Here is a 42,954-nt window from a genome sequence, read left to right on the forward strand (position 1 = left end):
GCCTATCCGGTGGTGGCGGACGGGCGCGTGCTGGGGATGCTGGAACGCGCCGCCATCCGCGGCGCGGCCGCCGGCGAGGTGTCGCCCGGCCTGCGCTGCCGCGACCTGCTGAGCGCGCCGGCGCAGGTGCTGCTGCCGGAGCAGACCGCGCGCGCGGCGGCAGGCAGCATGGCGGCGCTCAGCGTGGCGCGGCTGCCGGTGGTGGAGAGCGCGGACAGCATGCGGCTGGCGGGCATCGTGTCATTGCGCGACCTGCTGCGTGCGAGTTCGCAGGTACACCATGAGGAAGCGCGGCGCGAGCGGCTGCGGGGTCGGGCGGCGGGCTGAAGACGTCGGCCTGCAGGGAGCGGTCGAGCTAGCTGCGACCCAGGCCAACGCTCCCTCTCCCGCAGTGGGAGAGGGAGCAAAACCGGCGGTATCCGGTGTCGCTACTTGTAAGTCGACAACAAAATACTCGTCTCCGTAGCACTGATCCCGTCGATCAACCGTATCCGGTCCAGCGTCCGGTCAAATGCCTCCAGCGTATCCGCGCGCAGTTCCGCAATGATGTCCCAGCGCCCGTTGGTCGTATGCAGCGCCTGCACGTTGGGCTCACCCCTGAGCGCCTGCAGCACCGTGCGCGCCTTGTTTCCCTCCACCGCGATCGTCATCCACGCCCGGATCCTGTGCGCCTCGGCCTCGGGCCGCAGGCGCACGGTGTAGCCGACGATCAGCCCTTCCTTTTCCAGCTTGTCGATGCGGTTCTGCACAGTCGCGCGCGACACGCGCAGCGCCTGCGCCAGCGCGGTGACCGGCGTGCGCGCGTTGTCGCGCAGCAGGGAGAGCAGCTGTTGATCGGTAGCGTCCATGGGTTTGAAGGCCGTTCTGTCGATTTGCCAATGAAGCCTGGCATTTTGCGCGAAGCAAGGCGCAAATTGCACAACTTGCTGGCTATTAGTTAACACCAGCCTGCACCAGAATGCAATCGACTGAATTCTTTCCAGAACCCCAAAGAAAAGGAGCCGCCGTGATCCACACCCCCACGATCCTGCTTGTCGAGCCGACCTTCTACGACGTGTCGTACAGCATCAATCCGTGGATGGATCCCGCCGCCTGGGCGCGCGATCCGCGCGGCATGCACCGCAACGCCATGCAGTCCTTCGAAGCGCTGCGCGCGGCGCTGGGCCGGACCGGCCTCACGGTGGAAGTGGCCGCGGGCGCCCCCGGCCTGCCCGACATGGTTTTCCCGGCAAATGCCGCCGTGGTGCTCGACGGCCGCGCACTGCTGGCCCGCTTCCGTTACCCGCAGCGCCGCGGCGAAGAAGCGCCGTTCGCGCAAATCTTCGGCGCGCTGCGCGAGCGCGGCCTGCTCGATGAAGTGGCGCTGCTGCCCGAAGGCTGTTTCCAGGAGGGCGCTGGCGACTGCATCTGGGATGCTGGCCGTGGTCATTTCTGGGCCGGTTTCGGGCCGCGGTCGTCGCACGAGGCGGCCACCGCCGTGTCGGATTTCTTCGGCAAGGAAGTGGTGGCGCTGGAGCTGGCCACCGAGCAGAGCTACCACCTCGACGTGTGCTTCTGCCCGCTGTCCGGCGGCGAGATCCTTTATTACCCGCCGGCATTCAGCGAAGCGGCGCTGCGCGAACTGCGCGCACGGCTGCCGGCGCGCCTGCGCATCGAGGCCAGCGCCGACGACCTGAGCCACTTCAGCGTCAACGCCGTCAACCTGGACGACCAGGTGGTGATGACCCGCACCACGCCGCACCTGCGCACCGAACTGGGCCGGCGCGGCTATCAGTTGCACGAGGTCGACCTGACCCCATTCATGCTGTCCGGCGGCGGCGCCTATTGCATGACGCTGCGGCTCGACCGTAGTAGCGGGCCCGGCATCGCCGCGGCCGCGGCCTGATGCATCCGCCATCGCCAGCCAGGGAGACAATCATGAAAGAGACCGCCCGGTCGCTGTTCCTCGACGCCAACGACGTGGCCCGGCTGGTGGCCGCGCTCGGCGTGCAGCCCGCCATCGTGCAGATGGCAGAGCATGTCCGGCAGGACTTCCTGCGCTGGGATGCCTTTGACAAGTCCGCCCGCCTGGCCAGCCATTCCGCGCGCGGCGTGATCGAACTGATGCCGGTGAGCGACGGCATCCAGTACGCGTTCAAGTACGTCAACGGCCATCCGCGCAATGCGCAGCATGGCATGCCGACCGTGATGGCGTGCGGCCTGCTGGCCGAAGTCGAAACCGGCTTCCCGCTGATGCTGGCCGACCTGACGCTGGCCACCGCGCTGCGCACCGCCGCCACCTCGGCGCTGGCCGCGCAGGCGATGGCGCGGCCGGGTGCACGCACCATGGCGCTGATCGGCAATGGCGCGCAGGCCGAGTTCCAGGTGCTTGCGTTCCACGCCATGCTGGGCGTGCGCGAGATCGCGGCCTACGACATCGACCTCGCCGCCACGGCACGGCTGATGCGCAACCTTGCCGGCGTGCCGGGGCTGTTGATCCGTGCCGCGGAGTCAGTGCAGGCCGCGCTGGACGGCGCCGACATCGTGTCCACCGTGACCGCAGACAAGACCCGCGCCACCATCCTGACGCCGGCGCAGGTGCGCCCGGGCATGCACCTGAACGCGGTCGGCGGCGATTGCCCCGGCAAGACCGAGCTGCATGCCGACATCCTGCGCCGGGCGCGCATCGTGGTGGAGTACGAACCGCAGACGCGCATCGAAGGCGAGATCCAGCAGCTGCCCGCCGATGCGCCCGTGACCGAGCTCTGGCAGGTGCTGGCCGGCGCCGCGCCGGGCCGCGCCGCGGCCGACGAAGTGACGGTGTTCGATTCGGTGGGGTTTGCGCTGGAAGACTACGCCGCGCTGCGCTGGCTCTATGCCGCCGCGCATGCCCGGCGCGCGGGCAGGGCGGTGGAGCTGGTGGCGATGCCGCCGGATCCGCGCAATCTCTATGGCTGGATGATGTCGCGGGCCGAAGGCCGCGACGCCGGGCTGGAACCGCAGAGGCTGGCGTCGCTGGCCTGACCGTGACGCGCTCCGGGCCGGAGCGCCCGACTCAGCCGGCGCGCCCCATCATCAGCTGGGCGCGCAGGAAGCCTTTCACCTCTTCCAGCGACGGCGTCTTCAGGAACACCATGATGCCCCAGTGCTGCAGCGCGTCGGCCACGCCTTCATAGGCCTGGCGATTGGTGATGACCGCAAAGATCACGTGCTGGCTGGCAAAGAAATTCTGCAGTTTCTCGACGGTGGCCGACTCGGCGTCGTTGAGCTCGTCGACGTAGTACAGCACCACGCGCGGATGCGCGCTGACCGAGGTAATGACGGTGTCGAGCACATCGTCGACCACCACGCTCTTGAGCGGCAGCCCCCACTTGCCCAGCTGGCCGTGGATGCGCTGCGCTTCCTGGTGGTTGGGGTGGAATACCACCAGGTCGAGGCCATGGGGCGCCGCGGCTTCGGGCCCGATGCGCGTCGCCAGCAGGCGATGCACGGTTTCCTTGTGGATGCGCCGATGGCCGCCGTTGGTCTTCCAGGCGCCAAGCTCGCCACGCTCTACCATCTTCTGGACAGTGCCCAGCGAGACATTGAGAAGTTTTGCCGCTGTACGCGTACTGTAGTAAGGCTTTTCAGCCAGTGCCGGATCCAGTTTCATCCAATCACCCGTAGTCCTGAAGGCAGTCCGCGCCGGAAAGGCGCACGCGGTACCAAGGCACCTGCGCCGCGTATTGTCACTGCCAATGGTTGACTGACCCAGTGTCCTGGCCCGATCACCCGCCGGCCGGACGATTATTTATCGTCGATTTGACGCTTTTGTCATTTCCCGCAGACTGCCTGCAGTTGATTGCTTTGCATGCCCGGGTCCGGATTTGCCGGAAGCCCATAATATGCCGCAAAGGTCAGGTAATCAGTAAGAAAAAACTACAAATTCATCGAACTTTTGTTTTTCAACGCACACTGAAGACCGTGGCCGGCCGCGGAACTCGCTGTCAGTAACTGGAGACACCGTGCTGCCCGGGGTGGTTCCCCGCGCTACTGTCATCTTTGTTGCGTCGGCTGAATTCAGCCGACGCTCCAGACCACATCTGTCACGGCATGATGCATGCAGGATGCGGGACCGGCGCTACCGGTCTTGCAGGCCGTGCTTGCGCACCTTGTCGAACAGCGTGGTCTTGGCCACGCCAAGTGCCTCGCTGGCGCGGCTGAGGTTGCCGTCGTGCCTGCGCATGGCATCGGCGATCAGCGCGCGCTCGAACTGTTCGACCGCCTGCGCCAGCGGGAGCGCTTCCGGGGCGGCAGTGCCCTGGCCCGGGTTGCAGCCCAGCCCCAGGACGTGCCGCTCGGCCAGGTTGCGCAACTCGCGCACATTACCCGGCCAGGGGTAGGCAACCAGCGCCGCCAGCTCGGCCGCGCTGGCGGGCATGGCCTCTCGCTCGAAGCGCAGCGCCGCCTGCGCGACGAAATGCTCGAACAATGCCGGCACATCTTCGCGTCGCTCGCGCAGCGGCGGCAGCTCGAGCGTGATCACGTTCAGGCGGTAGTACAAATCGGCGCGGAATTGGCCGGCATCGGACAGCGCGCGCAGATCGGCCTTGGTCGCCGCCACCACGCGCGCGTTGACCGGCACCGGCTGGTTCGAGCCGAGCCGCTCCACCACGCGCTCCTGCAGCACGCGCAGCAGCTTGATCTGCAGCGGCATCGGCATGCTCTCGATCTCGTCGAGGAACAGCGTGCCGCCTTCTGCGTGCTCGATCTTGCCGATACGGCGGCGCGCGGCGCCGGTGAACGAGCCCGCTTCATGGCCGAAGATCTCGCTTTCGAACAGCTGCTCGGGCAGGCCGCCGCAATTGATGGCGACGAAGTGGCGCGCATGGCGCTGGCTGGCCTCGTGCAGGCAGCGTGCCACCAGCTCCTTGCCGGTGCCGGTCTCGCCGTGGATCAGCACGTTGGCGTCGGTGCCGGCGAGGTCGGCGATCAGCCGGCGCAAGCGCTCGACCGCGGGCGAATGGCCGATCAGGCGGGTTTCGAGTTTTTCGCGTCCGGCGAGACGTTCGCGCAGTTCTGACACTTCCAGCGCGAGCCGGCGCTGCTCCAGCGCGCGGCGGGTGGCGTCGACCAGCTGCTCGGGCGAGAACGGCTTTTCCAGGAAGTCGTAGGCGCCTTGCTTCATCGCCTGCACCGCCAGGCCCACGTCGCCGTGGCCGGTGATCATGATCACCGGCAGCGCGGGGTCGCGTTCGCGCAGCTGCGCCAGCAGCGCCATGCCGTCCATGCCGGGCAGGCGGATGTCGCTGACCACCACGCCGGCGTAGCCGGGGCCGGCCTCGCGCAGCGCCGCCTCGGCGCTGCCCACGCCGCGCGTGGCCAGCCCTTCCAGGCGCAGCGCCTGCTCGCAGCCCAGGCGCACGTCGGCATCGTCCTCGACGATCAGTACGGTCAGTTCAGCCGGCATGTCTGGGATCCTGTGCCCTCGTCTCGTGCGGCGCCAGCGGCAACGCCAGCGTGAAGGAGGCGCCGCCGTCGGGGTGGTTGGCGGCGGACAGGCTGCCGCCGTTCTCGTTGAGGATGCCGGCCGACAGGGTCAGGCCAAGCCCCAGCCCCTGCCCGGCGGGCTTGGTGGTGAAGAACGGCTCGAACAGCCGCGCAAAGGCTTCTTCGGACAGGCCTGCGCCGTTGTCGCGCACGGTCAGGTGGACCATGCCGCCGGCCACGCGCGCATGCAGCGCAATGCGCGGCGCGGGCCGGCCGATGACCGCATCGAGCGCGTTGCCGAGCAGGTTGACCAGCACCTGTTCGAGCCGGTTGGGGTCGCAGACCACGGCCAGCTCGGGGTCGATGTCGCGCTGCAGTTCGGGCTGCACGGCGTCCACGCGCGTCTGCAGCAGGAACAGCGCGTTGTCGACCGCCTCGCCCAGCCGGGCCTGGCGGCGGCCGTTGCCCGACTTGCGCGCGAACGACTTGAGCGCGCCGGTGATGCGGCCCATGCGCTCGACCAGCCCGATGATGGTGTCGAGGTTGGTGCGCACGGTGCCATAGTCGCCACGCTCGAGGAACTTGCCGGTGTTGCCGGAGAGCGTGCGCAGCGCCGCCAGGGGCTGGTTCAGCTCGTGCGCGATGCCGGTCGACATCTGGCCCACCGCGGCCAGCTTGCCGGCCTGCAGCAGGCCGTCCTGCGCCTGGCGCAGCACGGTTTCGGCGCGGATGCGCTCGGTCACCTCGGCCTGCAGCCGGTGGTTGGCGGCGGACAGGTCGGCGGTGCGCTCGGCCACCTTGCGCTCCAGTTCGCTGTTGGCCGCTTCCAGCGCGGCGCGCGCGGCCAGCCGCTCGTTGACGATGCGCCGGCGCACGTTCCAGGCCGAGCCCAGCAGCAGCACGAAGGCAGTCAGCACGCCCGCCAGCGCGGCGCTGTTGAGCGCCGCCACGCGCGCCTGCGAAGTATTGGTCAGCAGCGTCAGCTGCCAGTCGGTGCCGGGCAGGGCGGCGTGCTGCGCCAGCATCGGCGGCCCGCTGCGCAGGCGCACCAGCTCGTCGCTGCTGCCGCCGTTTCCGTTCGCAAGCTTGCGCACCGAGACCAGCGGCAGCTGCGGCAGCGGCGCGCGGTTGTACTGCAGGCTGCGCGACAGCCGCTGGCGCGCCTCGTCCGACAGCGGGCGCAGCGCGGCCAGCTTCCACGACGGGTCGGAGGCGAGGATCACCACGCCGTTCTCGTCGCTCAGCAGCATCTGGCTGTCGGCGCCCTGCCATCGGTTTTCCAGCGGCTCCAGCCCGATCTTGACGACTGCCACGCCGGCCGGGTTGTCGCGCTCGCCCAGCGGCGCCGACAGGTAGTAGCCTGATTCGCTGCGCGTCGTGCCAACCCCGTAGAAGCGGCCGAGCTGGCCTTCCATCGCGGCCTGGAAGTAGGGGCGGAAGCTGAGGTCCTCGCCCACGTAGCTGTCGGGGCGCTGCCAGTTGCTGGTGGCCAGCACCTTGCCGTGGGCGTCCAGCACATAGACCACCCTTGTGCCGGCGCGGGCATTGAGCGAGGTCAGGTATTCGTTGGCGCGGGCCACGCGCGCGGGGTCGTCCGGGCGCAGCAGCAGTCCGGATATGCGCTCGTCCAGCGACAAAAGGCCGGGCACGTAGTCGTAGTGCGCCAGCTCGCTTTCCAGCGCCTGCGTGTACAGGCGCAGCTGCACCTGGCCGCGCTCGGCCTGGCGCGCCAGCGCGTTGTCGTAGCTGTAGCGGTAGCCGAGCGCGCCGGCCAGCCCGATCAGCACGGCCAGCGCCAGCAACGCCAGCAGCGGCGCGGCGCCGCGCAGGCCGTGGGGCAGGCGCGAGGGCGTGGAAGGCGTGGCGGCGTGCGCGTGCGGGGTATCGCCGGGAGGGTGGAGCGGGCCGGTCATCAGGAAGTCTGGTCAGGCAAGGGCGAAGCGGCCGCGCCAGCGGGACAGTGATCCATGGCAGTCTTTTCGGGGATCCGGGCGGCGCGGGTGCCTACTTTTACCACACCGGCACGAGCGTGCCCGTGTCATGGATGCAAAAAGGCCCGGTTGCCTTGTCGGCAACCGGGCCCTGGCACGCCTGGCAGGCTGTGTTACTTGCCGGCCATGGCCTGGACCGATGCCAGGCCGGTGGTGGTATCCGCGACGACGGGTTCATCCTCGTCGGACAGTACCGGCGCGCCGATGGCGCCTTCGCTTTTGGCGACGACGGCGGTGGCAATGGCATTGCCGAGCACATTGGTCACGGTGCGACCCATGTCGAGTACGTGGTCGATGCCCAGCACCAGCAGGATGCCGGCCTCCGGCAGGCCGAACATCGGCAGCACGGCGGCGACCACCACCAGCGAGGCGCGCGGCACGCCGGCGATGCCCTTGCTGGTGACAAGCAGGACCAGCAGCATGGTGATCTGCTGGCTCAGCGACAGTTCGATGCCATACACCTGGGCCACGAACAGCGCGGCGAACGAGGTGTACATGATCGAGCCGTCCAGGTTGAACGAGTAGCCCAGCGGCAGCACGAAGTTGGTGATGCGCTCCTTGACGCCGAAGCGGGTCAGCTGGTCGATCACCTTCGGGTAGGCCGATTCGCTGCTGGCGGTGGCGAAACCGATCATCAGTGGCGCGCGCATGCCCTTGAGCAGGCGGAACACGTCACGGCCCAGGAAGAAGTAGCCGCCGGCGATCAGCGCCACCCACAGCAGCGCCAGCGCCAGGTACAGGCTGCCCAGCAGCTTGGCGTAGACCACCAGCACGCCCAGGCCCTGCGCGGTGATCACCGCCGCGATCGCGCCGAACACGCCCACCGGCGCGAACGCCATCACGTAGTTGGTGACCTTCAGCATCACGTGGCCCAGGCCCTCGATGCCTTCCAGCACCGGCTTGCCCACGCCGTCCTTGACCGTGCCCAGCGCGAAGCCGAAGAACAGCGAGAACACCACGATCTGCAGGATCTCGTTGTGCGCCATCGCCTCGACGAAGCTCTTGGGGAACATGTGCGCGATGAAGTCGCGCAGGTTCAGCGCGCCGGTCTTCAGGTTCGAGGCAGCGTCCGCCGCCGGCAGCGCGAGGTTCATGCCGTGGCCGGGCTGCAGCACGTTGGCCATCACCAGCCCGAGCAGCAGCGAGGTGACCGAGGCGGCGATGAACCACATCATCGCCTTCATGCCGATGCGGCCGACGGCGCGGCCGTCGCCCATGCTGGCGATGCCGGCCACCAGCGTGGCGAACACCAGCGGGCCGATGATCATCTTGATCATCCGCAGGAACACATCAGTCAGGATGGACAGGTGGTCCGCAATCGATTTGGCGGTGGCGGCGTCCGGCGACATGTTGTGCGCGGCGGTGCCGACCAGCACGCCTAGCAGCATCGCAATGAAGATCAGGGTGGGCAGTCGATTCAGTTTCATCGTGGATCAGGCCTGTGCGTCCGGTCCCCGCGAACAGGGGCGGACGTCGGTATGTCGGAATGGCGAGCGGCTTTGGAGGGCGCCGCGCGGGCCATGCGGATTTTTTTTCAGCGCGGCAACAGGTGCCAGCGAGTCGCCCGGGCGGCGAGAGGGGGGATGGGCAAGGCGGGGTCAGTCATGTGTTTCCTCCTTTGTTTTTTGGCGGGGCCGGCGCGTTGGGAAACGTGCCGGCCGACCTGTCTGGGCGCTGTTAGCGGCGGCCTATATTGCACGCGGCGTGCCAGGCGACGGGGCTCGCCCTGGCTATGCAAACCGTTGAATTAAAAGGAGAAAATGAAGTGATGCCGGCGCACTATTCGGGGATCCGGACGGGCGGTGGGGAGTGGCGTTCGGGAATCCGAATGGCGGTGTGGGTGTAAACCCGGGGATTTTGAGGGGGCTGGAGAAGCGGGAGGGGGAGAATTGCCGCCGGTTTGCTCCCCTTGCTCTCCCGCTTGCGGGAGAGGGAGAACACCTTGCTTAGGCTAGTTCGGGCGGCTTGGGTGCACCTTGCCTTAGGCTAGTTCGGGCGGCTTGGGCGCACCTGCCGTTACCCACCCAGCAGCCTGTAGCACAACCTTGCCGCCACCCGCGCCCCACACCCATCCCGGTCATACAGCGGATTGAATTCCGCGATATCCGCCACGCGCAGCTTGCCGCTGTCGCGCAGCCGCGTGGCGATGGCCTCCACCACCGGCAACGGCACGCCGTAGGCGGCCGGTGCCGAGACGCCGGGCATCACTGCGGCGGGCAGCACGTCGAGGTCGATCGTCAGGTAGACATGGTCGGCTTCCGCGACCCATTCATCCAGCGCCGCCAGCCGTGCGTCAAGGTGGCGCTCCTGCAGGTCCACATCCTCGACATAGCGCACCCCAAGCGTGCTGGCGCGCCCGAACAGCGCGGCCGTATTGCCGAGCCGGCTTACGCCCAGGCAAGCGTAGTCGAAGCGCAGGCTGCGCCGCTGGCAGTCGATGGCGATCTGGTCGAAGGGCGTGCCCGAGCTGGCGGGCCGGCTGCCGCGCAGGTCGAAGTGCGCGTCAAGGTTGACCACCAGCACGCGGCCGCGGTCGCCGTGCGCATCCAGGTGCGTGCGCAGGCCTTGCCACGTGCCCCAGGCCACCTCGTGGCCGCCACCGATCACCAGCGGCCAGGCGCCTACCGCCAGTTCGGCGGCGACGGCCTGGCCCAGCCGCTGCTGCGCGTCTTCCAGCGCATCGCCGTCGCAATGGATGTCGCCGCCGTCGATCAGGCGGCCGATGCCGTGCGCCGGCACGCCCGCCAGCGCGCGGCGGATCTCGCGCGGGCCGCCGGCGGCGCCGGGGCGGCCCTGGTTGCGCAGCACGCCGGCATCGCAGCAGAAGCCCAGCAGCACCGGCACGCCGGGTGTGCGCGGCGTGGCCGCGCCGCCGACGATGTCGAACAGGCGGCGCGTATCGCCGGCCTCGCCGGCATCGCGCCGGCCGCGCCAGACCGTGTCGCTGGCCTGCGCGAGTTCAGCCAGGTCGCTCATTTCAGCCGGCGTCCCAGGGTTTCGGGCACCATCGCCAGGCCGATCAGCGAGACCAGGCCGCAGCCGATCACGTACAGCGCCGGCGCGTTGGCGTCGCCGGTGATCTGCATCAGCCGGGTCGAGAAATACTGCGCAAAGCCGCCGAAGATCGCGATCGCCACGCAATAGGCGATGGACAGTCCGGTGGCGCGCAGGCGCTGCGGCAGCACCTCGCTGACCAGCACCATCGACGCGGGCGCGGTCATCGACATCGGCACCGACAGGCAGCCTACCACCAGCAGCAGGCGCGCCAGCGACGGCTCGGCATTGATCAGCACGAACGCCGGGTAGATCATCACCAGCAGCGCCACGCGCGACCACAGCACCACGGTCTTGCGGCCGATGCGGTCGGCAAGCCAGCCGGCGAACGGCGACAGCGCCACCTGCACCAGCGCGGCGATGCACGCGGCCCAGATGCTCAGCGACAGCGGCATCTTCAGCACGCTCACGGCGTAGTTGCTGATGTAGTAGACGACGATGTAGGTGGACGACGCCAGGCCGATCATCAGCAGAATGCTGGCATGCACCTCGCGTGCGTGCGCACGCAGCAGCGGCCACTGCGCGGCGTGCTCGCCGTGGCGCGCGGGAGCGGCGGTCTCTTCCAGACGGCGGCGGATCAGCAGGCCGACGGGGATCACCAGGATGCCGATCAGGAAGGCCAGGCGCCAGCCCCATGCTTCCAGGTCGGCCGGCGCGAGCACATTGCTCAGCACCAGGCCGGTGATCGCGCCCAGCAGCGCCGCCAGGCCCTGGCTGAACGGCTGCCACGCGGTATAGAAGCCGCGCGTGCGGTCATCGGCGTATTCCAGCAGCAGCGCGGTGGAGGCGCCCATCTCGCCGCCGATGGCGAAGCCCTGCACCAGCCGCGCGATCACCACCATGATCGGCGCGAGGATGCCGATCTGCGCGTACGGCGGCGTGACCACGAAGATCAGCGAGCTCAGGCCCATCAGCCACAGCGTCAGCGCCACCGCCGGCTTGCGGCCGGCGCGGTCGGCGTACATGCCGATCAGCAGGCCGCCGAGCGGACGCATCAGGAAGCCGACGCCAAAGGTGGCGAACGACATCAGCAGCTGGCCGGTGGGGTTGTCGACGGGGAAGTAGAGCCGGCCGATCAGCGTGGCAAAGAAGCTGTAGACCACGAAATCGTAGAACTCGAGGCCATTGCCGATGGTGATGGCGGCAATGGCGCGCGTGCGTGACAGGGCTGGGGTGTGGGCGCCGGCCTGGGCGCCGGCTACACCATCGTAGGCGGGCGCGGTGATATCGGATGGCATGCGGTTGTCTCCTGCAGGAATGCGTTGGCTTGCGCCCCTCTCCCACGCCAGTGGGAGAGGGGCGCAAACGCTGGGTTCTTGAGCGTTGGTCAGTCGCGCAGCATCGGCAGGTCCAGGCCCTGCTCGCGGGCGCAGTCGACGGCGATCTGGTAGCCGGCGTCGGCATGGCGCATCACGCCGGTGGCGGGGTCGTTGTGCAGCACGCGGGCGATGCGCGCGGCGGCTTCATCGGTGCCATCGCACACGATCACCACGCCGGAATGCTGCGAAAAGCCCATGCCCACGCCGCCGCCATGGTGCAGCGAAACCCAGGTCGCGCCGCTGGCGGTGTTCAGCAGTGCGTTCAGCAGCGGCCAGTCGGACACGGCGTCCGAACCGTCCTGCATGGCCTCGGTCTCGCGGTTGGGGCTGGCGACCGAACCCGAGTCCAGGTGGTCGCGGCCGATCACGACCGGCGCCGACAACTCACCGCTGCGGACCATCTCGTTGAACGCCAGGCCCAGTTTGGCGCGCAGGCCCAGGCCGACCCAGCAGATCCGCGCCGGCAGGCCCTGGAAGCTGATGCGCTCGCGCGCCATGTCGAGCCAGCGGTGCAGGTGCTCGTCATCGGGGATCAGTTCCTTGACCTTGGCGTCGGTCTTGTAGATGTCCTGCGGATCGCCCGACAGCGCGGCCCAGCGGAACGGGCCAATGCCGCGGCAGAACAGCGGGCGGATATAGGCGGGCACGAAGCCGGGGAAATCAAAGGCGTTGGCCACACCTTCTTCCTTGGCCATCTGGCGGATGTTGTTGCCGTAGTCGAAGGTCGGCACGCCCAGCTTCTGGAAGTCCAGCATGGCTTGCACGTGCGCGGCCATCGACGCCTTGGCGGCCTTCACCACCACGGCGGGTTCGCGCTGCGCGCGCTCGCGGTACTCGTCCCAGGTCCAGCCTGCCGGCAGGTAGCCATTGAGCGGGTCGTGCGCGCTGGTCTGGTCGGTGACCATGTCGGGGCGCACGCCGCGGCGCACCAGTTCGGGCAGCACTTCGGCGGCGTTGGCGCACAGCGCGATCGAGATGGCCTTGCCTTGCGAGGTGTAGCGGTCGATGCGGGCCAGCGCGTCGTCCAGGTCGGTGGCCTGCTCGTCGACATAGCGGGTCTTCAGGCGGAAATCGATGCGGCTCTGCTGGCATTCGATGTTGAGCGAGCAGGCGCCGGCCAGCGTCGCGGCCAGCGGCTGCGCGCCGCCCATGCCGCCCAGGCCCGCGGTCAGCACCCAGCGGCCCTTCAGGTTGCCGTTGTAATGCTGGCGCCCGGCTTCGACGAAGGTTTCATACGTGCCCTGCACGATGCCCTGGCTGCCGATGTAGATCCAGCTGCCGGCGGTCATCTGGCCATACATGGCCAGGCCCTTGGCGTCGAGTTCGTTGAAGTGTTCCCAGTTGGCCCAGTGGGGGACCAGGTTGGAGTTGGCGATCAGCACGCGCGGGGCGTCGCGGTGGGTCTGGAACACGCCGACCGGCTTGCCGGACTGGACCAGCAGGGTCTGGTCGTCTTCCAGGCGGGTCAGGGCTTCGACGATGCGGTCATAGCATTCCCAGTTGCGGGCGGCGCGCCCGATGCCGCCGTAGACCACCAGTTCCTTCGGATTCTCCGCGACCTCGGGGTCGAGGTTGTTCATCAGCATGCGCAGCGGGGCTTCGGTCAGCCAGCTCTTGGCGGTGAGCTTGGTGCCGCGGGCGGCGCGGATTTCGGTGTCGCGGAAGCGGGTGGTGGTCATGGGACGGGCTCCTTCGGTGTCTCTTTGCTTTGCCTTGGGGGTGTCGCTTTTTGGGCGACGCATAGGCATGTATAATCTTGTATATACAGGTAAGGATGTATCGGGGTTATCCCGTAGTTTTGACATCGTTTTTGTGGCTGTGGAGTTGCGGTCGCTTGCCGGGAGCCTAAGCTCGCATATATGGTCGGCGTAGCTGGTAAGGCACTATTTGTCCGCGCGACAAAAAGGATGGGTGGCTGGACGGCGATTTGGCCTTCTTTACTTCGGGGGGGCTCTGGCCCTCACCCCCGGCCCCTCTCCCGCAGGCGGGAGAGGGGAGCAAACAAGCGGGCAAGGGAAAGGCTTGCGGATTCACCGGCGATAGCGCCAAGCGAGCAGCGACGCGTGCTGTGCCCGAGTTCATGACCTGAGATGCTGCCCGCGCGCAGCGCAGCCGTAGGCGTTCCTACGTTGCCGCTGGTAGCAGGGGCCACCCACAGCTCTGGGCTCGTTCAACCACCGCGCCAATCCCAGCCACCGTGGCGCACCACGGCGGCAGGCAGTCCTGTCATGCAACGAAGCAAAGCCCCGTACAAAAGCCTCGGCACACTACGATAAGAGTGGCCGCCCGCAGGGCCGTAAACGCGCTTTCTGGTGACTCTTTGTCGCTCGGACAAAGAGTTACCCGCCCTTTAGGGCGGAACCGGGCATATCAAATATCCGCCAGATGCCAAGCCGCGGCGAAAAAAATCATGAGGTAAACCGCCCCTCAAGCCGATGCAACGACCCCGGATGCACCAGCCTGACAGACGTCACGACCCTTCCTGCAGACCATGTCCGCCTCCGGATCAGCAAACACGGCTCGCCCTTGTCGATGTCCAGCAATGCGCATTCCTCGGGATGCGCCAGCACGGCTTCCACAACGTGCTCCCCTTCAGTCAGCGGCGCGACGCGCGTCAGGTATTGGTAGGGCGTTTCCCGCGAAAAATCCTGCTCAAGATAATCGGGCGCAACCAACGCATTGACATAACGATCCTCCAGCTGAATCGCCACATCATCTTCGTAATGAACAATCACGGAGTGAAACACCCGCTGTTCCAGCGGCACATCCAGCGCAACTGCCTGCGCCGCGCCGGCGCGTTCCTCCTGCACGCTGACCACACGCGCATGATGCCGATGCCCCCGCGCAGCAATATCATTCGCAATATTGTTGACCGCATACAGCGCCGTCCGCAGCTTGGGCTCGGCCACAAACGTCCCCACCCCCTGCAGCCGCACCAGCATCCCCTCCGCGGTCAACTCCCGCAGCGCCCGATGCACGGTCATGCGGCTGACGCCCAGCGCTTCCACCAGTTCTGCCTCGGAGGGCACCCGATGGTGGGGCGGCCAGCTGCCGTCAGCAATCCTGCTGCTGATGTGTTGCTTGACGCGCGCATAGAGCGGCGCGGGCGTGGATGCGAGCGGCAACGGTTTCCCCCGGGTGGCGACAGCCGCCGAATGTATCACGCCCCCTGCTGTTGTTCGACGCCGCGCGGCCCGCACGTTTGCAGGAATGCATCGAGAGGTGTCGGCCGCCCGATCGCATAGCCCTGCGCATAGTCGACGCCGATCGCGCGCAGCGCGTCGAGCGTGCGTTCGTCCTCTACCCATTCCGCCACGGTCTTCACGCCAAGCCGGTGGCCGATATCGTTGATCGAGCTGACGATCTCGCGGTCCACGGCGTTGTCGGCAAGCTGGCGGATAAAGCTGCCGTCGATCTTCAGGAAATCGACCGGAAACTGCTTCAGGTACGCAAACGACGAAAGCCCCGAGCCGAAGTCGTCGAGCGACACGGTGCAGCCCGCGCGCCGCATGTCTGTCACCAGCAGGTTGGCCGCCGCCATGTTGTTGATCAGCGCCGTCTCGGTGATCTCCAGCCGGATCCGGCTGGCGGGCAGCGCGCTGGCATCCAGCTCGGCATGCAGGAAGGGCAGCAGGAACGGCTCGCCCAGCGAGTTGGCCGACAGGTTGATCGACACCGACAACCCCGGCACCGCACGCAGCCGCTCGCCGTAGCCGTGCAGCACATTGTGGATGACCCAGCGGTCGACGTGGCCCATCAGGTCGTAGCGTTCGGCGGCGGGAATGAAGGCGCCGGGCAGGATCATTTCCCCGTTCTCGTCGACCATGCGCACCAGGATTTCGATGTGGCGATGTTCACCACTTCCCTTGCCGGCGGGCTGCAGAGCGCGGATTTCCTGCGCGAACAGGCGGAAGCGGTTGGCTTCCAGCGCCGAGTGGATGCCCGCGGCGACTTCCAGTTCGCGATGGTGGCGGCGCGCGTCGCTCTCGTCGCGCCGGTAGACCGAGACCCGGCTGCGGCCGGCGGCCTTGGCGGCGTAGCAGGCGACGTCGGCGCGGCTCATCAGTTCGCTGACGGGCGGCACGTCACGGTCGATCGCGGCGATGCCGATGCTGGCGCCCACGTCATAGACCCGGCCTTCCCATGGGAAGCGGCGACCGCGGATGGCATCGATCACACCCTCGCAGACCTGCTCGGCCTGGTCCACGGTGCAGTCCTTGAGCAGCAGCGCGAACTCGTCGCCGCCCAGCCGCGCCAGCAGGTCGTCGGGGCGCACATGGTTGCGGATCAGGTAGCCCAGTTCGCGCAGCAGCACGTCGCCGGCGCCATGGCCGGCGGTGTCGTTGACGATCTTGAAGCGGTCCAGGTCGATGAAGCACAGCGCGGCGCGGTGGCCATGCAGCCGCGCGGCGTCGCAGGCCTCGCGCAGGCGCTTTTCGAACCAGGTGCGGTTGGGCAGGCCGGTGAGCGCGTCATGCATGGCCGAGCGCGCCAGCTCGCGCTGCAGCGCGCGCGCGGTGGTGATGTCCTGGAACACCAGCACCGCGCCCAGCACCTCGCCGGCGCCGGTCAGCACCGGCGCGGCGGAGTCCTGCACGTCGTGGCGTTCGCCGGTCAGGCTCTGCAACACCGCGCCGTCCTGCAGGTAGGCAGGCGTCAGCGTGCGCAGGCAGGACTCGACCGGGCTGGGGATCGGATCGCCGGTGGCTTCGTCGACGATGCGGAAGACCCGCTCCAGCGGCAAGCCGCTGGCGCTGCCCATGGTCCAGCCGGTCAATTGCTCGGCGATCGGGTTCATGAAGGTGACGTGCATGCTGGCGTCGGTACAGATCACCGCGTCGCCGATCGAGCGCAGCGTGATATGCAGGCGCTCCTTCTCTTCGAACAGTGCCTCGGTCAGGCGGCGCTGCTCGGTGATGTCCCAGTTGGTGCCGACCAGCGCATGCGCCATGCCGTCGGCGCCGCGCGTGACCATGGCCATGGCGCGCACATGGCGCACCGCGCCGTCGGGGCGCCGGACACGGTATTCGGTGTCGAACGGAGCGGCGCCGCGGATGGCCTGGCGCATCTCGGCACTGACGCGGCTGACGTCATCCGGGTGCAGCATGGCGATCCACTGCCCGGCCTGCGGCGCGCCCTGTGCGGGCTCGGTGCCGTGCAGCGCATGCATGCGCGCATCCCAGGTGATGACGGTGCTGGCGAAGTCCCATTCCCAGATGCCGACGCCGCCGGCCTCCACCGCCAGCCGGATGCGGCGCGACAGCCGTTCCAGTTCTTCCTGCGCCAGCTTGCGCGCATGGATGTCTTCGACCTGGGCGATAAAGTGCTGCGGCGCGCCGGTGCGCTCGTCGCGCGCCAGCGAGACCGCGAGCAGCGCCCAGCGGTACTGGCCGTCCTTGTGGCGGTAGCGCTTCTCCATGCGGTAGGACTCGATCTTGCCGTCCACCAGCATCGCCGCCTGGCGCAGGTCGTCGGTCAGGTCGTCGGGGTGGGTCAGCTGCTGGAAGGTGATGGCGCGCAATTCCTCGGCGCTGTAGCCCAGCAGCTCGGTCATGGCGCGGTTGACGGTCTCCCAGCGGCCGTCCATGCCGACCAGCGCCATGCCGATCGCCGAATGCTCCATGGCCTGCCGGAAGCGCTGCTCGCTGCTGCGCAGGCTGGCGCGGCCATGGCGGTTCTGTTCGGTCAGGTAGGCGATGCAGACCGGGAACACCATGATCACCGCGGCCGACAGCGGCACCGCTTCATGGTGGTGCCCGGCCAGCATCAGCGCCTGCAGCGACAGTGTCGCCACCAGCGTCAGCAGCGCGGTGGCGAACGGGTTGCCGGCAAGCGCCACCAGCACCAGCGGCAGCGACATCGCGGCAAACGGGTCGTTGCCCTGCCATTGCGCGAGCGCGCCGATCGCCAGGCACAGCGCCAGCAGGCCGGCCTGTGGCACCAGTACTGGCCGCGCGAAGGCGGCGCGCACGCGCCCGGGCGTCATCGACAGCATCATCGGCAGCAGCAGCGCCATGCCCAGCGCGCTGGCCTGCCACCAGGTCCACCACACCGACGCAAAGGCAGTGCCGTGCAGGCTCGCGATGGCCGCGGCACCCGCGCTGGCGCCCAGCGCCGGCGCGACGATGCCGGCGACCGCCAGCATCACCGCGAACGACGCCAGCGGCCCGTGGCGGAGCAGCCCGGCGTGCCGGTCGAGCCGCCGCAGCAGGCCGGTGGCGCACAGGATCTCGGCCAGGTTGGCGCCGGCCAGCATCAGCGCGCTGGCGGTGCTGTCGCCGGCGGCATGGTTGGCCAGCAGGTTCGCGCCCAGCATGCCGGCCAGCAGCCACGGCGCCTCGCGACGCGGGCGATGCAGCAGCAGCCCCAGCGCGAAGGCGTTGGGCAGCCATACCGCGGCCACGTTGCCCGGCAGCCGCGCCAGCCACAGGCCCGCCGCCGCCAGGGCGAAATAGCCGGCACCGGCCAGCAGCAGCGGCTGCCAGCGGCGCTGCGCGGCGGAATGGACGGTGGCGGCCTGGTGGCTCGGCGGGGCCGTATCTGGCGTCATGGACGGGTGCGGTGCAAAGGACGGTGCGAATCGGTCGGGCCCGGACGGACTGCCGCCCAGCGTAGCGGCAACTGTAACGGGGATGGGCACCTGAGCAAAAGCCGGACAGCAGGCTGCCGTGGGCGTTGTTGCCACTGGTGTTCGCGCCAGTTTTTTGGTAGGCGGCGGGGCGGGACGGGAGTGGGGCGAAGGCCGGCGATGACCTCGCGGGTAATCGCGGCGCTCCGCCGCGGCATCCATCATGCAGCCATGGCCTGCCAGCCGGGCCGACCGGAACCCCAACCAGCACACAGGAGAACACCATGTCAGCTGCCGTCGAGTCTTCCCAGTCCACCGCTTCCACCATGCCCGCCGATCCCGCCACGCTCGCCGATCGCTACCTCGCCGCCTGGAACGAAACCGATCCCGCGCGCCGCCGCGAACTGATCGCGCTGGCGTGGACCGAATCGGCCAGCTATGTCGATCCGCTGATGCGCGGCGACGGCCATGCCGGCATCGACGCCATGATCGCGGCGGTCCAAGGCAGGTTTCCTGGTTTCCGCTTCACCCGCGTCAGCCCCGTCGACGCGCATGGCGCGAACCTGCGCTTCAGCTGGGAGCTGGGGCCCGCGGGCGAGCCCGCGCTGGTGGTCGGCACCGATTTCGCCACCGTTGCCGCCGACGGCCGGCTGGCGCGCATGACGGGCTTTATCGACCGGGCCCCCGCCGGGCTGGCCTGAGCGCCCCGGGCGTCCCAGGCGCGCCTGTGTGGCCTGGCCCACCGACAGCCCCCCCTCCGCTGGACGCATCCTGCTGCATCCAGTGCGGCGGACAGGGGAGCGAAGATGGCGCGTGTTCTGCGAGTGGCGGCGTGGGGGCTGGCCGGCGTGGCCGCCGCCGTGGCGGTGTTGGCGTATGCCGCGGTCTGGGTCGGCGAGCGCAAGGCGTCGCGGATCGTGGCGGTGCAGGTCGCGCCGCTGCCCCTGCGCGACGACCCAGCCGCCATCGCCCACGGCAAGTACCTCTATGAATCGCGCGGCTGCATGGAGTGCCACGGCGCCGGCGCCGGCGGCAAGCAGGTGTTCGACGATCCCAACGGCCTGCGCGTGCGCGCGCCCGACCTGACCCGCGCCAATCCCGCCATCGCCGCGTACCGCGCCGAGGACTGGGTACGCAGCGTTCGCCATGGCGTGGCGCCGTCGGGCCGGCCGCTGCTGATCATGCCGAGCGAGGACTACAACCGCCTCAGCGATGAAGACCTCAGTGCGCTGGTGGCCTACCTGCGCAACCTGCCGCCAGGCATGGGCGCGCCCGCCGAAGTCAGCCTGCCATGGATGGTGCGGGCGCTGTACGGCGTGGGCATGGTGCGGGACGCGGCCTCCAAGATCGACCACAGCCTGCCGGTGCAGCCGGCGCAGGCGCCGGCGCCCACGGCGCAGTATGGCGGCTATGTCGCCAATGCCTGCCTGGGCTGCCATGGCCACGACTTCAGCGGCGGCAAGATTCCCGGCGCGCCGCCCGACTGGCCGCCGGCCGCCGACCTGCGCCCGGTTTCGGGCGGCGCCATGTCGCGCTATGGCCAGGCCGGGGCGTTCATCGAGATGATGCGCAGCGGCAAGCGGCCCGACGGCTCGCAGATCAGCAGCGTGATGCCGTTCGACTCGTTCGGGCGCATGAACGATACCGAGCTGACGGCGCTGTACCTCTTCCTCGCGGATATGCCGCGGCGCTGAAAGCGCGCCTCATTGCCTTGCCAGCCGGCGTCCCGCGGCGATGCCCGGCAGCTCCACCCAGCGGTGCAGCAGCAACGCCAGGCCTAGCGCCAGCCCGGCGTCGATGGCAAAGCGCAGCAGCTGCAGGCCGGTCTGGTCCGGCGTCAGCTCGGGCATCAGCCGCTTGACGCCTTCGATCACCGTGGGATGCACCAGGTAGAGCGCGTACGACAGCTCGCCCAGCCACACCAGCGCGCGCGGCACGCGCAGCATGCCGGTATGCTCGGCCGCTACCGCGCCCGCCAGCAGCAGCGCCGCCGGCACGCCGCGGCCGGCCAGGCTGAAGTCCGGGCCGACCAGCGGCAGCGACAGCGCGAACGCCGCGCAGCCGGTGGCCAGCATCGCCAGCGCGACCGGCGGCGTCAGCAGGTGGCGCCAGCGCGCATAGGCCCAGGCCAGCAGGCAGCCGAGAAGGAATTCCAGCACCAGCGGGTTGCTCGCCATCGCCAGCCACGGCGACGCGAACGCGTAGCCCTGTGCGGGATCGGCGACCAGCGTGCCGAAGCGCCACCACGGCAGCACCAGTGTCGAGAGCGCGAACAGTGCCAGCACCACCCACAGCGCGCGCCGCCCGGCCAGCAGCAGCCCGAGCGCGAACGCGGCATAGAACGCGATCTCATAGTTGAGCGACCAGCCCACGTACAGCGCCGGATAGCCGTAATAGGGCGCATGCGCGGTGGTGGTGGGCAGGAACGCCAGCGACGCGGCGAACAGCGCCGGCGTCACCGGGTTGAGCAGCAGTGCGTGCAGCACCGACATGGCCCAGTACGGCGGCGCCAGCCGGAACGCGCGGCGGACCAGGAAGCTGAGCGGGCGCTCCGGCCGCGGCCGCGCCAGCACCGCGACCCAGGCAATGATGAAGCCGCTGATGACGAAGAACACATCGACGCCGACATGGCCGCGCTTGATCACATTGGTGGTCAGCCAGCCGAGCACGGGGGCGTCGGCCCCGCCCAGCGCGAGGCCCGAGTGGTAGACGACCACGAAGGCCGCGGCCAGGCCGCGCAGCGCCTGGATGCTGTCGAGCCGGGCAATGGCAGGGGAGGTGCGGGAGGTGGCGGGAGCGTCGGCGGCGCGGGAACTAGAAGCGGGCCGCGCGGCGCGTGGCGGTGCTGGCGTACCCGTCACCGGATGGTGGCGTTCTGGAATAGTCGGCGGCACTGTTTCAGCGGCAGGAATCCGCAAGCGATGAATCCATGAGGGACAACGGCCGTATGCACAAAGTTCGTGCAAAAACCGTCGTAGCGCGCGTAGGCGCATCATTCGCCCCAATGCGGGTCGCAATGCCTCCGGCAAGGTGACCGGAATTGCACTATCCTCACTTGTCCCGTGCGCCATGCTGCGCGCACGGGCAGTGCCCCCGCATCCTCACGCGTTCGCCATGCGCCGCCCTTGCCGGCGCGGACGGCGCGCGGGCCCGGGCACACGCCATGACCAGTGGGCAACGTACCCAAGGAGTGTCCCCCATGACCACCCTCAACATCAACGTCAACGGCAAGACCCGCACGGTCGACGTGGATCCGTCCACGCCGCTGCTGTGGGCGCTGCGTGACAACCTCGACATGACCGGCACCAAGTTCGGCTGCGGCATGGCCGCGTGCGGTGTCTGCACCGTGCATATCAACGGCCAGGCCACGCGCAGCTGCGTGACGCCGGTTTCCGCAGCGGCGGGCGCCAGCATCACCACCATCGAAGGCGTGGACACCGACAAGGTCGGCCGCGCCGTGCTCGACGCGTGGGTCAGGCACGATGTCGCCCAATGCGGCTACTGCCAGAACGGCCAGGTGATGAGCGCGATCGGCCTGCTGCGCAGCAAGCCGCGCCCCACCGACGCCGACATCGACCAGGCCATGGCCGGCAACCTGTGCCGCTGCGGCACGTACCAGCGCATCCGCGCGGCGATCAAGGACGCCGCGCGCGCGCTGGCCTGAACGGGAGGAACCGATCATGCGAATCCGAGGCATTGAAGCACTGGCCGGCGGCCACGGTGGCCAGGGCGTCCAGGGCGACAACTGCGGCACGGCGCAAGGCGGCATCGCCACGCTGAGCCGTCGCGGTTTCCTGAAACTCACCGGCCTGGCCGGCGGCGGGCTGGCGCTGGGCGTGGCGCCGCTGGCGCAGGCGCAGGAGGCGGGCAAGCCCAAGGCGCCGTCGGCGCCGCAGGCTTTCCTGATCATCGCGCCGGACAATACCGTCACGGTGGCAGTGAACCGGCTGGAATTCGGCCAGGGCGTGCATACGGCGCTGCCGATGGCGCTGGCGGAAGAACTGGACGCCGACTGGCGCAACGTACGCGCGACGCTGGCCCCCGCGGGCGACGCGTACAAGGATCCCGCCTTCGGCATGCAGATGACCGGCGGCTCGACCGCGCTGAATCACTCGTTCCAGCAGTACCGCGAGCTGGGCGCGCGCGCCCGCGCCATGCTGGTAAGCGCGGCCGCGCAGAAGTGGAAGGTCGACCCGGCCGGCATCAAGGTCGAGCAGGGCGTGCTCACCTCAGGCAGCCACCGCGCCACCCTCGGCGAACTGGCGCAGGCCGCGATGGAACTGCCCGTGCCGCAGCAGGTCACGCTGAAGGACCCGGCGCAGTTCCGCATCGTCGGCAAGCCCACGCAGCGGCTGGACGCGCGCGGCAAGCTGGCGGCGACCACGCCGTTCGGCATCGACACGAAGCTCGACAAGATGGTGGTGGCCGTGGTCGCACGCCCGCCGCGCTTCGGCGGCAAGGTGAAGTCGTTCAACGCCGACAAGGCGCGCGCGGTGCAGGGCGTGCATGGCGTGATGCAGGTGCCCGTGGACCGCGGCGGCACCGGCGTGGCGGTGGTCGGCAGCGGCTACTGGCCCGCCAAGATGGGCCGCGACGCGCTGGAGATCCAGTGGGAAGACGCGGGCTCCAAAGTGTCGTCGCAGGCGTTGTTCGATGAGTATGCGAAGCTGGCCGCGCAGCCGGGTACGGTGGCGCGCGCTGGCGAAGGCGATATCAATGCGGCCATCAACGGTGCCGCGCGCAAGATCGATGCGGAATTCCGCTTCCCGTACCTCGCGCACGCGCCGATGGAGCCGCTCAACTGCACGCTGCAGCCCGAGGTGTCCGGCGGCAAGCTGCAGGCGGTCAAGGTGTGGGTGGGGTCGCAGTTCCAGACCGTCGACCAGGCCGCGATCGCGCGCACGCTGGCCCTGTCGCCCGACAAGGTCGTACTCAACACCATGATGGCCGGCGGCGGCTTCGGCCGGCGCGCGGTGCCGACCTCCGACTACCTTGTCGAAGCGGCCAATGTGCTCAAGGCCTGGGTGGCAGCCGGACATGCCGAGCCGCTCAAGGTGGTGTGGAGCCGCGAAGACGATATCCGCGGCGGCTACTACCGTCCGCTGCACCTGCACCGCGCGCGCATCGGCTTCGATGCGCAGGGAAAGGTGGTGGGCTGGCAGCACACCGTGGTCGGGCAATCGATCCTGAAGGGCACGCCGTTCGAACCGTTCATGGTCAAGAACGGCGTCGACGCGACCATGACCGAGGGCATCGTCGAGAACGATTACGACCTGCCGCTGCAGATGTCGGTGCATCACCCGCAGGTGGACGTGCCGGTGCTGTGGTGGCGCTCGGTCGGCAACACGCATACCGCCTTCGTCAAGGAAACGCTGGCCGACGAAATGGCCGCGGCCGCGAAGCAGGACCCGGTGGCGTTCCGGCTGGCGCGCCTCGACGAAAAGAAACACGCGCGCCATCGCGCCGCGCTGCAGCTGGCGGTGGACAAGTCCGGCTACGGCAAGCGCAAGCTGCCCAAGGGGCACGCGTGGGGCGTGGCGGTCCACGAGTCGTTCAACAGCGTGGTGGCCTATGTGGTCGACGTGTCGCTGGTGAAGGGCGAGCCGCGCGTGCACCGCGTGACCGCCGGCGTGCATGCCAACCGCGTGGTCAACCCGCTGTCGGCCGAAGCCCAGATCCAGGGCGGCTGCGTGTTCGGGCTGGCGATGACGAAGCCGGGGTTTGCCATCGAGATCGAGAACGGCGCCGTGAAGAACAGCAACTTCACCGACTTCCCGCCGCCCCGTATCACCGATGCGCCGGTGGTGGACGTGTTCTTCGTGCCATCGCAGGACAACCCCACGGGCCTGGGCGAGCCGGGCGTGCCGCCGATCGCGCCGGCGGTGGCGAATGCGCTGTTCCGGCTGACCGGGAAGCGGCAGCGGCAGCTGCCGTTCGTGCTGGCCTGACGCAGGCGTGGCGCGGCGCCCCTGCACCCGGCGCCGCGCCCGCGCATCCCCCGAATGCGGCTGGCGGGTGCGCTTGTTGTCATCGCACCAGTGTTTGCGCCAGGGTGGCTGCACCCTATTGCGTTTGCGCGCCGGCCCGCGTAGAACGTGGAGACACTGCGCCCGCCCGGCCGCCGCCCGGCAGCACCGGGCCGGCGCGCCGGACGTTCGAGGTGTGGCCATGGAGACCCAGGAAAGTACCCTAACCCTTGCCCTGATGACGGAGCCCGCGCGGGCCCGCGTGTGCCGCGCGCTGCTCGACGCGGGCGAGAACGGGCTGCCCGCGGCCGACCTGGCCCACATCGCGCAGGTCAGCCTGGCGCGTGCCGGCCACCTGTTCCAGGAGCTGGTGCAGGCCGACGTGCTGGCGCTGTCGATCCAGGAACGCAAGGTCTGCTACGTGCTCAAGGCGCGGCGCGCGGTGACCGAGGCACTTGGCCACATCGACGCTAGCGGCCTGGCCGACTGAGTGCATCCGGCGCCGCGCGCGGACGGAAATGCCAGCGATTGATGCCGGCAGTCGATGCGGCCGCTATTTCTGTACCTGCCTGCGCGCGCGCTCGCGCGCCGCCTGCATGTCCTGCATGAGCCGGTACGCCGCGTAGTACTTGAAGATGTTGCGCACGTAGGTGGTGGTCTCGATGCCGATCTTTTCCGCCACCACGATCTCGACATTGTTGAACCACTTGTCGGGATCCAGCCCGCGCGCCGCTGCTTCCTTGCGCATCTTGGCGATATTGCCCGGCCCGGCGTTATAGCTCGCAAACGCGAACAGCGGCCGGTCCGTTTCCGAGAAATGCGCGTCGGGGAAGTACTTCGTCATCAGCCGGTCCATGTACTTGGCGCCGGCGTGGACATTGGCCTCTGCCATCCGGATGTTGCCGACATTCAGTTCCTTGCCCGTGGCCGGCATGATCTGCATGATGCCGACCGCGCCGACATGGCTGCGCGCCTCCTGGTTCAGCTGTGACTCCTGGAAACCCTGCGCGGCCAGCATCAGCGGGTCGAAGCCATAGTCCTTGCCATATTTCTCGAAGAAGGCGATGGTCTGCTGGAAACGCTTGTACTCGGCATCGTCGGTGTTGTTCTTGATCTGCTTGACGCGCTGCATGGTCTGCTTGAGCAGGTACTCCGCCACGCCCTGCTTCTTGACGTAGTTGACGTAGAAGTCATCGATCGCCTGCCGCAGCTGCGGGCTGTTCTTGCGGAAGGCCCAGCCGACAAAGCCGCCTTCGCGCACGGCCAGGTCCTCGCGCACCTTGATGTTCGGCAGGATCTGCGCCCACGTCGCGGCCTTCCAGTCATCGACCACCACGATCTGCAGCACGCCCGCGTTGAGCATCTCGAGCACGTCTTCGTCTTCGAGCGCGTCGGGCAGCATGACCAGCTTCATCGGCGCCTTGCCGGCGTGGCGCAGGCTGTCGTTCAGCACGGTCAGGCTTTCGAAGTAGCTGCTGGCGCGCCGGACGTGCACGGTTTTTCCGGCGAGGTCGTCGAGGCGCTGCAACGCCGGCGCCTTCGGCCCGGTGACCACCAGCTCGCGCACCGGCTTGCGGTCGCGCGGCGCGGCGAAATCGACCTGCTTCAGCCGGTTCTCGGTCTCGGTCAGGTTGCCGGCGGCGATATCGCCGAGCCCCGCCATCAGGTCAGGCAGCAGGCGGTCGCGCGTGGTCGGAATGATGATGACGGTCAGCGGGCGCTTGCCAAGCTGGTCGGCGTATTTCTTGTTCAGGTAGCGCTCGAAGCCACGCACCAGCTCCGCGGTCAGCCCGCGCTCGCGCCCCTTGTCGCTGAAGTAGAGCGTGCGGCTGTAAGGCACCAGCACGCGGATGACGCGGCTCTTGAGCATCACGTCGAAGTCGCCGGTACGGGGCTTGTTGGCAAGGCTCAGGCCACGTGGCTTGGCGGGTGCCGCCTCGCTCGGCGCAGCGGTCGCGGCAGGGGCCGCCGCAGCGGGCGGCGGATTTTGCGAAGGCTTTGTTTGCTGCGCTACGGCAGAGGGTCCACACAGGCTGCACGTGCCCACCAGGCCAGACAGAAAGAGGCCTGCCAACCAACGGGAAGGGTGGACAGCGGACATGGCGGGGAATGCAAGCCGCGCAAGCAAGCGCGCGGTTTGCCCATAAGGAGTCTAGGCGCGATACGGCGGCTTGCAAGCGGGAAGCCGTGCGCAGGCTGCGGGAAGCGCAGGTTTGCGCAGCTCGGGGGGAACGCGTTTGAGACCGGGGAAGAAGATGGCCGGCTTGCGCTGGCCATCTCTCACTTGCAGCATGCGTGATTACGCTATTGCTTCGGCGCTGCCATCTCCTGGCGGGCCGCGGCGTCCGCCGCCTTGTTCTCGACCTTGCGCTCCTGCTTGGCCTCGCCGACTTCTTCCTTGTACTCGCCCTTGGCGGCCTTCTTCTTCGCCTTGTATTCGTCGGAGGCGCGCTTGCGTGTCTCGCGGCGCTCGACCAGCGGGTCCTTGGGCGGTTCGATCTGGGTCATGCCGGGCGGCACGCCTTGCGCGCCGGCCGGGGGTGCCGCGGGCGCGGCCGTGGTCTGGGCGAAAACGGTGGCACAGCTGAGGCCTGCCAGGCCGGCGGCAATCGCGCCGACAATCCTGGGAAGGCGAGCGGGCTGTTTCGGATCCATGGAAAACCTCCAGAGTTGTTGTCGGACGCGCCGGCAGTGGAGGGGCCCGGCGCGGCTGGGACCGTGCATCGCCACGGTGGCGGCGATGCAGCGGTAGCCCTCAGTCTAGGCAGCGGGCTCACATTGCGCTGTCGGTCGAGCGCTGATGCGGTGCCGGCATTACTCTTACACGGCGGCATTGATGTATGGCCGCAACAAACTCCGGTTAAGGGCGCCACCGTCACTCCAACCCCATCGCGCACCGCATCGCGCGGCCTCCGGCGCGGATTTCAGCGAGGCGGCGACAACGCCACGCCGGTAGCGCGGCGATCCCTTCACAGCATGCCGTAGCGCGGCGCAGGCAAGGGCTGCCGCCAGCGGCGAGCGGTCATATCACCCCTTCCGCGCGCAACGCCTGCATCTCCTGCCGGGTCAGGCCGACCCTGGCGTAGATCTCTTCGTTGTGCTCGCCGACTGAAGGCCCGGTTCGGGGCGCGCCGGGCTCGTACCCGGAAAAGCGCGGCACGTGGCATGGCGCGGGAACCGAGCCCAGGTCCGGATCGGGCAGGCGCACGATCGCCTCGCGCGCGCGGAAGTGCGGGTCCTCCAGGATGTCCTCGATGGTGAAGATCTTGCTGAACGGGATCTGCTGCGCTTCCAGCGCCGCCGCGACGGCGCGGTAGTCATGTGCCGCGAACCAGGCGCCGATCCCGTCATCCAGCGTGTCGAGGTGCCGCACGCGCGCTGGGTTGGTGGCGTAGCGCGCATCGTCCGCCAGTTCCGGCTGGCCGATCGCCACGCACAGGCGCCGGAAGATCGGGTTGGACGACGCCACCATCGACACCCATTGGCCGTCGGCGGTCGCATACATGTTGGACGGCGCCGTGTACGTGGCCAGGTTGCCCGCGCGCTGGCGCACCTGGCCGAGCTGTTCGTATTCCACCGCGAGCGGCTCCAGCAGGCGGAACAGCGCCTCGGTGGCGGACAGGTCGATATCCCGCCCGGGCGCTGCGGGATCGCGCCGGCGCTCGGCCGCGGCGGTGGCGATGGCGAACGCGCCGAACAGGCCGGCCACCACGTCGCCGGCGGGATAGTTCATGTGCAGCGGCGGACCGCCCGGCTCACCGGCGAGGTTGGTGAAGCCGCTCATGGCTTCGAACACGCGCGCGAAGCCGGCGCGCGACGCATACGGGCCGGTCTGGCCGAAGCCGGTCAGGCGCAGGATGATCAGGCGCGGGTTCGCTTCGCGCAAGGTCCCGGCGTCGAGGCCCCAGCGGTCGAGCGTGCCGGTGCGGAAGTTCTCGACCAGCACATCGAATTCGGGCAGCAGCCGGAGGAACAGCGCGCGCCCCTGTGGCTGCCGCACGTCGAGCGAGATGCCGCGCTTGCCGCGGTTGGCCACCTTCCAGTAGAGCGGCAGGCCGTCCTTGACCGGTGCCAGGCCGCGCAGCGGATCGCTGCCATCGGGCAACTCAAGCTTGACCACGTCGGCGCCCATGTCGGCGCACAGCGTGCTGGCGAGCGGCGCGGCCAGCACCGTGGCCATGTCGAGGATGCGCAGTCCGGCGAGCGGGCCGTCGGTCTTGCCGTTGCCGTTCACAAACGAGGTCTGGTTCATGCGTCCACCTTGATGTCGCGCGCCTTGATCAATGCTGCCCAGCGCGTTGCCTCGGCCACCAGCAGCTGGTCGAATTGCCTGGCGTCGAGCGGGAGGATTTCCGCATCAAGCGCCGCCAGCCGGTTGCGCACGTCGGTGGTGCCCATCGCCGCCTGCAGCGCGGCGCCGAGGTAGTCGACGATGGCCGGCGCCGTGCGTGCATGGACAGCCAGGCCGTACCAGGATCGCACCAGCGCGTCGGGATAGCCCGCCTCGGCGATGGTCGGGACCTCCGGCAGCGAGCGCGTGCGCCGTGCGGCATTGACGGCGAGAGGCCGTACGCGATTCGACTGGATCAGCGGCAGCACCAGGTTCTGCGACACCAGCGCGAACTGCAGCTGCCCGCGTCCCAGGTCCAGCACCGAAGGCGGCTGGCCCTTGTAGCCGACATTGGTCACGCGCACGCCGGTGGCTTCGAAGAACAGCTCCTGCGCCAGGTGCAGCGAGCTGCCGGCGCCCGGCACCGGCACGTTGACCGAGCCGGGCCGCGCCTTGGCCCAGGCCGCGAACTCCTTCAGCGTCTTCACAGGGACGTCGTTGTGCACCACGAATACCGATGGCACCGCGGCCACCGAGCCAATGGCGCGAAAATTCTGCACGCGGATGCCGGAGTCGGGGTAGAGCGTCTGCGCCACCGCCAGCACCGGCGTGACGCCGAGCATCGTGTAGCCGTCCGCCGGCGCGCGGCTGGCGAACTCGATGCCGATGCGGCCATCTGCACCCGGCTTGTTCTCCACGACCACGCGCTGCGGCAGGTCGAGCGACATGCGGTCGAGGGCGGCGCGCAGCGTGACGTCGACCACGCCGCCCGCCGGGTAAGGGATGACCGCGCGCAGCGGCCGCTCGGGGAAGTTGCCCGGGCCGGTGCTGGCGCGGGCCAGCGCCGGCAACAGGCCGGGCGCGGCCATCATCAGGGCGGTCTGGAAAGCAGTCCTTCCGAATGCTCGGCGATCCATGCTGTCTCCTCTTTCTTGTATCGGTATTTGCGCCGGCGCCTGCCGGTCACTCTCTGCCGGTCACTCCGGCAGGTAAGGGCGCAGGCATTCGAGCGACTGGCGCGTCTGCCGCACCAGCCGGTCCATGATCCGCGCCACGGGCTCGACCTCCTTCACCCAGGCAACGCTCTGGCCCGCCGCCTCGTACATCAGCGGGGCGATCTCGTGCTCTTCCACCGCTGCCAGCAGCCGGCCGGTCAGGGCCTGCTGGTAGGGCATGTCTAGTGGCGCCGGGGCATCGGCCGCCGCCCATGCGTCGGAGAAGGCGCTGCGCACCACGCGGCAGGGCTTGCCGCTGTGCGCGCGGGTGATCACCGTGTCGTCGCTGCCAGCGGCCAGCAGCCGTTCAGTCAGCGCGGCCGGCAGCTGATGCTCGGCGCTGCCCAGCCACACGGTGCCGAGCCACGCGCCCTGCGCCCCCATCGCCAGCGCCGCGGCGATCTGGCTGCCTTCGCCGATGCCGCCGGCGGCCAGCACGGGGCGTCCCTCGGCGGCCGCGATGATCTGCGGCACCAGCGTGAAGGTGCCGATCGTGCCAGTATGCCCGCCGGCGTCGTAGCCCTGGGCGACCAGCACATCGACGCCGGCCGCGATGGCCTTGCGCGCATGCTTGACCGCGCCGACCAGCGCCATGGTGGTCTTGCCGGCACGGCGCACCCTGGCGATGGTGTCGGCCGGCGTGCCGACGCCGGCGGCGAACACCTCCACCTCGCTCTGCGCCACGGCTGCGACCTGTTCCTCGAACAAAGCCTGCGAGCGCACGTACTGCGAGAAGAAGTTGCCCGCCGTGGCCGGCGGCACGGCGAAGCGCTCGAACAGGCCGTCGACGAAGCGGCGATGTCCTTCAGGGATCGCAGCGCTTACGTCTTCCGGGGTGGAGACGCCCGGCAGCGCGGTGGGCAGCAGCAGGTCCACACCGACCGGCACGTCCGGGCACAGCGCGCGCAGGTCGCGCAGTTTCTGCGCCAGTTCGTTGGGGCCATCGCGTGCCGCGGCATACACGCCGAGGCCGCCGGCATTGGAAATGGCCGCGGCGACCTCGATGCTGTGCGCCAGCCCGAACACCGGGTAGCGGATGCCCAGCCGGCGGCACAGCGCATTGGCCAGGCTATGGTCAGCAGTGCTTGCCATCATTGCGCTCCAAACAGATCCGGCTCGAAATCGAGGCAGGGATGTTGTGGCATCGCCGAGGCGGTCTTCATCACGTGCCGGCCGATCAGGTTCTTGTGGACCTCGCTGGTGCCTTCGCCAATCTGGTTCATCTTGGCGTCGCGCAGGAAGCGCTCGATCGGATACGCATTCAGGTAGCCGTTGCCGCCCAGCAGTTGCGCGCAGTCCACTACCACGCGCATGCACAGGTCGGTGCTGTGCATCTTGGCGATCGAGGCGTGGATCGAAGTCTCAGGGTCCGTGCGGTCGTAGCGCTGCGCCGAGCTGTAGACCAGGCAGCGGGCGGCTTCGATGCGCGCGGCCATGTCGGCCAGCATCCACTGGATGCCCTGGTGCTCGCCCACCGCCTTGCCCGATACCTGCCGGTGCCCGGCGTATTGCGCGGCGATCTGCAGCGCGCCGGTCATCCGACCCAGCGCGATCGCGGCATGGCCGATGCGTGCGCGCACCAGCGTGTCCTGCGCCAGCGCCATGCCCTGTCCCTCTTCGCCCAGGCGATGCGAGACCGGCACGAACACATCGTCGAGCCGGACCTCGGCGATCGGCACGCCATGCCAGCCGAGCTTGGGAATGATCGGCGATACGCTCAGTCCTTCAGCATCGCGCGGCACCAGGAACGCCGTCAGTCCCTTGCTGCCGCCGGGACCGTCGGCAAGCGAAGCCACCACGACAAACATATCGGCCACGTTGGCGCGGGTGATGAATTTCTTTACGCCAGTGAGCCGATAGCCGCCGGGATGCCGGCTGGCGACGGTGCGCAGCCGCGCGAGATCCGATCCCGCGCCGGGCTCGGTCAGCGCGAAGGCGGACTGCCTGCTGCCATTGGCCAGCAGCGGCACCGTCTGCGCGCAAAGCTCCGCGGAACCGCCGGCAACGATCGGGCGCGAGGACAGGTCGGTGCCGGTCACGAGCGACGCCGCCGTGCTGCACGTTCGCGCAATCTCTTCGATGATCCTGACGCGCAGCAGCATCGAGGCATTGGTGCCGCCGAGCGTGGTGGGAAACGCCGTGGCGATGACGCCGCTTTCCGCCAGCGCGCGGAAGGTGTCCCAGGCGAACTCGTCGTTGCGGTTTGCCGCGTTGGCCCTGGGGCCGATGTGGTCCCGGACCAGTGCCTGGACACGGGCCAGCATGTCGTTCTGCGCCGCATTGAGCGGCGCCAGCGGATGGTGTTCAGCAGTCAGTGGCATGGATCAGGGTCTCCTCCGGGTGGTGTGCGATTGCCTCTAACGATAGAGAGGCGGTATCCTCGGATCAATGCCGGTATCAGAAAGCAGATATCTCCATAGGAGATAGCAGGAGAGGGATATGCAAACAGATGCGGGACACGACGTGACGCTCAAGGCGTTGACCACGTTCGTCGCGGTGGCGCGCACGGGCAGCGTTTCGGGCGCCGCGGCGCAGCTCGGCCTGGCACAGTCGGCGATCAGCCGGCAGGTCGCCGAGCTGGAGAAGATGTTTGGTGGCCCGCTGTTCTACCGCACCGGCCGCGGCGTGCGGCCAACCACGCTGGCCGCGCAGGTGCTGGCCGATGCCGAGCCGCTGCTGGACGGCGCCAGGCAGCTGGTCGAGTCGGCGCGCGGCCGTGCCGGCAATGTCAGCGGCATGGTCACGCTGGGCCTGGTGCCGGCGGTGGCGCCGCTGCTGTCGAGCCGGCTCTACGCCGCCGTGCAGGAGCGGCTGCCCGCGGTGAAGCTGCGCATCGTGGAAGGCTACAGCGGCGAGATCGAGACGCGGCTGACCCAAGGCAGCATCGATCTCGCCGTCCTGAACCGCTATCGTGCCGAAGGCCGGAACAGCTACCGCCGCCTGCTCGATACGCCGCTGATGCTGGTCGGCCGGCGCGAGGCCGTGCAGGCCCACTGGCGCGCCGCGGGCGGCAGGCCGGCTTCGATGCTGCTGCGGCAGATCGGCGGCGTGCCGCTGGTGCTGCCGGTGCCGCCCAACGCCATCCGCAACCTGCTGGAAGAGGCTGCCGCCGCGCACCGCATCGCCCTCAACGTGTGCATGGAGGCAAGCTCATCAGTGGTCATCAAGCGCATCCTGTCCGACCATGCCGCGTTTTCCGTATTGCCATACCACGCGGTGGCGGCCGAGCTGGAGAGCGGGGAGTATGACGCCGTGCCATTGGCGGACCGCGCCATGCGGCAGAGCGTGGTGCTGGCGACGAGCAGCCAGCGTCCCTTCACCGCCGCGGTGCGGCAGGTGGCGCAGATGATTCCCAAGCTTGCCGAGGCGCTGATCGGCGAAGGGAAGTGGCGGCGGTGACGGAGATGTCTGGCGCGGGACGCGGCGTGCCGCTGTGAGAGCTGGGACACCGTCACAAGCCGGTACATGGGGCTGGGTAGAGATCCAGCCGATGCATGTCTTCGCTGCCATGCCCGCCTTGGCGTATGCACGTCTTGTTGAGCCCCATGCATGCCTCGACAGACCGGATGGCTAGGTTGCGGGCCCCGCAGCAGCCGGCGCGTCCAGGCTTCGCTCCAGCAGCGTCAGATCGTCGCGCAGCAACTGCAGGATAGCCGCCGGCCCGGGCTTGTCCAGCGCGCGGCTGGCCGGCAGTTCGACCGAGCGCAGCGCCATGTCCGCAATCTGGCCCGCTACCTCATCCACGGAAGCCTGTCCGGCGGGATTGAACCACCACGCCGTCCAGTTGCACATGCCGATGATCGAGAATGCGGCGATCTTGGCGTCCACCACGCGAAAGCTCCCATGGTCGATGCCGAACTCGATCGCCTGCCGGAACTGTTCGAGCACCGCGCGGCGCGCCTGCTCGGCCATCTTGCGCTGCTTGAGCGGCAGGTTGTTCTCGTTGCGTTCGACCACGCGGAACTGCAGCGGGTGCGTCAGGATCAGCGTGGCGTGGCGCAGCACCAGGTGGCGCAGGATGCCGGCAGGCGTGCGCATGGCCTCGGGGATGGCCTCGGTGGCCAGTTGCGCGGCGGTGCGCGTGACCGCCGTAGTCAACTCCTCGAGGATGGCTTCCTTGCTCTTGAAGTAGTAGTAGAGCGCCGGACGGCTCAGCCCCACTGCGTCCGCGATGTCGTTGAGTCCGGTGCCATCGAAGCCGCGCTCGATGAAGAGGCGCGTCGCGACCTCCAGGATCGAGTCCCGCAGCGCGTCGCTCTTGCTCTGTGCCTTTGCCATGTAACCGCCATTCAGTTTTTCGACGCGGGCGTCGAGAAGCCATCACGATAAACAAAATGGCGCGGGCCCGCCACCCCGGTGCACCGGGGCGTTGCCCGGCAACTTCCCTGCTAGTGCATTGAAAGGCGCCTGCAAACGGATTCGGCGCTCTCGTAAAAAAATTTACGTACACGTCGAAAAATGGACTATTCTGTAAAAAACGGAGTGAATCGATGAATAGTTCCCAGACGCCCCCCAACGAATCGCCCGCCGCTCGCGGGCCGATTGCAGGTTTCCTGAACACCGACTGGAACCCGCGCGATGTGCCGCCGGGCACGGTGACCCGCAACGTCGTGCTGCGCACGGAGGATGGTGCGGCCACCGGCGGTTCGCTCTATGCCGCAGGCCGGCCCGATACGGTGGTCTGCATCATGCATCCGCGCGAGTTCATGGCCTGCCACTACCTGATTCCCGACATCGTGGAAGCCGGTTACGCGGCGTGGTCGCAGTCGCCGCGCTCGGTCGGCAACGACCAGCGCCTGGAGCACGAGTTCGCGCTCTATGACGTCGCGGCAGGCGTGCGTTTCCTGCGTGAAGCGGGCTTCCGCAACATCGTGCTGCTCGGCAACTCGGGCGGCAGCGGGTTGTATGCCCTGTACGTCCAGCAATCGAATGCCGCGCCAGAAGCGCGCATCGGCCGGACGCCCGGCGGCCGTGCCACCCATCTCGCCTCGGCATTGCTGCCCGCCGTGGATGGCGTGGTTTTCGTCGCGCCGCATCCGGGACAAGGCATGCTGCTGCAGTCCTGCATCGACCCGTCCGTGACAGACGAGCGCGACCCGCTTTCCGTCGATCCGGCGCTCGATGCATTCGCCGCCGCCAATGGCTTTGCGCCGGCCCCGCGGTCGTCCGCGTATCACACCCACTTCGTCATGAAGTACCGCGCCGCGCAGGCGATGCGGGTACAGCGCCTTGACCACCTGGCCCGGACGATGATTGCCGAGCGCATGGACGCCCGCGCCGAAGTGAAGCGCAACCCCGGCACGGTCAGCGATACCGTGCGCCGGCGCGCGGCCCACACGCAGCTCTTTCCCGTCTGGCGCACCGATGCCGACCTGCGCTGCTTCGACCTGTCGCTCGATCCGTCGGACCGCAAATACGGCTCGCTCTGGGGCGCGGACCCGTTCATCTCCAACTATGGCTCGGTCGGCTTCGCCCGCGTGTGCTCGCCCGAGAGCTGGTTGTCGACATGGTCGGGTCTGTCGTCGAATGCGGCGCTGTCCCGCACCGCCCCGGCCATTCACCAGCCCACGCTGCTGATCGAGTACACGGCCGACCAGGCCTGTTTCCCCAGTGTCATCGCGGACATCTTCCAGAGCATCGGCAGCGTCGACAAGCAGCACCACCGCGTTCGCGGCGACCACCACGGCCGCGCGCTGGCCAAGGGCGAGGAACCCGGCCGCTATGCGACGGGCCGTCTGCTGCAGACGTGGCTACGCGAGAGCTTCCCGCAATAACTTCCTGCAATAACTTCCCGCAATAACGCACCAGACACACACCAGCCCCATTCCGATCCGGAGACGTAACGATGCATGCAAGAACCGCCCCACCCGACGCCGCCGCGCCGCTGCGCCTGCGCGGCGTCGACCATACCGCCCGCCCCACCTGGCGCCTGAAGGAAACCGTCACGTTCTATCGCGACATCCTGGGCCTGCCGCTGATCCACACGATTTCGGCGCGCGGCTGGGGGCCTTCGACGCACCCCGATTTCCTGCACTTCTTCTTTGACAGCGGCAGGGGCAGCACCATTGCGTTCTTCTACTACCTCGGCAGTGACGAGCCCGAAGCGTTGGCGGGTCGCGGCACCCGTCCGCCGCTCCCGGACGACCATGTGTTCGACGCCACCCACACGGCCTGGCTGGTCGATACGCAGGAAGAAATGCTGGCATGGAAGACGCGGCTGGAGGAGCGCGGCGTGGTGGTGTCCGCGGAAACCGCGCACGAGGTGATCGAGTCGATCTACTTCCGCGACCCGAACGGCTACTTCATCGAGATCACGCGCAAGCTGCGGCCGCTTGCAGCGCTCGATGCGCGCGATGCCGATGCGACGCTGGCCGCCGCCATCGAGCTGGAGGACGAAGCCCGCACCCGGCATGCGCGCGTGACGAGGATCGACGCCATCTGGAGGCGCAAGGCAGAGATCCTCGGCCGCCGCCTGGACCTGGACCAGGAGTGTCACGCATGAGCCCGACCACCCTACGTATGTTTGTGCTGAACGTTCCCGAGTTCGCGGTCCTGACAGAAGCCGCGCGCCGCCTGCCGGCGTGCCGGCTCAGCGATCTCGGCGACTATACGGTGATCGCTTCGGATGAACCGCTCGAATTCGGGCGCCGCGCCCTGGGCCTGAAGCCCGCGGTCTGGTACGGGCTGTTCACCGGCGGGCTTGACGGCAAGATCGAACGTTTCGACCGCGATATCGTGCGCATCGTCCCGCGCGATCCGGCGATGGCGTGAGTGCCGGAGGAGGCCATCATGACCGGTATTCATTTTCCGATTGAAGGCGTGGTGTACTGCCCGCCCGCCGACGCCGCCCGGTATTTCGAAAGCGGCGCATGGGTCGACGACACGCTCGGCGGCGCATTGCGCAAGACCGCCCGTCGCACGCCGGACCACCCGGCCTTCATCAGCGATGAGCGCTCGATCACCTTTGCCGAACTGGACGCGCGCAGCGAGCGCCTCGGCGCCGCACTGCATCAGCTTGGCGTCAGGCCTGGTGACCGCGCCATCTTCCAGATGGGAACCACGATCGACACCGTCGTCGCGTTGATGGGCTGCTACAAGGCCGGCATAGTTCCCGTGTGTGCGGTGCCCCAGTACCGCGAGGTCGAGATCGGCCAGCTTTCCGCCCAGTCCACGCCGCGAGCCTACTTTGTGCAGGCCGATTTCAGCGCCTTCGACCTGACCGGCTTTGCCCGCGGCATGGCCTGCCGTCACCCGTCGATCCAACACCTGATCGTTGCGCGTGGCGGCGGTTCCGCCGCACAGGGTGCGCTTGCCGAGCATGGCATGGACGCACTGATCGATACGATCTCCTACGAGCAGGCCGTGAAAGTACTGGCGGGGGTCCGGATCGGCAGCGAGGACGTGCTCAGCTTCCAGTTGTCCGGTGGCACGACCGGCGTACCGAAGATCATTCCGCGCTTCCACGCCGAGTACATCGGCCATGCGCTGGCCTGCATGCGCCTGCTCGGTCAGACCGCGAAAAGCCGTCTGATCTGGTCGCTGCCGCTGCTGCACAATGCCGGCCAGCTCTATGTGCTGGTACCGGTCGTGGCGGGCGGCATGACCTCGGTGCTGATGCCACGCGTCGATATCCAGCGCATGCTCGATCTGATCGAACAACACCGCGTCACGCATGGTATGTCGATCGGGCCGGTGGCGCCGCAGATGATCGCGTACCGGGACATTGCGCGGCACGATCTTTCGTCGCTGGAACTGTTCGGCACGATGACGCGTGCCGACGCGCTCGAAGCGCATCTCGGCGTGCCGTGCTTCAACCTCTTCGGGACGACCGAAGGATTACTGCTCGGTGCCGGCGCGCGGTTTTCCGCCGCGATACGGCATCGCACCCAGGGCTTCTCCGGTTGCCCGGATGACGATCTCCGCTTGCTGGTGCCGGGCACGGACGAGGCGGCACTGCCGGGAACGCCCGGCGAGTTGTGCTTCCGCGGTCCATCCAGCCTTCGCGGCTACTACAAGGCGCCGGAAGCCACCGCCCAGTCACTGACCGCGGATGGTTTCGTGCGCTCCGGCGACCTCATGACCGAGCACGTGATCGACGGCTACCGCTGCTTTGCGTTTGAAGGCCGCCTGCGCGACAACGTGAACCGCGGCGGCGAGAAGATCGGCTCGGAAGAAGTGGAGGCGTATGTCAGCCGGCATCCTGCGGTCGCGGACGCCAAGCTTGTAGCGATGCCGGACCCGTTGTACGGAGAGAAAGGCTGCATCTACGTAATCCTGCGCGCTGGCCATGCCGCGCCCGACGTGGCGGGATTGGCTGCGTTCCTGGTGGAACAGGGACTGGCAAAGTTCAAATGCCCGGAGCGTATCGAAGTGGTCGCGGAGTTCCCGGTGACCCGCGTCGGCAAGGTCGACAAGGCCGCACTGCGGGCCATGATCGCGCGCCAGCTCGCGGCGGAAGCCGCTGGCGGAGCCGGCGAAACGGGGAGGAAATCGGCATGACACCTGCACCGAAGCCGTACTGCGAAACGAGCGCGCACGCCAACCCATCCAACCAAGGCTGACCAGCATGAACAGTCGTACCTACCGTATCGGGCAGATCGTGCCCAGCTCCAACACGACGATGGAGACCGAGATTCCCGCCATGCTGCGCGCGCGGGAGCAGGTCTGGCCGGAGCGCTTCACGTTCCACGCGAGCCGCATGCGCATGCATCGCGTCGTCCGCGAAGAGTTGGAAGCGATGAACCGCGAAGGTCTGCGCTGCGCCGCCGAACTGGCCGACGCGCGCGTGGACGTGATGAGCACGGCGTGCCTGGTCGCCATCATGGCGATGGGGCCGGGCTACCACCGCCAGGTTGAGCGGGACTTGCTGCGCGTGGCGCGCGCGAACCACTGCGATGCGCCGGTGATGACGTCGGCCGGCGCGCTGGTGGCGGGCCTGAAGTCGATGGGCGCGCGCCGTATTGCGCTGATGGCGCCGTACATGAAGCCACTGACCGAGGCCGTGGTCCGGTACATCGAGCATGAAGGCATTGAAGTCCTGGATGCCTTGTCTTTCGAGATCCCGGACAACCTCGAAGTCGGGCGCCGCGATCCCATGCAGTTGCTGCAGGATGTCAGGCGCCTCAACACCGCCAATGCCGATGTCGTGGTGCTGTCGGCCTGCGTGCAGATGCCGTCGCTGCCGGCCATCCAGGCAGCGCAAGATGCCATCGGCCTTCCCGTCACGTCCACCGCTGCCTGCACGGTGCGCCAGATGCTGGAGCACCTGGACCTGGCTCCCGCCGTCCCCAATGCCGGTGCGGCCCTGGCGCCGGCAAGCAAGTAGGAGGCTTACCATGAATGTCGTCGTCATCGGAGGCGGGCCCGCCGGCCTCTACTTCTCGCTGCTGCTCAAGCAGCGGCATCCTGAAGACCATATCGTTGTGCATGAGCGCAACGAAGCAGGCGCCACCTACGGCTGGGGTGTCGTGTTCTCCGACATCGCGCTGTCGTTCCTGCAGGACGCAGATCCGGCGTTCTTCAGGAAGTTCACCGCCCATCATCAGCGTTGCGACCATATGGAAGTGATCCACCGCGGCGTGGCGGTGCCGCTGCGCGGCAACCATTTCTCGCGCACCTCGCGTATCGACCTGCTGCGCGTGCTGCAAGGTGCATGCACCGCGGCCGGCGTCGAGATCCGCTATGGCAGCCGCGTGAATGATCCGGCGGAATTGCCTGACGCCGACCTGGTCGTGGCGGCCGACGGCGTCAACAGCGAGGTGCGTACGCGGCTGGCCGAGCATTTCCAGCCGAGCTTCGACGTGCGCCGCAACAAGTTCGCGTGGTATGGCACGCATCAGCTCTTCCATCCGGTTTCGCTGATCTTCCGCGAGACCGAGTTCGGCGTGTTCATCGCTCACTCGTACCAGTACAGCGATGCGTTGTCGACGTTCCTGGTGGAGGTGGATCCGGACACATGGCATCGCGCCGGACTGGATACCGCGACCGAGGATGAGAGCCGTGCGTTCTGCGAGTGGGTGTTTGCCGAAGACCTCGGCGGGCATTCGCTGCTCGGCAATCGCTCGAACTGGTTCCAGGCCAGCGTGGTGCAAAACGAGCACTGGTCGCACGGCAAGGTCGTGCTGCTCGGCGATGCCTTGCGCAGCGTGCATTTTTCTCTGGGCTCAGGAACCCGCATGGCCATGCAGGATGCCGTAGCGCTGTGCGATGCAGTCTGCGCGCATCGAGACGACATGCCGGCTGCTTTCCAGGCGTTCGAAGACTCGCGCCGGGATGCATCGGCGAAGTTCCAGGATGCGGCTCGCCGTAGTCTCGACTGGTACGAATCGGTTGACAGCAAGATGCACCTCGATCCGGTGGCGTTCGCCTACGACTACATGCTGCGCACTGGCAGGGTCACGCACGAGGACCTGCGCCAGCGGGATCCGGCGTTCATCGCCCGCGTGGAAGCGGGTGGTTACCACTACCCGGACATGGATCCAGCCTCGGCATAGCCGCGCGCCGCAGCGCGGACCACGCAGTACCGCACAAGCCGAAGCATAGCGGCGGTGCGCCAACCTTCCCAGGAGACAAAATGACCGCCCCATCCGCCCCCAAAGATGTGGCGGCGGCCGCGCACATGCGCGCCGCTGTCAACGTACGCGAGTTTATCGACGCTGCGAGGCTTTCGCCCTTGCAGTTGCGCATCATGCTGCTGTGTTTCGCGATCGTCGCCCTTGACGGCTTCGATATCGCGATCATCGGCTTCCTTGCTCCTCATATTCGAGGCGAGTGGTCGCTGTCCATGGTGGCATTGGGCCCACTGTTCTCGGCCGGATTGCTTGGACTGATGGCCGGCGCCTTCCTGTGCGGGCCCATGGCCGATCGCATTGGCCGCCGCCGCGTGTTGATCATGTCGGTGGCGTGGTTCGGCGCCGCGTGCCTGGCATCTGCGGCGGCTTCCGGCATTGGGTGGCTGATTGCACTTCGCTTCCTGACCGGGCTTGGGCTCGGCGGCGCGATGCCCAACGCCATCACGCTCACGGCGGAATTCAGTCCGTCGCGTCGCCGTGGCACCTTGTTGACGGTGATGTTCTGCGGGTTTTCGCTCGGGTCGGCGGTGGGCGGGGTGGTGACCGCCTATCTCATCGAGCATGTGGGCTGGCGCGGCGTGCTGGCGCTGGGCGGGGTGCTCCCTCTGTTGCTGGTGCCGGTGCTAGCGCTGGCATTGCCGGAGTCGGTGCGTTACCTGGCGACACGCGAGGGCATGCAGGCGCGGATCGCAGCCACCCTGGCGCGCATCGACGCGGCCCGGATCACGCCCGGACTTCGCTACGTCACCGACGAGCCGGATGGCCCCGGTTCGCCGGTCGGCCAACTCTTTGCGTCCCGCTATCGGATGGGAACGCTGTGGCTCTGGATTGCCTTCTTCTGCAGCCTGCTATTGCTTTACCTGATGATCAACTGGCTGCCGATCCTGGTACAGCGCAGCGGTCTTTCCCTGAAGGAGGCTTCAATGCTGGCAGGTCTTCTGCAGGGCGGCGGCGTTGTCGGTGCCATCGTGCTGGGCATGCTGCTCGACAAGTTCAACCCTTACGCGGTAGTTGCCAGTGCTTATACGCTTGGGGCCATCGCGGTGGCGTGCCTGGCTTCAGTGAGCGCACCCATGGCAATGGCGGCGGCGATCTTTGTCACGGGCTTCTGCGTCAGCGGCTCGCAGGTCTGCGCCAACGTGCTGGCGTCGGCGTTTTATCCGACCACAAGTCGTGCCACGGGGGTGGCATGGGCGCTCGGCATCGGGCGGGTCGGTGCGATCGGGGGCTCGCTCGGTGGCGCTTTCCTTCTGTCGGCGGGCTGGAGCAACGCAGCGCTTTACCTGCTCCTGGCGGTACCGGCAATGGTGGCGGCAATCGGCATCTACCTGACCGGGCGTGTTCAGGCCGTTCCCGGCGCAGGGGATACCGGACCGGAACTCGCGCGGGTCGAGCCTGCCGCACAACTTCACGAGTAAGGCATGGGCGGCGGGCAGGGCGGCGGCCCCGGACTCCATGGATCGCTCGTGCCGGTAGTCGGCGCAAACCGGACGAATGTGCCGGTGATCCGTCCGGGAGGTCCCACGCCGGGGACGGTGGCCATGACCGAATCGATGAACACCCACCTCAATTTCCCCCGTCCGGGAAAACCCCCATCAAACCGCTGTCTTGAAATGGCCATACCCCGTCCCTATAATTAGCACTCGTCGGGGGTGAGTGCTAACAGCATGAAGCGCCCCTTGCGACACCTGAAAATTTCAGTTGGCCGTCGCCTCGGTTAGCCGGCCGATTTGTGATTAAACACTCACTTTTGTATCTAGGAGTCCGTATGAACCTGCGTCCTCTGCACGACCGCGTGATCGTGAAGCGTCTGGACAACGAAACCAAGACCGCGTCCGGTATCGTGATTCCCGACAACGCTGCCGAGAAGCCCGATCAAGGCGAAGTGCTGGCAATCGGTCCTGGCAAGAAGGATGACAAGGGCAACAACATCGCCCTCGACGTCAAGGTCGGTGACCGCGTGCTGTTCGGCAAGTACGCCGGCCAGGCCGTGAAGGTGGAAGGCCAGGAACTGCTGGTCATGCGCGAAGAAGACATCATGGCCGTGGTGAACAAGTAATTCACCAACTGACCGCCACCCGTACAGATTTCAGGAGATTCAAGAATGGCAGCTAAAGACGTAGTGTTCGGCGACGCCGCACGTGCCAAGATGGTCGAAGGCGTGAACATCCTCGCCAACGCCGTTAAAGTGACCCTGGGCCCGAAGGGCCGCAACGTGGTGCTGGAGCGCAGCTTCGGCGGCCCGACCGTGACCAAGGACGGCGTGTCCGTGGCCAAGGAAATCGAGCTGAAGGACAAGCTGCAGAACATGGGCGCCCAGATGGTCAAGGAAGTCGCTTCCAAGACCAGCGACAACGCCGGTGACGGTACCACCACGGCTACCGTGCTGGCCCAGTCGATCGTGCGCGAAGGCATGAAGTACGTTGCCGCCGGCATGAACCCGATGGACCTGAAGCGCGGTATCGACAAGGCTGTCGCCGCCGCCGTGGAAGAGCTGAAGAAGGTCAGCAAGCCCACCACCACCAGCAAGGAAATCGCCCAGGTTGGCGCCATCTCGGCCAACAGCGACACCTCGATCGGTGAGCGCATTGCCGAAGCCATGGACAAGGTCGGCAAGGAAGGCGTGATCACCGTCGAAGACGGCAAGTCGCTGGCCGACGAGCTGGAAGTCGTGGAAGGCATGCAGTTCGACCGCGGCTACCTGTCGCCGTA

The 42,954-nt window shown here is 68.0% G+C and carries 36 protein-coding genes (1 of these 36 running past the window's edge); 18 read left to right on the forward strand and 18 right to left on the reverse strand.

What is annotated here, in order from left to right:
- A protein-coding gene (locus tag J8I34_RS10850) for a chloride channel protein (RefSeq protein WP_209806003.1) crosses the window boundary here: on the forward strand, positions 1-327 show its final stretch. The gene continues 1,446 nt to the left of window position 1, outside the view; only the last 327 of its 1,773 coding nucleotides appear in the window; the start codon falls outside the window, past its left edge; it ends in the stop codon at positions 325-327.
- Positions 328-428: 101 nt separating this feature from the next.
- Here J8I34_RS10850 and J8I34_RS10855 read toward each other — a convergent pair whose 3' ends face one another.
- Complete coding sequence (locus J8I34_RS10855) at positions 429-848, reverse strand: Lrp/AsnC family transcriptional regulator (RefSeq protein ID WP_029047952.1); 420 nt, start codon at positions 846-848, stop codon at positions 429-431.
- A 158-nt stretch (positions 849-1,006) separates the two neighbouring features.
- Between J8I34_RS10855 and J8I34_RS10860 the strand changes: the two genes are divergently transcribed.
- The gene (locus tag J8I34_RS10860; RefSeq protein ID WP_209806004.1) at positions 1,007-1,885 is read left to right on the forward strand and encodes a dimethylarginine dimethylaminohydrolase family protein; all 879 of its coding nucleotides are present in this window, start codon (positions 1,007-1,009) and stop codon (positions 1,883-1,885) included.
- A gap of 32 nt (positions 1,886-1,917) precedes the next feature.
- Complete coding sequence (gene ocd, locus J8I34_RS10865; RefSeq protein ID WP_209806005.1) at positions 1,918-3,003, forward strand: ornithine cyclodeaminase; 1,086 nt, start codon at positions 1,918-1,920, stop codon at positions 3,001-3,003.
- Positions 3,004-3,034: 31 nt separating this feature from the next.
- On the opposite strand, the gene J8I34_RS10870 is transcribed toward ocd, so the two are convergent.
- From J8I34_RS10870 to J8I34_RS10910, 9 genes are all read right to left on the reverse strand, one after another.
- Positions 3,035-3,631 (reverse strand): helix-turn-helix domain-containing protein, encoded by a 597-nt coding sequence (locus J8I34_RS10870; protein WP_029047955.1) that lies wholly within the window; start codon positions 3,629-3,631, stop codon positions 3,035-3,037.
- Positions 3,632-4,099: 468 nt separating this feature from the next.
- A complete protein-coding gene (locus J8I34_RS10875) occupies positions 4,100-5,428 on the reverse strand; it encodes a sigma-54-dependent transcriptional regulator (RefSeq protein WP_029047956.1) in 1,329 nt (442 codons plus the stop codon).
- On the reverse strand, positions 5,418-7,361 hold the full coding sequence (locus tag J8I34_RS10880) for a sensor histidine kinase (protein ID WP_209806006.1): 1,944 nt from the start codon (positions 7,359-7,361) through the stop codon (positions 5,418-5,420). The genes J8I34_RS10875 and J8I34_RS10880 overlap by 11 nt, the downstream gene beginning before the upstream one ends.
- Positions 7,362-7,552: 191 nt before the next feature.
- Positions 7,553-8,866 carry a dicarboxylate/amino acid:cation symporter gene (locus J8I34_RS10885; protein ID WP_029047958.1) on the reverse strand — a complete coding sequence of 438 codons (1,314 nt, stop codon included), beginning with the start codon at positions 8,864-8,866 and terminating at the stop codon, positions 7,553-7,555.
- 589 nt (positions 8,867-9,455) lie between these two features.
- Positions 9,456-10,415, reverse strand: coding sequence for a formimidoylglutamase (hutG, locus tag J8I34_RS10890; RefSeq protein WP_209777654.1), 960 nt, complete (start codon positions 10,413-10,415; stop codon positions 9,456-9,458).
- Entirely contained in the window at positions 10,412-11,731 is a 1,320-nt protein-coding gene (locus J8I34_RS10895; protein ID WP_209806007.1) for an MFS transporter, read from the reverse strand. Before J8I34_RS10895 ends, hutG begins: the two co-directional genes overlap by 4 nt.
- An 89-nt stretch (positions 11,732-11,820) precedes the next feature.
- On the reverse strand, positions 11,821-13,491 hold the full coding sequence (gene hutU, locus J8I34_RS10900) for a urocanate hydratase (protein WP_029047961.1): 1,671 nt from the start codon (positions 13,489-13,491) through the stop codon (positions 11,821-11,823).
- Positions 13,492-14,220: 729 nt separating this feature from the next.
- Positions 14,221-14,937 carry a histidine utilization transcriptional repressor HutC gene (gene hutC / locus J8I34_RS10905; protein ID WP_209806008.1) on the reverse strand — a complete coding sequence of 239 codons (717 nt, stop codon included), beginning with the start codon at positions 14,935-14,937 and terminating at the stop codon, positions 14,221-14,223.
- Between the two features lie 35 nt (positions 14,938-14,972).
- Positions 14,973-18,362: a diguanylate cyclase gene (locus J8I34_RS10910; protein ID WP_209806009.1), complete on the reverse strand. Its 3,390-nt coding sequence runs from the start codon at positions 18,360-18,362 to the stop codon at positions 14,973-14,975.
- Positions 18,363-18,706: 344 nt separating this feature from the next.
- Here J8I34_RS10910 and J8I34_RS10915 point away from each other — a divergent pair, with 344 nt between their 5' ends.
- Together J8I34_RS10915 and J8I34_RS10920 are read left to right on the forward strand one after the other, a co-directional pair.
- Positions 18,707-19,081, forward strand: coding sequence for a nuclear transport factor 2 family protein (locus J8I34_RS10915; RefSeq protein ID WP_371748064.1), 375 nt, complete (start codon positions 18,707-18,709; stop codon positions 19,079-19,081).
- Positions 19,082-19,186: 105 nt separating this feature from the next.
- Positions 19,187-20,074, forward strand: a complete 888-nt coding sequence (locus J8I34_RS10920; protein ID WP_209806011.1) for a c-type cytochrome — start codon at positions 19,187-19,189, stop codon at positions 20,072-20,074.
- A gap of 9 nt (positions 20,075-20,083) precedes the next feature.
- Here the strand turns inward: J8I34_RS10920 and J8I34_RS10925 are convergent, their stop codons facing one another.
- Complete coding sequence (locus J8I34_RS10925; protein WP_209806025.1) at positions 20,084-21,148, reverse strand: acyltransferase family protein; 1,065 nt, start codon at positions 21,146-21,148, stop codon at positions 20,084-20,086.
- 431 nt (positions 21,149-21,579) lie between these two features.
- Here J8I34_RS10925 and J8I34_RS10930 point away from each other — a divergent pair, with 431 nt between their 5' ends.
- The 3 genes from J8I34_RS10930 to J8I34_RS10940 all read left to right on the forward strand — a co-directional run bounded on the left by J8I34_RS10930 (position 21,580) and on the right by J8I34_RS10940 (position 24,836).
- The gene (locus J8I34_RS10930) at positions 21,580-22,044 is read left to right on the forward strand and encodes a (2Fe-2S)-binding protein (RefSeq protein ID WP_209806012.1); all 465 of its coding nucleotides are present in this window, start codon (positions 21,580-21,582) and stop codon (positions 22,042-22,044) included.
- 16 nt (positions 22,045-22,060) lie between these two features.
- Positions 22,061-24,328: a xanthine dehydrogenase family protein molybdopterin-binding subunit gene (locus tag J8I34_RS10935; protein ID WP_209806013.1), complete on the forward strand. Its 2,268-nt coding sequence runs from the start codon at positions 22,061-22,063 to the stop codon at positions 24,326-24,328.
- Between the two features lie 220 nt (positions 24,329-24,548).
- Positions 24,549-24,836: a helix-turn-helix domain-containing protein gene (locus tag J8I34_RS10940; protein ID WP_029047969.1), complete on the forward strand. Its 288-nt coding sequence runs from the start codon at positions 24,549-24,551 to the stop codon at positions 24,834-24,836.
- A gap of 63 nt (positions 24,837-24,899) precedes the next feature.
- Here J8I34_RS10940 and J8I34_RS10945 read toward each other — a convergent pair whose 3' ends face one another.
- The 6 genes from J8I34_RS10945 to J8I34_RS10970 form a co-directional block, all read right to left on the reverse strand.
- Positions 24,900-26,447: an MltF family protein gene (locus J8I34_RS10945; RefSeq protein ID WP_209806014.1), complete on the reverse strand. Its 1,548-nt coding sequence runs from the start codon at positions 26,445-26,447 to the stop codon at positions 24,900-24,902.
- Between the two features lie 203 nt (positions 26,448-26,650).
- Positions 26,651-27,001: a hypothetical protein gene (locus J8I34_RS10950; RefSeq protein ID WP_209806015.1), complete on the reverse strand. Its 351-nt coding sequence runs from the start codon at positions 26,999-27,001 to the stop codon at positions 26,651-26,653.
- A 367-nt stretch (positions 27,002-27,368) separates the two neighbouring features.
- Positions 27,369-28,598 (reverse strand): CaiB/BaiF CoA transferase family protein, encoded by a 1,230-nt coding sequence (locus tag J8I34_RS10955; RefSeq protein WP_209806016.1) that lies wholly within the window; start codon positions 28,596-28,598, stop codon positions 27,369-27,371.
- Positions 28,595-29,593 carry a Bug family tripartite tricarboxylate transporter substrate binding protein gene (locus J8I34_RS10960; RefSeq protein ID WP_209806017.1) on the reverse strand — a complete coding sequence of 333 codons (999 nt, stop codon included), beginning with the start codon at positions 29,591-29,593 and terminating at the stop codon, positions 28,595-28,597. The genes J8I34_RS10955 and J8I34_RS10960 overlap by 4 nt, the downstream gene beginning before the upstream one ends.
- A gap of 60 nt (positions 29,594-29,653) precedes the next feature.
- Positions 29,654-30,763 (reverse strand): NAD(P)H-dependent flavin oxidoreductase, encoded by a 1,110-nt coding sequence (locus J8I34_RS10965; protein WP_209806018.1) that lies wholly within the window; start codon positions 30,761-30,763, stop codon positions 29,654-29,656.
- Positions 30,763-31,992, reverse strand: a complete 1,230-nt coding sequence (locus J8I34_RS10970) for an acyl-CoA dehydrogenase family protein (protein WP_209806019.1) — start codon at positions 31,990-31,992, stop codon at positions 30,763-30,765. Before J8I34_RS10970 ends, J8I34_RS10965 begins: the two co-directional genes overlap by 1 nt.
- 118 nt (positions 31,993-32,110) lie before the next feature.
- Between J8I34_RS10970 and J8I34_RS10975 the strand changes: the two genes are divergently transcribed.
- The gene (locus J8I34_RS10975) at positions 32,111-33,070 is read left to right on the forward strand and encodes a LysR family transcriptional regulator (protein WP_209806020.1); all 960 of its coding nucleotides are present in this window, start codon (positions 32,111-32,113) and stop codon (positions 33,068-33,070) included.
- 171 nt (positions 33,071-33,241) lie between these two features.
- On the opposite strand, the gene J8I34_RS10980 is transcribed toward J8I34_RS10975, so the two are convergent.
- The gene (locus tag J8I34_RS10980; RefSeq protein ID WP_029047977.1) at positions 33,242-33,949 is read right to left on the reverse strand and encodes a TetR/AcrR family transcriptional regulator; all 708 of its coding nucleotides are present in this window, start codon (positions 33,947-33,949) and stop codon (positions 33,242-33,244) included.
- A gap of 212 nt (positions 33,950-34,161) precedes the next feature.
- Between J8I34_RS10980 and J8I34_RS10985 the strand changes: the two genes are divergently transcribed.
- The 9 genes from J8I34_RS10985 to J8I34_RS11020 form a co-directional block, all read left to right on the forward strand.
- Positions 34,162-35,445, forward strand: a complete 1,284-nt coding sequence (locus J8I34_RS10985) for an alpha/beta fold hydrolase (RefSeq protein ID WP_209806021.1) — start codon at positions 34,162-34,164, stop codon at positions 35,443-35,445.
- Between the two features lie 71 nt (positions 35,446-35,516).
- On the forward strand, positions 35,517-36,173 hold the full coding sequence (locus tag J8I34_RS10990; RefSeq protein WP_371748062.1) for a VOC family protein: 657 nt from the start codon (positions 35,517-35,519) through the stop codon (positions 36,171-36,173).
- On the forward strand, positions 36,170-36,442 hold the full coding sequence (locus tag J8I34_RS35480) for a hypothetical protein (protein WP_348635734.1): 273 nt from the start codon (positions 36,170-36,172) through the stop codon (positions 36,440-36,442). Before J8I34_RS10990 ends, J8I34_RS35480 begins: the two co-directional genes overlap by 4 nt.
- Before the next feature lie 18 nt (positions 36,443-36,460).
- Entirely contained in the window at positions 36,461-38,170 is a 1,710-nt protein-coding gene (locus J8I34_RS10995) for an AMP-binding protein (protein WP_209806026.1), read from the forward strand.
- Between the two features lie 67 nt (positions 38,171-38,237).
- Entirely contained in the window at positions 38,238-38,996 is a 759-nt protein-coding gene (locus J8I34_RS11000; RefSeq protein ID WP_209806022.1) for a maleate cis-trans isomerase family protein, read from the forward strand.
- Positions 38,997-39,006: 10 nt separating this feature from the next.
- Positions 39,007-40,164, forward strand: coding sequence for an FAD-dependent monooxygenase (locus tag J8I34_RS11005; protein WP_209806023.1), 1,158 nt, complete (start codon positions 39,007-39,009; stop codon positions 40,162-40,164).
- A gap of 80 nt (positions 40,165-40,244) precedes the next feature.
- Positions 40,245-41,660 carry an MFS transporter gene (locus J8I34_RS11010; protein ID WP_245175880.1) on the forward strand — a complete coding sequence of 472 codons (1,416 nt, stop codon included), beginning with the start codon at positions 40,245-40,247 and terminating at the stop codon, positions 41,658-41,660.
- A gap of 350 nt (positions 41,661-42,010) precedes the next feature.
- A complete protein-coding gene (groES, locus tag J8I34_RS11015) occupies positions 42,011-42,301 on the forward strand; it encodes a co-chaperone GroES (protein ID WP_010813047.1) in 291 nt (96 codons plus the stop codon).
- A gap of 45 nt (positions 42,302-42,346) precedes the next feature.
- Positions 42,347-42,954: TCP-1/cpn60 chaperonin family protein (locus J8I34_RS11020; RefSeq protein ID WP_305826406.1), on the forward strand; the 608-nt coding region annotated here is incomplete at its 3' end.

Origin of the sequence: Cupriavidus phytohabitans (assembly GCF_017815025.1) — a bacterium.
In the GTDB taxonomy this organism is placed as follows: domain Bacteria; phylum Pseudomonadota; class Gammaproteobacteria; order Burkholderiales; family Burkholderiaceae; genus Cupriavidus.

What these genes read in the sequence shown, in the direction of transcription:
- J8I34_RS10855 (WP_029047952.1), bottom strand. Translation starts at nt 848, where the DNA reads ATGGACGCTACCGATCAACAGCTGCTCTCCCTGCTGCGCGACAACGCG.
- ocd (WP_209806005.1), top strand. Translation starts at nt 1,918, where the DNA reads ATGAAAGAGACCGCCCGGTCGCTGTTCCTCGACGCCAACGACGTGGCC.
- J8I34_RS10870 (WP_029047955.1), bottom strand. Translation starts at nt 3,631, where the DNA reads ATGAAACTGGATCCGGCACTGGCTGAAAAGCCTTACTACAGTACGCGT.
- J8I34_RS10875 (WP_029047956.1), bottom strand. Translation starts at nt 5,428, where the DNA reads ATGCCGGCTGAACTGACCGTACTGATCGTCGAGGACGATGCCGACGTG.
- J8I34_RS10880 (WP_209806006.1), bottom strand. Translation starts at nt 7,361, where the DNA reads ATGACCGGCCCGCTCCACCCTCCCGGCGATACCCCGCACGCGCACGCC.
- J8I34_RS10885 (WP_029047958.1), bottom strand. Translation starts at nt 8,866, where the DNA reads ATGAAACTGAATCGACTGCCCACCCTGATCTTCATTGCGATGCTGCTA.
- hutG (WP_209777654.1), bottom strand. Translation starts at nt 10,415, where the DNA reads ATGAGCGACCTGGCTGAACTCGCGCAGGCCAGCGACACGGTCTGGCGC.
- J8I34_RS10895 (WP_209806007.1), bottom strand. Translation starts at nt 11,731, where the DNA reads ATGCCATCCGATATCACCGCGCCCGCCTACGATGGTGTAGCCGGCGCC.
- hutU (WP_029047961.1), bottom strand. Translation starts at nt 13,491, where the DNA reads ATGACCACCACCCGCTTCCGCGACACCGAAATCCGCGCCGCCCGCGGC.
- J8I34_RS10910 (WP_209806009.1), bottom strand. Translation starts at nt 18,362, where the DNA reads ATGACGCCAGATACGGCCCCGCCGAGCCACCAGGCCGCCACCGTCCAT.
- J8I34_RS10915 (WP_371748064.1), top strand. Translation starts at nt 18,707, where the DNA reads ATGCCCGCCGATCCCGCCACGCTCGCCGATCGCTACCTCGCCGCCTGG.
- J8I34_RS10920 (WP_209806011.1), top strand. Translation starts at nt 19,187, where the DNA reads ATGGCGCGTGTTCTGCGAGTGGCGGCGTGGGGGCTGGCCGGCGTGGCC.
- J8I34_RS10930 (WP_209806012.1), top strand. Translation starts at nt 21,580, where the DNA reads ATGACCACCCTCAACATCAACGTCAACGGCAAGACCCGCACGGTCGAC.
- J8I34_RS10935 (WP_209806013.1), top strand. Translation starts at nt 22,061, where the DNA reads ATGCGAATCCGAGGCATTGAAGCACTGGCCGGCGGCCACGGTGGCCAG.
- J8I34_RS10940 (WP_029047969.1), top strand. Translation starts at nt 24,549, where the DNA reads ATGGAGACCCAGGAAAGTACCCTAACCCTTGCCCTGATGACGGAGCCC.
- J8I34_RS10945 (WP_209806014.1), bottom strand. Translation starts at nt 26,447, where the DNA reads ATGTCCGCTGTCCACCCTTCCCGTTGGTTGGCAGGCCTCTTTCTGTCT.
- J8I34_RS10950 (WP_209806015.1), bottom strand. Translation starts at nt 27,001, where the DNA reads ATGGATCCGAAACAGCCCGCTCGCCTTCCCAGGATTGTCGGCGCGATT.
- J8I34_RS10955 (WP_209806016.1), bottom strand. Translation starts at nt 28,598, where the DNA reads ATGAACCAGACCTCGTTTGTGAACGGCAACGGCAAGACCGACGGCCCG.
- J8I34_RS10960 (WP_209806017.1), bottom strand. Translation starts at nt 29,593, where the DNA reads ATGGATCGCCGAGCATTCGGAAGGACTGCTTTCCAGACCGCCCTGATG.
- J8I34_RS10965 (WP_209806018.1), bottom strand. Translation starts at nt 30,763, where the DNA reads ATGGCAAGCACTGCTGACCATAGCCTGGCCAATGCGCTGTGCCGCCGG.
- J8I34_RS10970 (WP_209806019.1), bottom strand. Translation starts at nt 31,992, where the DNA reads ATGCCACTGACTGCTGAACACCATCCGCTGGCGCCGCTCAATGCGGCG.
- J8I34_RS10975 (WP_209806020.1), top strand. Translation starts at nt 32,111, where the DNA reads ATGCAAACAGATGCGGGACACGACGTGACGCTCAAGGCGTTGACCACG.
- J8I34_RS10980 (WP_029047977.1), bottom strand. Translation starts at nt 33,949, where the DNA reads ATGGCAAAGGCACAGAGCAAGAGCGACGCGCTGCGGGACTCGATCCTG.
- J8I34_RS10985 (WP_209806021.1), top strand. Translation starts at nt 34,162, where the DNA reads ATGAATAGTTCCCAGACGCCCCCCAACGAATCGCCCGCCGCTCGCGGG.
- J8I34_RS10990 (WP_371748062.1), top strand. Translation starts at nt 35,517, where the DNA reads ATGCATGCAAGAACCGCCCCACCCGACGCCGCCGCGCCGCTGCGCCTG.
- J8I34_RS35480 (WP_348635734.1), top strand. Translation starts at nt 36,170, where the DNA reads ATGAGCCCGACCACCCTACGTATGTTTGTGCTGAACGTTCCCGAGTTC.
- J8I34_RS10995 (WP_209806026.1), top strand. Translation starts at nt 36,461, where the DNA reads ATGACCGGTATTCATTTTCCGATTGAAGGCGTGGTGTACTGCCCGCCC.
- J8I34_RS11000 (WP_209806022.1), top strand. Translation starts at nt 38,238, where the DNA reads ATGAACAGTCGTACCTACCGTATCGGGCAGATCGTGCCCAGCTCCAAC.
- J8I34_RS11005 (WP_209806023.1), top strand. Translation starts at nt 39,007, where the DNA reads ATGAATGTCGTCGTCATCGGAGGCGGGCCCGCCGGCCTCTACTTCTCG.
- J8I34_RS11010 (WP_245175880.1), top strand. Translation starts at nt 40,245, where the DNA reads ATGACCGCCCCATCCGCCCCCAAAGATGTGGCGGCGGCCGCGCACATG.
- groES (WP_010813047.1), top strand. Translation starts at nt 42,011, where the DNA reads ATGAACCTGCGTCCTCTGCACGACCGCGTGATCGTGAAGCGTCTGGAC.